The 57671-nt window shown below is 67.5% G+C and carries 47 protein-coding genes, 1 pseudogene and 1 riboswitch (1 of these 49 running past the window's edge); of the genes and pseudogenes, 19 read left to right on the forward strand and 29 right to left on the reverse strand.

Annotation, left to right across the window (positions count from 1 at the left end):
• Positions 1-183: 183 nt before the first annotated feature.
• The gene (locus tag ABE473_RS13550) at positions 184-402 is read right to left on the reverse strand and encodes a glutaredoxin family protein (RefSeq protein ID WP_346489863.1); all 219 of its coding nucleotides are present in this window, start codon (positions 400-402) and stop codon (positions 184-186) included.
• A 97-nt stretch (positions 403-499) separates the two neighbouring features.
• On the opposite strand from ABE473_RS13550, the gene ABE473_RS13555 reads away from it, so the two are divergent.
• Together ABE473_RS13555 and ABE473_RS13560 are read left to right on the forward strand one after the other, a co-directional pair.
• Positions 500-1882, forward strand: coding sequence for an L-serine ammonia-lyase (locus tag ABE473_RS13555; protein ID WP_123730460.1), 1383 nt, complete (start codon positions 500-502; stop codon positions 1880-1882).
• A gap of 114 nt (positions 1883-1996) precedes the next feature.
• The gene (locus ABE473_RS13560) at positions 1997-2998 is read left to right on the forward strand and encodes an alpha/beta hydrolase (RefSeq protein ID WP_346489826.1); all 1002 of its coding nucleotides are present in this window, start codon (positions 1997-1999) and stop codon (positions 2996-2998) included.
• A 115-nt stretch (positions 2999-3113) separates the two neighbouring features.
• Here the strand turns inward: ABE473_RS13560 and ABE473_RS13565 are convergent, their stop codons facing one another.
• Genes ABE473_RS13565 through ABE473_RS13575 form a run of 3 tightly spaced genes read right to left on the reverse strand, consistent with a single transcriptional unit; the run spans position 3114 to position 6450 of the window.
• Complete coding sequence (locus tag ABE473_RS13565; RefSeq protein WP_346489827.1) at positions 3114-4181, reverse strand: homoserine dehydrogenase; 1068 nt, start codon at positions 4179-4181, stop codon at positions 3114-3116.
• Positions 4178-5422 (reverse strand): O-succinylhomoserine (thiol)-lyase, encoded by a 1245-nt coding sequence (locus ABE473_RS13570; RefSeq protein WP_346489828.1) that lies wholly within the window; start codon positions 5420-5422, stop codon positions 4178-4180. Before ABE473_RS13570 ends, ABE473_RS13565 begins: the two co-directional genes overlap by 4 nt.
• The gene (locus tag ABE473_RS13575) at positions 5419-6450 is read right to left on the reverse strand and encodes a homoserine O-succinyltransferase (RefSeq protein WP_346489829.1); all 1032 of its coding nucleotides are present in this window, start codon (positions 6448-6450) and stop codon (positions 5419-5421) included. The genes ABE473_RS13570 and ABE473_RS13575 overlap by 4 nt, the downstream gene beginning before the upstream one ends.
• A 77-nt stretch (positions 6451-6527) precedes the next feature.
• A riboswitch (SAM riboswitch) is annotated at positions 6528-6648 on the reverse strand.
• Positions 6649-6765: 117 nt separating this feature from the next.
• Here ABE473_RS13575 and ABE473_RS13580 point away from each other — a divergent pair.
• The 4 genes from ABE473_RS13580 (at position 6766) to ABE473_RS13595 (ending at position 12554) form a co-directional block, all read left to right on the forward strand.
• Positions 6766-7668 (forward strand): peptidoglycan DD-metalloendopeptidase family protein, encoded by a 903-nt coding sequence (locus ABE473_RS13580; protein ID WP_346489830.1) that lies wholly within the window; start codon positions 6766-6768, stop codon positions 7666-7668.
• Between the two features lie 75 nt (positions 7669-7743).
• A complete protein-coding gene (locus ABE473_RS13585) occupies positions 7744-9348 on the forward strand; it encodes a peptide chain release factor 3 (RefSeq protein WP_346489831.1) in 1605 nt (534 codons plus the stop codon).
• Between the two features lie 99 nt (positions 9349-9447).
• A complete protein-coding gene (locus ABE473_RS13590) occupies positions 9448-10089 on the forward strand; it encodes a hemolysin III family protein (protein WP_346489864.1) in 642 nt (213 codons plus the stop codon).
• A 482-nt stretch (positions 10090-10571) separates the two neighbouring features.
• Complete coding sequence (locus ABE473_RS13595; protein ID WP_346489832.1) at positions 10572-12554, forward strand: AsmA family protein; 1983 nt, start codon at positions 10572-10574, stop codon at positions 12552-12554.
• A gap of 63 nt (positions 12555-12617) precedes the next feature.
• Here the strand turns inward: ABE473_RS13595 and ABE473_RS13600 are convergent, their stop codons facing one another.
• The 3 genes from ABE473_RS13600 to mtgA are packed head-to-tail and all read right to left on the reverse strand — an operon-like array spanning position 12618 to position 14817.
• Positions 12618-13049: a CBS domain-containing protein gene (locus tag ABE473_RS13600; RefSeq protein WP_346489833.1), complete on the reverse strand. Its 432-nt coding sequence runs from the start codon at positions 13047-13049 to the stop codon at positions 12618-12620.
• Positions 13009-14028, reverse strand: a complete 1020-nt coding sequence (locus ABE473_RS13605) for a glycosyltransferase family 2 protein (protein ID WP_346489834.1) — start codon at positions 14026-14028, stop codon at positions 13009-13011. Before ABE473_RS13605 ends, ABE473_RS13600 begins: the two co-directional genes overlap by 41 nt.
• 39 nt (positions 14029-14067) lie before the next feature.
• Positions 14068-14817, reverse strand: a complete 750-nt coding sequence (gene mtgA, locus ABE473_RS13610; RefSeq protein ID WP_346489835.1) for a monofunctional biosynthetic peptidoglycan transglycosylase — start codon at positions 14815-14817, stop codon at positions 14068-14070.
• 79 nt (positions 14818-14896) lie between these two features.
• Between mtgA and ABE473_RS13615 the strand changes: the two genes are divergently transcribed.
• The 3 genes from ABE473_RS13615 (at position 14897) to ABE473_RS13625 (ending at position 20118) form a co-directional block, all read left to right on the forward strand.
• Complete coding sequence (locus ABE473_RS13615) at positions 14897-15793, forward strand: Hsp33 family molecular chaperone HslO (protein WP_346489836.1); 897 nt, start codon at positions 14897-14899, stop codon at positions 15791-15793.
• Between the two features lie 152 nt (positions 15794-15945).
• Entirely contained in the window at positions 15946-16770 is an 825-nt protein-coding gene (locus tag ABE473_RS13620; protein WP_346489865.1) for a hypothetical protein, read from the forward strand.
• A 516-nt stretch (positions 16771-17286) separates the two neighbouring features.
• Positions 17287-20118: a TonB-dependent receptor gene (locus ABE473_RS13625; protein WP_346489837.1), complete on the forward strand. Its 2832-nt coding sequence runs from the start codon at positions 17287-17289 to the stop codon at positions 20116-20118.
• 129 nt (positions 20119-20247) lie between these two features.
• On the opposite strand, the gene ABE473_RS13630 is transcribed toward ABE473_RS13625, so the two are convergent.
• Positions 20248-20850, reverse strand: coding sequence for a TetR/AcrR family transcriptional regulator (locus tag ABE473_RS13630; protein WP_019185113.1), 603 nt, complete (start codon positions 20848-20850; stop codon positions 20248-20250).
• 139 nt (positions 20851-20989) lie between these two features.
• Between ABE473_RS13630 and ABE473_RS13635 the strand changes: the two genes are divergently transcribed.
• From ABE473_RS13635 to ABE473_RS13645, 3 genes are all read left to right on the forward strand, one after another.
• A complete protein-coding gene (locus ABE473_RS13635) occupies positions 20990-21910 on the forward strand; it encodes an alpha/beta hydrolase (protein WP_346489838.1) in 921 nt (306 codons plus the stop codon).
• Positions 21907-24384: an acyl-CoA dehydrogenase gene (locus ABE473_RS13640; RefSeq protein ID WP_346489839.1), complete on the forward strand. Its 2478-nt coding sequence runs from the start codon at positions 21907-21909 to the stop codon at positions 24382-24384. The genes ABE473_RS13635 and ABE473_RS13640 overlap by 4 nt, the downstream gene beginning before the upstream one ends.
• Positions 24385-24454: 70 nt before the next feature.
• Positions 24455-24925, forward strand: a complete 471-nt coding sequence (locus tag ABE473_RS13645; protein ID WP_346489840.1) for a hotdog fold domain-containing protein — start codon at positions 24455-24457, stop codon at positions 24923-24925.
• A 43-nt stretch (positions 24926-24968) separates the two neighbouring features.
• On the opposite strand, the gene ABE473_RS13650 is transcribed toward ABE473_RS13645, so the two are convergent.
• Both ABE473_RS13650 and ABE473_RS13655 read right to left on the reverse strand, forming a co-directional pair.
• Positions 24969-25325 (reverse strand): DUF1304 domain-containing protein, encoded by a 357-nt coding sequence (locus ABE473_RS13650; protein WP_176990606.1) that lies wholly within the window; start codon positions 25323-25325, stop codon positions 24969-24971.
• A gap of 31 nt (positions 25326-25356) precedes the next feature.
• Positions 25357-26694: an MFS transporter gene (locus tag ABE473_RS13655; RefSeq protein WP_346489841.1), complete on the reverse strand. Its 1338-nt coding sequence runs from the start codon at positions 26692-26694 to the stop codon at positions 25357-25359.
• A 200-nt stretch (positions 26695-26894) separates the two neighbouring features.
• Between ABE473_RS13655 and ABE473_RS13660 the strand changes: the two genes are divergently transcribed.
• From ABE473_RS13660 to ABE473_RS13670, 3 genes and pseudogenes are all read left to right on the forward strand, one after another.
• Positions 26895-28484, forward strand: coding sequence for a choline dehydrogenase (locus ABE473_RS13660; protein ID WP_346489842.1), 1590 nt, complete (start codon positions 26895-26897; stop codon positions 28482-28484).
• Between the two features lie 222 nt (positions 28485-28706).
• Positions 28707-30044, forward strand: a complete 1338-nt coding sequence (locus ABE473_RS13665) for a serine hydrolase domain-containing protein (RefSeq protein WP_346489843.1) — start codon at positions 28707-28709, stop codon at positions 30042-30044.
• A gap of 190 nt (positions 30045-30234) precedes the next feature.
• Positions 30235-30774: pseudogene (locus ABE473_RS13670) on the forward strand (hypothetical protein); the annotation flags it as partial.
• A 926-nt stretch (positions 30775-31700) separates the two neighbouring features.
• Here the strand turns inward: ABE473_RS13670 and gcvH are convergent.
• From gcvH to nudE, 8 genes are all read right to left on the reverse strand, one after another.
• Positions 31701-32096: a glycine cleavage system protein GcvH gene (gcvH, locus tag ABE473_RS13675; RefSeq protein WP_346489844.1), complete on the reverse strand. Its 396-nt coding sequence runs from the start codon at positions 32094-32096 to the stop codon at positions 31701-31703.
• Positions 32097-32194: 98 nt separating this feature from the next.
• Positions 32195-33307 carry a glycine cleavage system aminomethyltransferase GcvT gene (gene gcvT / locus ABE473_RS13680; RefSeq protein ID WP_176990612.1) on the reverse strand — a complete coding sequence of 371 codons (1113 nt, stop codon included), beginning with the start codon at positions 33305-33307 and terminating at the stop codon, positions 32195-32197.
• 85 nt (positions 33308-33392) lie between these two features.
• Positions 33393-33824 (reverse strand): NfeD family protein, encoded by a 432-nt coding sequence (locus ABE473_RS13685; protein WP_346489845.1) that lies wholly within the window; start codon positions 33822-33824, stop codon positions 33393-33395.
• A gap of 1 nt (position 33825) precedes the next feature.
• The gene (locus tag ABE473_RS13690; protein WP_046272684.1) at positions 33826-34788 is read right to left on the reverse strand and encodes an SPFH domain-containing protein; all 963 of its coding nucleotides are present in this window, start codon (positions 34786-34788) and stop codon (positions 33826-33828) included.
• Between the two features lie 96 nt (positions 34789-34884).
• Positions 34885-35208: a YnfA family protein gene (locus ABE473_RS13695; RefSeq protein WP_346489846.1), complete on the reverse strand. Its 324-nt coding sequence runs from the start codon at positions 35206-35208 to the stop codon at positions 34885-34887.
• Positions 35205-36017, reverse strand: a complete 813-nt coding sequence (mazG, locus tag ABE473_RS13700) for a nucleoside triphosphate pyrophosphohydrolase (RefSeq protein WP_346489847.1) — start codon at positions 36015-36017, stop codon at positions 35205-35207. The genes ABE473_RS13695 and mazG overlap by 4 nt, the downstream gene beginning before the upstream one ends.
• 16 nt (positions 36018-36033) lie before the next feature.
• On the reverse strand, positions 36034-36837 hold the full coding sequence (gene cysQ, locus ABE473_RS13705) for a 3'(2'),5'-bisphosphate nucleotidase CysQ (protein ID WP_319209884.1): 804 nt from the start codon (positions 36835-36837) through the stop codon (positions 36034-36036).
• A complete protein-coding gene (nudE, locus tag ABE473_RS13710) occupies positions 36834-37382 on the reverse strand; it encodes an ADP compounds hydrolase NudE (RefSeq protein WP_121039027.1) in 549 nt (182 codons plus the stop codon). The genes cysQ and nudE overlap by 4 nt, the downstream gene beginning before the upstream one ends.
• 50 nt (positions 37383-37432) lie before the next feature.
• Here nudE and bioA point away from each other — a divergent pair, with 50 nt between their 5' ends.
• Together bioA and ABE473_RS13720 are read left to right on the forward strand one after the other, a co-directional pair.
• Positions 37433-38824, forward strand: coding sequence for an adenosylmethionine--8-amino-7-oxononanoate transaminase (bioA, locus tag ABE473_RS13715; protein ID WP_346489848.1), 1392 nt, complete (start codon positions 37433-37435; stop codon positions 38822-38824).
• A complete protein-coding gene (locus ABE473_RS13720; protein WP_346489849.1) occupies positions 38815-39549 on the forward strand; it encodes a 16S rRNA (uracil(1498)-N(3))-methyltransferase in 735 nt (244 codons plus the stop codon). The genes bioA and ABE473_RS13720 overlap by 10 nt, the downstream gene beginning before the upstream one ends.
• A 69-nt stretch (positions 39550-39618) precedes the next feature.
• Here ABE473_RS13720 and ABE473_RS13725 read toward each other — a convergent pair whose 3' ends face one another.
• From ABE473_RS13725 to pilG, 7 genes are all read right to left on the reverse strand, one after another.
• On the reverse strand, positions 39619-40092 hold the full coding sequence (locus tag ABE473_RS13725; RefSeq protein ID WP_176990619.1) for a chemotaxis protein CheW: 474 nt from the start codon (positions 40090-40092) through the stop codon (positions 39619-39621).
• Positions 40093-40121: 29 nt separating this feature from the next.
• On the reverse strand, positions 40122-41462 hold the full coding sequence (locus ABE473_RS13730) for a chemotaxis protein CheB (RefSeq protein ID WP_346489850.1): 1341 nt from the start codon (positions 41460-41462) through the stop codon (positions 40122-40124).
• A complete protein-coding gene (locus ABE473_RS13735; protein WP_346489851.1) occupies positions 41428-48069 on the reverse strand; it encodes an Hpt domain-containing protein in 6642 nt (2213 codons plus the stop codon). The genes ABE473_RS13730 and ABE473_RS13735 overlap by 35 nt, the downstream gene beginning before the upstream one ends.
• A 94-nt stretch (positions 48070-48163) precedes the next feature.
• Positions 48164-50200, reverse strand: coding sequence for a methyl-accepting chemotaxis protein (locus tag ABE473_RS13740; protein ID WP_346489852.1), 2037 nt, complete (start codon positions 50198-50200; stop codon positions 48164-48166).
• 43 nt (positions 50201-50243) lie between these two features.
• Positions 50244-50774, reverse strand: coding sequence for a chemotaxis protein CheW (locus ABE473_RS13745; RefSeq protein WP_088432919.1), 531 nt, complete (start codon positions 50772-50774; stop codon positions 50244-50246).
• On the reverse strand, positions 50774-51136 hold the full coding sequence (locus tag ABE473_RS13750) for a response regulator (RefSeq protein ID WP_123730426.1): 363 nt from the start codon (positions 51134-51136) through the stop codon (positions 50774-50776). The genes ABE473_RS13745 and ABE473_RS13750 overlap by 1 nt, the downstream gene beginning before the upstream one ends.
• Before the next feature lie 18 nt (positions 51137-51154).
• Positions 51155-51556, reverse strand: a complete 402-nt coding sequence (pilG, locus tag ABE473_RS13755; RefSeq protein ID WP_121039045.1) for a twitching motility response regulator PilG — start codon at positions 51554-51556, stop codon at positions 51155-51157.
• Positions 51557-51802: 246 nt separating this feature from the next.
• On the opposite strand from pilG, the gene gshB reads away from it, so the two are divergent.
• Both gshB and ABE473_RS13765 read left to right on the forward strand, forming a co-directional pair.
• Positions 51803-52753, forward strand: coding sequence for a glutathione synthase (gene gshB, locus ABE473_RS13760; RefSeq protein WP_346489853.1), 951 nt, complete (start codon positions 51803-51805; stop codon positions 52751-52753).
• A complete protein-coding gene (locus ABE473_RS13765) occupies positions 52750-53637 on the forward strand; it encodes an energy transducer TonB (RefSeq protein ID WP_346489854.1) in 888 nt (295 codons plus the stop codon). Before gshB ends, ABE473_RS13765 begins: the two co-directional genes overlap by 4 nt.
• A 63-nt stretch (positions 53638-53700) precedes the next feature.
• Here ABE473_RS13765 and tsaB read toward each other — a convergent pair whose 3' ends face one another.
• The 4 genes in view from tsaB to mrcB are tightly spaced (at most 41 nt apart) and all read right to left on the reverse strand, a layout consistent with a single transcriptional unit that may run on beyond the window.
• Positions 53701-54411 carry a tRNA (adenosine(37)-N6)-threonylcarbamoyltransferase complex dimerization subunit type 1 TsaB gene (gene tsaB / locus ABE473_RS13770; protein WP_346489855.1) on the reverse strand — a complete coding sequence of 237 codons (711 nt, stop codon included), beginning with the start codon at positions 54409-54411 and terminating at the stop codon, positions 53701-53703.
• A 5-nt stretch (positions 54412-54416) separates the two neighbouring features.
• Complete coding sequence (locus ABE473_RS13775; protein ID WP_346489856.1) at positions 54417-56474, reverse strand: ATP-dependent DNA helicase; 2058 nt, start codon at positions 56472-56474, stop codon at positions 54417-54419.
• Positions 56475-56515: 41 nt separating this feature from the next.
• Positions 56516-57043: a hypothetical protein gene (locus tag ABE473_RS13780; protein ID WP_176988448.1), complete on the reverse strand. Its 528-nt coding sequence runs from the start codon at positions 57041-57043 to the stop codon at positions 56516-56518.
• 15 nt (positions 57044-57058) lie between these two features.
• On the reverse strand, positions 57059-57671 hold the final stretch of the coding sequence (gene mrcB / locus ABE473_RS13785) for a penicillin-binding protein 1B (protein ID WP_346489857.1). The gene runs 1829 nt beyond the window's last position; 613 of the gene's 2442 nt are visible here — the last part of the coding sequence; its start codon lies beyond the right edge, outside the window; its stop codon occupies positions 57059-57061.

The raw sequence follows: 57671 nt of genomic DNA on the forward strand, positions 1-57671 counted from the left end.
GCCGGCTCCTCGCGCGGTGATCGACTCCGGGGAGCCGGCCAGCGGCCGGCACTACCGCATCAGGCAGCGCGAGCCGCATCCGGCACCGCCGAGCCGCATCAGGCACCGCGAGCCGCATCAGGCACCGCCGAGCGGCATCGGGCACCGACGAGCGAGGTCAGGCGCCCGTTGGCACACCCGGTGTCAGCCGATCCAGGCCCGCAATCCCGCCACATCGAACGGCCACTCCAGCTCCCGCCCCTGCGCATCGCGCAACACCGGCACCCGCAGCCCGTAGCGGGCCTCCAGCGTGGCATCGTCATCAATGAACACACTGTCCAGATCGGCCACCCGGGCCTGGGCCAGTACCGCCAGGGCCTGGTCGCACAAGTGGCAGTCATCACGCTGGTACAAGGTAAACACCGGCCCACCCGCCTTGGGAAATGTTGCGCCGCAGCCAGAGCCGGCGGCACGAAGCGCATAGAATAGCGCTCCATCCGATACCCGCAGTTTGGCAATCATGGCTGTCAGCACGTTCGACGTTTTCAAGATCGGCATTGGCCCGAGTTCTTCGCACACCGTGGGACCGATGAAGGCTGCCGAACGTTTCGTGCACCGCTGGCTGCTCGATCCGGGCCACCTGCAGGACGTGGTGCGCATCCGCGCGGATGTCTACGGCTCGCTGGCGCTGACCGGCCGCGGCCATGGCACCGACAAGGCCGTGCTGCTCGGGCTGGAAGGCCAGCGCCCGAACCTGATCGACCCCGACATCATCCCGGAGACCCTCGAGCGCATCCGCAGCAGCAAGCGCATCCGCCTGATGGGGCAGCACGAGATCGCCTTTGATGAGAAGCGCGACCTGGGCCTGAACAAGCGCCAGAAGCTGCCGTACCACACCAACGGCATGCGCTTCACCGCCTATGGCGCCGATGAGCAGGTGATCGCCACGCGCGATTACTACTCCGTCGGCGGCGGCTTCGTGGTCAACCAGGACGATGCGGCCGATGACCGCATCGTGCCCGATGAAACCCCGCTGCCCTACCCCTTCAAGAGCGGCGACGAACTGCTCGCGCAGACCGCGCGCAGCGGGCTGAGCATCGCCCAGATGATGTTCGAGAACGAGAAGTGCTGGCGCACCGAAGACGAGATCCGCGACAGCCTGCGCGAAATCTGGAGCGCCATGCAGGCCTGCGTGGAGCGCGGCATCCGCCAGGAGGGCACCCTGCCCGGCGGCCTGCATGTCTCGCGCCGCGCACCGGCGTTGTACCGCGAACTGTCCTCCAAGCCGGAAGCGGCGATGCGCGATCCGTTGACCACGCTGGACTGGGTCAACCTGTACGCGCTGGCGGTGAACGAAGAAAACGCCGCCGGCGGCCGCGTGGTCACCGCGCCGACCAACGGCGCAGCCGGCGTACTGCCGGCGGTGCTGCACTATTTCGATCGCTTCTGCCCTGGCGCCAACGAACAGCGCGTGTTCGATTTCCTGCTGACCTCGGCGGCGATCGGCATTCTGTACAAGGAAAACGCCTCGATCTCCGGTGCCGAAGTCGGCTGCCAGGGCGAAGTGGGCGTGGCCTGCTCGATGGCGGCCGGCGGCTTGGTCGCCGCACTGGGCGGCAATCCGAGCCAGATCGAGAACGCCGCCGAGATCGGCATGGAACACAACCTCGGCCTGACCTGCGACCCGATCGGTGGCCTGGTCCAGATCCCCTGCATCGAGCGCAATGCGATGGGCGCGGTCAAGGCGATCAACGCCTCGCGCATGGCGATGCGCGGCGATGGCAAGCACAAGGTGTCGCTGGACAAGGTCATCAAGACCATGCGCGACACCGGCCGCGACATGCAGGACAAGTACAAGGAAACCAGCCGCGGCGGGCTGGCGGTCAACGTCATCGAGTGCTGATCGAGCGCCCCGGACGGTAGGGCCGACCTCGGGTCGGCCGCTGTCGTTCGCATCATCGGCCCGTCTGCACGGCCGCTCCGGTACAGTCAGGACTCCCCTGTTCCGGAGACTGCCATGCGCATCCTGGCCGCCGCCCTGCTCGCCTGCCTGCCGCTGACCACCCTCGCCGCCGAGACCTACGGCCCGCGGCTGGAAGGCTTCGATTACCCGTACCCGGTCAAGATCTTCCGCTTCGAGTCACAGCGCCAGCCGCTGGAGATGGCCTACATCGACGTTCCTGCCAGTGGCAAAGGCTTCGCCGGTACGGTCGTGCTGCTGCATGGCAAGAACTTCTGCGCGGCCACCTGGAAGGACACCATCGCGGCACTGAGCGCGGCCAGCTACCGGGTGATCGCGCCGGACCAGGTCGGCTTCTGCAAATCGAGCAAGCCCGAGCGCTACCAGTACTCGTTCGGCCAGCTGGCGGCCAATACCGAAGCACTGCTGGAGCATCTGGGCTATGGCGAGGGCAAGCTGCACATCGTCGGCCATTCAATGGGCGGCATGTTGGCGGCACGCTTCGCGTTGATGTATCCCCAGCGATTGCTCAGCCTGTCGCTGGTCAACCCGATCGGCCTGGAAGACTGGAAGGCCAAGGGCGTGCCGTGGCGCAGCATCGATGCCTGGTATGCGGGCGAGCTGAAGACCAGCTTCGACAGCATCAAAAAGTACCAGCTGGAGGTGTACTACAACGGCCAGTGGAAGCCCGAGTACGACCAGTGGGTGCGCATGCAGTCGCGCATGTACGACGGTCCCGGCAGACAGGCGGTGGCGTGGAGCCAGGCGCTGACCTCGGACATGGTGTTCAACCAGCCGGTCGTTTATGAGTTGCCGACGCTGACCGTGCCGACCACGTTGTTCATCGGCCAGACCGACCGCACCGCGATAGGCCGTGATCTGGCGCCGCCGGCGCTGAAAGCGACGCTGGGCAATTACCCGGCGCTGGGCAAGGCGGCCGCCGCGGCGATTCCGGGCGCCACCCTGGTGACCTTCGAAGACCTCGGCCACTCGCCGCAGGTGCAGGATCCGGCACGGTTCAATGCGGCATTGCTGAAGGCGCTCTCACAACGCGACTGAGCCGACACCCCGGTAGTGCCACGCCCGGCGTGGCAGCGGCCGTCCTCAGCGTTCTCCGCCGACGCAGCCAGCCCACCCTGGCGCTACCGTGTGCCTGGGTGGGATCGCGTGGCAATCAGCGCCGCACGATCGCCAGCACATCGTCCAGCAGCGCGGCGGCGGTGACCTCCGCCCCGGCGCCCGGCCCCTGGATCAGCAGCGGCTGGGCGTGATACCGGTCGCTGTGGATCGCCACCCGGTTGTCGGTCTGCGCGCCGCCGGCCAGCGGATGGTCTCGCGGCAGTACACGCAGCCCGACGGAGGCCCCGTCGTGATCGAAACCACCGACGAAACGTAGACACCCTGCTTGTTCCTGCGCCTGCTGCCAGTAAGCCTGCAGCGGTGCGTCCAGCAGCGAAAGCCGGCCCAGCGCATCCGCCGGTGACAGCGTGGCGAGCGCCTCCGGTACCAGCGAGGCGACCTGTACCTGCTCGGCGCGCAGCGCGATGCCGCTGGCCCGCGCCAGGATCAGCAGTTTGCGACGCACGTCCTCGCCGGAGAGATCCACGCGCGGATCCGGCTCGGTGTAGCCGGCCTCGGCGGCCTCGCGCACCCACGCCGAAAACGGGCGCTGGCCATCGAAGTGATGGAACAACCAGGCCAGCGAACCGGACAGTACGCCCTCCACGCGATGGATGCGGTCGCCACCGGCGACCAGCGCGCGCAGGCTGCTCAGCAGCGGCAGGCCTGCACCCACCGTTGCACTGTCGCCGTAATGCGCAGCACCCTGCTGTCCGCTGTCGGCGATGGCTTGGGCACGGGCCAGCTGCGCGCCCTGGCCGAGCTTGTTGGCGGTCACCACGTGCACGCCACGCGCCAGCCACTGTTCATGCCAGTTGGCGACCTCGTCACTGGCCGTCGCATCGACCACCACATCGCCGCGCTGCAGGCCTTCGGCTTCCGCCCAGGGCTGCAGCGCCACCGCGCCGCGCGCCACCAGGTTGGCCTGTGCAAGCTCGTGCGCGGGGGTCTGTTCGCAGGCCCGCGCCGTACGCGAATTGGCCAGCCACGAGAACGACGGCAGGGTGATGCCGCGGTCCTGCAGCGAGGCATAGCGCTGGACGAAGGCGGTGCCGACCGTCCCGGTGCCGAGCAGCGCCAGCTTTCGATGGGCGGCCAATGGCAGGGTGAGGACCGCGCTCATGCATCCACCTGTTTGCGCCGCTGCACGTCACGATGCTGATCGATCACCACCTGCGCGCGCTCCAGCCCGCCCTGCAGATCGGCCACCAGATCTTCCGGCGACTCGATGCCGACCGAGAGGCGCAGCAGCCCTTCGCTGATCCCGGCATGCGCGCGCGCTTCCGGGGTCATCGCAGCGTGGGTCATGGTCGCCGGATGCGCGACCAGGCTCTCGACGCCGCCCAGCGACTCGGCCAGGGTGAAGCAGCGCAGGCCATCCACGAAAGCGCGCACCGCCGCATGCGGATCATCGCCCGGGCACGAGGCCAGTTCGAACGAGAGCATCGCGCCGAAACCGCTCTGCTGGCGGGCCGCGATGGCATGGCCGGGATGATCGGCCAGGCCGGGGTAGTACACGCTGGCGACCGCATCGCTGGCGGCCAGCAGCTCGACCACGGCCGCCGTGTTTTCCTGGTGCGCACGCAGGCGCGCACCGAGCGTACGCAGACCGCGCAACGTCAGGAACGCATCGAACGGCGAACCGGTCAGGCCGAGCGCGTTGGCCCACCACACCAGCTGTTCGTGCACGGCCGGATCGCGCGCGATCACCGCCCCGCCGACCACATCGCTGTGACCGTTGATGTACTTGGTGGTGGAGTGCAGCACCAGATCGGCTCCGAAGCTGATCGGCTGCTGCAGCGCCGGCGACAGGAACGTGTTGTCGACCACCACTTTGGCCCCGGCCTTGTGCGCGGCATCGATGACGAAGCGCAGGTCGGTGATGCGCAGCAGCGGGTTGGACGGGGTTTCGATCAGCACCAGGGTCGGCGACTGCGCCAGCGCGTCGGCCAGCGAACGCGGATCGGTCAGGTCGGCGGTGATCAGGCCGAAGTGGCCCTTCTTCGCCAGCGCGTTGAACAGCCGCCAGCTGCCGCCGTATGCATCGTGCGGCACCACCAGCGTATCGCCGGGCTGCAGCAGTGCATTGAGCACCAGGTTGATCGCGCCCATGCCGGTCGAGGTGATCACCCCGCCCGCGCCGCCTTCGAGTTCGGCCAGCGCTTCACCGAGCAGGTCCCGGGTCGGGTTGCCGCTGCGCGTGTAGTCGTACTGGCGCTTGTTGCCGAAGCCATCGAAGCTGAAGTTCGAGGACAGCACGATCGGCGGGGTCACCGCGCCGTGGGCGGTGTCACGGTCGATGCCGGCACGCACGGCGGCGGTGACGCGGCTACAGGACGGCTCGGTACCAGCGGAACGGCTCATGCGGTTTCTCCGGGGGATCGAAAAGCGGTGGCGAGGATCGCGTCGATGCGATCGGTTTCTTTCAGGAAGGCGTCGTGGCCGTACGGCGAGCGCAGCACGCGCAGGCTGCCGCGCGGGCCCAGCCCCTCGACCAGGCCGACGCAGTCGGCCAGCGGCACCAGGCGATCGCCTTCCACGGCGACCACGACGGTCGGCACCAGGATGGCGGCCGGGTCGATGCGATGCAGGTCGATCGATTCGGACAGGCGCAGGTAGGCATCGACCGGGGTACGGGCGACGTACTGCGCACCGGCGGCATCCAGATAATCTTCAGCGGCGACGCGCACGCGGCCATTGACCACTTCCGGCGCGGCGTCGAAGCGCTCGCCGAACTCTTCCGGCGTGCGGTAGCTGAGCATGGCGAACTGGCGCGCCAGCGACAGCCCGTGGCTCTCGGCGCACTGAAGCTGGCCAAGCGCGACCGCACGGCGCTGCAGCGCACGCCAGGCCGCGGCATACGGATGCGGACGATGCGCGCCGCTCACCGCGATCAGCTTCTGCAGGCGCTGGCGGTGACGGATCGCGAACTGCTGGCCGACCAGCGCGCCGTAGGAGTAGCCGACGAAGCACTGCAGGCGCGCGATGCCTAGATGATCCAGCAGCAGGGCCAGCGCATCGGCCTGGTCGGCGGTATCGATCGGCAGGTCGAGCGCACCATCGGCACCGATGAAATCGAACGCCAGGATGCGCAGCGAGGCCGGATCCAGCGCGCTGCCCGCGGCGACCAGGCCCTCGGCCCAGCCCTTTTCGGGGAATTCGGCATTGGCCGCCACATGGCGATGCGCGGAGATGCCGCCGGCCAGCACCACCACCGGCGCCTCGGCGCGACCGACGCATTCGTAGCGCAGGCGCACCGGCCGCGGCCCGCCATGACGCATCGACAGCACCGCCGCGATATCGCCGCGCACGGCGTTCAGCCCGGCGTCGACGGGGACGCTGAGCGGTGCGAAAGAGTCGGTGGCGACAGGGGCGGCGGTGGCGAAGCTCATGGCGGTATCCAAAGTAGGAGTCGGCCATCGAGCTTTCGCGGAGCTCGCGTTCGAAGCGCACGCACGGTGCACGGTTCGAACCATCTTTCGGAAGACACCAACGGTCTCCGCAGGATTTGGCACCTACGCAGGTCGCTTTCGCGTCTGCGGGCTGCCCCGGCTTCAAAGGGCCTGTCCCTCTGCCGGTCTCGATGGTGGAGCCACGATGCCAGTGCTTCCGGGCCATGTCAATCCCTTCATCGGCATGAAGCGATATATATTCCAGATGATCATCAGTCACGCATACTCGGGGCACCTCCCCAATCGGCCAGAGCCTTGCGCTGCCTACGTCTGCCCACCCTGATCCTCGTCCTGGCCCCGGTGCTGAACGCCGGCGCCGTGCCGGCCAGTGACTGGCGCAACGGCTGGCGGATCGACCGCCCGGCGACCGCCAGCCCTGCCCGCCCCGCCCCGGTGGCGGCAGGGCCCGGCCTCGCCGTGCTGACCCTGGAAGGTACCGGCGAGCGCTGGCAGGCGCGGGTCGACAACCGCCTGGCCGGTCCGGTCCAGGTCTCGGTGCGGCCTGCCGCAAGCACCCCGGCGATGCCGGGTCTGCCCCTGCAGACAGTGATCGCCGGCGCGGCCAGCGTGGTGGTCACCCGCCTGCAGCCCCCCGCCGGTGCGACCGCGATCCGGCTGGACATGACCGCCGTCCCGGGCGATCCGGCGGCGCGCCCACGCGATGTGGCCTATCTGCTCCCCTTCGATGCCGCCCGCATCCAGGTCAGCCAGGCGCCGCAAGGGCAGTACAGCCACACCGATCCGGAGAACCGCGACGCCATCGACTTCGCGCTGCCCGAAGGCAGCCCCGTGCTCGCGGCGCGGGCCGGCACCGTCATGCAGGTCCAGGCCGGGTATCAGGGCAATGGACAGGACCGCGACCACGATCTGGGCCGGGCCAACCTGGTGCGGGTGCTGCATGAGGACGGCAGCATGGCCGTGTACGCCCATCTGCAGCACAACGGCGTGCTGGTGCGCCCGGGCGAGCAGGTCCAGGCGGGGCAACGCATCGGGCTGTCGGGCAATACCGGCTACAGCGCGGCCCCGCATCTGCACTTCGCGGTCCAGGTCAATGCGGGCATGCGACTGCGCTCGATCCCGGCCCGCATCGTCAGCCCGCAGGGCGAGCTGCGCTTCGCCCGGACCACGGACGAGGCCGGCGCATCCGCCCTGCCCTGACCCCGGCCATGCCCGCCCCCGCTATACTGAGCGGCTTATCTCCATGAAAAGCGCCCCGGGCGGGCGCGTCACGCCATGTCCGAAGTCGCTACCGAAGCTGCGCGCCGCCGCACCTTCGCCATCATTTCCCATCCTGACGCCGGCAAGACCACGCTGACCGAAAAGCTGCTGCTGTTCGGCGGTGCGATCCAGATGGCCGGTTCGGTCAAGGGTCGCAAGGCCGCGCGCCATGCCACCTCCGACTGGATGGCGCTGGAAAAGGAACGCGGGATCTCGGTCACCTCCTCGGTGATGCAGTTCCCGTACGAAGGCAAGATCGTCAACCTGCTCGACACCCCCGGCCACGCCGACTTCGGCGAGGACACCTACCGCGTGCTCACCGCAGTGGACTCGGCGCTGATGGTGATCGACGTGGCCAAGGGCGTGGAAGAGCGCACCATCAAGCTGATGGAAGTGTGCCGCCTGCGCGACACCCCGATCATGACCTTCATCAACAAGCTCGATCGCGAGGGCAAGGAGCCCATCGACCTGCTGGATGAAGTGGAAAGCGTGCTCGGCATCCAGTGCGCGCCCGTCACCTGGCCGATCGGCATGGGCCAGCGCCTGAAGGGCGTGGTGCATCTGATCAGCGGTGAGGTGCACCTGTACGAGCAGGGCCGCAACTTCACCCGCCAGGATTCGACCATCTTCCCGTCGATCGATTCGCCGGGGTTGGCCGAGAAGATCGGCGAGCGCATGCTGGCCGATCTGCGTGACGAGCTGGAGCTGGTGCAGGGCGCCAGCCATCCGTTCGACGTGGAGGCCTACCTGGCCGGCAAGCAGACCCCGGTGTTCTTCGGCTCGGGCGTGAACAACTTCGGCGTGCAGCCGCTGCTGGACTTCTTCGTCGAGCATGCGCCGTCGCCGCAGCCGCGCGCGACCACCGGCCGCGTCATCGCGCCGCAGGAAAACAAGCTGACCGGCTTCGTGTTCAAGATCCAGGCGAACATGGACCCGCAGCACCGCGACCGCGTGGCGTTCATGCGGGTGTGTTCGGGCCATTTCGTGGCCGGCATGAAGACCTTCCATGTGCGCACCGGCAAGGAAATGAAGCTGGCCAATGCGCTGACCTTCATGGCCAGCGATCGCGAGATCGCCGCCGAAGCGTGGCCGGGCGATGTGATCGGCATCCACAACCACGGCACGATCTCCATCGGTGACACCTTCACCGAGGGCGAAGCCGTCAGCTTCACCGGCATCCCGAACTTCGCGCCGGAACTGTTCCGCCGCGCACGCCTGCGCGATCCGCTCAAGCTCAAGCAGCTGCAGAAGGGCCTGGCACAGCTGTCCGAAGAAGGCGCGACGCAGTTCTTCCGCCCGTTGATGAGCAACGACCTGATCCTGGGCGCCGTGGGTGTGCTGCAGTTCGACGTGGCCGCCTACCGCCTGAAGGACGAGTACGGCGTGGAAGCGACCTTCGAGCCGGTCAGCGTGACCACGGCACGCTGGGTGACCTGCAGCAACGAGAAGAAGCTGGAGGAGTTCCGCGAGAAGAACGCGGGCAACCTCAGCATCGATGCCGCCGGCCAGCTGGTGTACCTGGCACCGACGCGGGTCAATCTGCAGCTGGCGCAGGAACGCGCGCCGGACGTGCGCTTCGCGGCCACGCGCGAAGCCGCGCACAGCGTGTCGGTCAGCTGATCCTTCGCCGATCTGTCGGCTGAACGGCCGCGCGTGCATGCGCGGCCCATCTTGGCGATGATAGGGGGGAGCGGGCTCCCCCTCCCCGCACATCCGATCATCGCCATGACCTCTGTCGTTTCCGTTCGAGAAGAAATCGCCAGCGCCTTGACCCACGGGCTTGGCGCCGTCGCTGCCCTGGCTGGCAGCGCTGTGTTGATCACGTTGGCCGCCATCTATGGCGACGGCTGGCAGTTGGCCAGCGCGATCGTTTTCGGGGTGGCGCTGCTGCTGTTGTATACCGCCTCGACGCTCTATCACGCGATCCAGCATCCGGTCGCGAAGGGCCGGCTGAAGGTGTTCGATCACTGTGCGATCTATCTGTTGATCGCCGGTACGTATACGCCGTTCACGCTGATCGGGCTGCGCGGGGGGCCGTGGGGCTGGGGGATGTTCACGGCGATCTGGGCGCTGGCGTTGTTCGGGGTGGTGTTCAAGTTGTTCTATACGGGCCGTTTCAAGCTGTTGTCGACGATCATCTATATCGCGATGGGCTGGATGGTGATGGTGGCGATCAAGCCGATGTGGCATTCGCTGGACGGGTGGACGCTGGGCTGGCTGTTGGCCGGCGGGGTGTTCTATACGTTGGGGACGGTGTTTTATCACCGGGAGTCGGTGCCGTATTCGCATGCGATCTGGCATCTGTTCGTGATCGGCGGGAGTGTGTGCCACTTCGTTGCGGTGACTGCGCAGATTCTTTGAGTGCTGTTTTCTTGCCGGTAAGGCAGCGGCGACGGCAACGGCAGCGGCAGCAACAGCAGCAGCAAGAGCGGCTCGGGCTTCAGGGATGCGCCAGGCTGGGTCGGCACGGGTGGGTTGGCGGGACACGCCGTGAATCCCGCTCCGCGGCCCGGCCCAGCCGCTGGCGGCTGGGCGTTCAGTCGCATGCGAGGCAGTGCCTCGCAAGCAATGCGCCTTCACCCCTGGAGACTCATGTCGCGCCATCCATGGCGCTCATGGTCCCGCCAACCCACCCGCACCGCCCCGCTCACGGTTGGCGGGTGGCCTGGGAAGATCAAGATCTTTGGCTGGATCGGGTGCCGAGTCTGGCCGCGTATGGGGACCGCGCAGCACCTCCCGAAGGCGTCGACGCAGGCGACGCCGATGGTCGATACGCTCCACCCTGACACTACGCTTACCAATGCTTCGCGTTGTCTGCACGATGCAAGGACAACCATGGGGATGTGAATACTGTCCCGTCCCCTGCTCCGTCCGATGCTCCTTCCCGTTCCCGCTGGCGCTGGCGTCGTCCCGGCAAGCGGGGGCAGCGGTGGTTGGCCATTCTGGTGTTCCTGTTTGCGGCGTTGTTGATCCTGATCGCGCTGTGGGATTGGAATTGGTTCAAGGGGCCGGTGGAGCGCGCGGTGCAGGCCAAGACCGGGCGTGAGTTCCATATCGCCGGGGATCTGGATGTGGATCTCGGTCGGGTCACGACGGTGCGCGGTGATGGGCTGACGTTTGCCAATGCGACGTGGGCCAAGCAGCCGCAGATGGCGACGGCGGATCGGGCGGAGATCGATCTGCGGGTGTGGCCGCTGCTGCGCGGGCAGGTGCGGATTCCGGAAATCCGGCTGACGCGGCCGGACCTGCTGCTGGAGACGGCGCCGGACAAGAATCAGCCGGGCAACTGGGATTTCCTGGGGCCAAGTGATGGCGATCCGCCGGTACTGCAGCGGTTGCTGATCGAGGATGGCCGCCTGCAGTTCCAGGATGCGGCAGGCAGGACGGATGTGCTGGTCTCGCTCAACAGTGGCAAGCCGCGCGATCGTGAGAGTGGTCCGCCGCTGTTCGTCAAGGGCAAAGGGCGCTGGCAGGGCAATGCGTTCTCGCTGGATGGCAATACCGAGTCACCGCTGGAGCTGACCAATACCGGGCATCCGTTCCGCATCCATCTGGATGGGCGCGCCGGGAATACGCATGCGATCGCGAGCGGCACGCTGACCAATCCGTTCCAGCTGCGGGTGTTCGATCTGGAGCTGATGCTCAGCGGCCAGGACATGGAGGATCTGTTCCCGCTGATCGGGATCGCGATTCCGTCGACGCCGCCGTACCGGCTGAAGGGGCGGTTGAAACGCGACAACGCGATCTGGCGCTACGAGAATTTCACCGGCACGGCCGGCGACAGCGATCTGGGCGGTACCGCGCAGATCGACGTGAGCGGCGAACGGCCGTTCCTGAAGGCGGATCTGGTGTCCAAGCGGTTGGACTTCGACGATCTGGCCGGCTTCATCGGCGCGCCACCGAAGACCGGCGCCGGGGAATCGGCCAATGCCGAACAGAAGGCGAAGGCCGCCGCGCTGGCCGCGCGTGCCAAGGTGCTGCCGGATACGCCGTACAACCTGTCCAAGCTGCGCGCGATGGATGCCGATGTGCGCTGGAAGGCGCAGCGGATCAATTCGCCGACGCTGCCGCTGGATGACATGGATGCCCACCTCAAGCTCGACGATGGCCTGCTGCGCCTGGAACCGCTGAACTTCGGCGTCGCCGGTGGGGACATCCGCAGCACGATCCGGATGGATGCGCGCAAACAGGCGATCTCCACGCAGCTGCAGGCGACCATCCGCAAGGTGCAGCTGGGCAAGCTGTTCCCGGATGCGAAGCTGGCCGAGCAGGCATCGGGCGGCATCAGTGGGGATGTCAAATTGACGGGCCAGGGCAACTCGATCGCCGCGATGCTGGGCAGTTCCGATGGCACGGTGGCGGTCGGTATCGGCCGCGGGCACGTCGGCAATCTGATCATGGAACTGGCCGGCCTGGATGTCGCCGAATCGGTGAAGTTCCTGTTTACCGGCGACAAGCAGATCCCGCTGCGCTGCGCGTGGGGCGACTTCGGCGTGGACAACGGGGTGATGCAATCGCGGTCGCTCGCCTTCGATACCACCGACACCCTGATCCTCGGCCAGGGCACGGTGGATCTGAAACAGGAACAGCTGGACCTGCTGCTGCGCCCGCGCCCGAAGGACATGAGCATCCTGGCACTGCGCTCGCCGCTGCGCATCGGCGGCACCTTCAAGGATCCTTCGTTCCGCCCGGACTTCAAGGCCTTGGGCATCCGCGGGGCGATCGCCCTGGCGCTGGGCAGCATCGCGCCGCCCGCGGCGCTGCTGGCCACGATCGAAACCGGCCCGGGTGAGGACAGCAACTGCGGCGGTCGCTACGCCAAGTAAGCGCGTGGACGCGCGGGCAGGTACCGACGCAGAGTCGGCCTGCCCTGCCGCACGGATGCCTGCTCAGCCAGCGACGATGTACTGCTGCAGCTGATCCAGTTTCTGCGCCTGTTCGTCGATCACCGACTTGACCAGATCGCCGATCGAGATCACGCCGAGCACGCCCGTGGTGTCGACTACCGGCAGGTGGCGGATACGGTAATCGGTGACCAGTTGCAGGCAGTGTTCGACCTGCTCGCCAGGGGCGACGGTCACTACCTTGGGCGTCATGATCTCGCGCACTTCGGTTGTCCGCGAGGAGCGCTCGTGCAGCACGATCTTCCGCGCGTAATCGCGCTCGGAAAGGATGCCGACCAGCTGCCGGCCCTCCATCACCAGCACCGCGCCGATGCCTTTTTCGGCCATCAGCCGGATCGCGTCGATCACCGCCGATGTCGGGGCGACGGCGAATACCTCAGGGGACTTGCCTTCCAACAGCTGTCGTACCGTGGTCATCTCGCAGCTCTCCACCGATGGGATGCACGGCCGAGTCTGCCACGAACGGTGGTTGCCAGGTGTCAATCAGGTACAGCGGGCGCTGCTTGGATTCCTCATACAGCCGACCCAGGTATTCGCCGATCAGGCCCAGCGCGATCAGCTGGATGCCGCCCAGGAACAGGATCACCGCCATCATCGTCGGCCAGCCGGCGACGCGGTCGCCGTACAGGGCCGCCTTCAACACGACCACCAGCGCGAAGAGGAACGCGAACGTCGCTGCCGCCAGGCCCAGGTAGGTGGTCACGCGCAGCGGCGCGGTCGAGAATCCGGTGATGCCTTCCAGCGCGAAGTTCCACAACCGCCAGAAACCAAACTTGCTCTCGCCGACCAGCCGCGCATGGCGATGGTAGGGCAAGGCCTTGCGGCGGAAGCCAACCCAGCCGAACAGTCCTTTCATGAACCGGTGACGCTCACGCAGCTGGCCCAGCGCCTGCAGCGCGCGCGGCGAGAGCAGCCGGAAATCGCCGGTATCGGCCGGGATCGGGGTCTTGGACAGGCGCCCGATCACCCGGTAGAAGGCCTTGGCCGTCGACCGCTTGAGCCAGCTTTCGCCATCGCGCACCAGGCGCGTGCCATACACGTTGTCGTAGCCCTGCTGCCACAACGCGACGAATTCGGGAATCAGCTCGGGCGGATCCTGGCCGTCGGCATCGAGGATCATCACCGCGCCCCCGTCGACCAGATCCAGCCCGGCGGTGAGCGCGGCCTCCTTGCCGAAGTTGCGCGACAGCCGCAGAACGCCGACGCAGGCATCGGTCTCGGCCAGGCCCTGCATCACCGCCCAGGTGGTATCGGTGCTGCCGTCATCCACATACAGCACGCGGCCGTCGATGCCCTCCAGCCCATCGAGCACCGCGCGCAGCCGCGGGTGCAGCATCGGCAGGGCCAGTGCTTCGTTGTGGGCGGCGACGACGACGGTCAGGCGAGGGCTGTTCATGCCGCGATTGTAGCGTCAGGCAATCACGTACATGAATGCTCAGTCCCGGTCGAGATAGGCATCCCCGCCCAGCTGCCGCGCCTGCCGCTGGATCCATGCCGCGCGGCGCTGCACGTACGGCCCCGGCTTGGCCGCGCTGTAACGCCGGGGCGATGGCAGCACCGCCGCCAGCCGCGCGCTTTCAGCCGGGCTCAACCGGGACGCGTCCTTGTTCCAGTACTGCCGCGACGCGGCCTGCGCGCCATAGATGCCATCGCCGAACTCGGCGATGTTGGCGTACATCTCCAGGATGCGGGACTTGGGCCACAGCGCTTCGATCAACACCGTGTACCAGACCTCCAGTCCCTTGCGGACCCAGCTGCGGCCCTGCCACAGGAACAGGTTCTTGGCGACCTGCTGGCTGATCGTGCTGGCGCCGCGCAGGCGACCGCCGCGCGCATTGTGGTCGCGCGCCTTCTCGATCGCCTGCAGGTCGAAGCCGTTGTGTTCCGGGAAGCGCTGGTCCTCGGCGGCCACCAGCGAAATGGGCAGGCTCGGCGCCATCTGCTCCAGGTCGCGCCACTGGTAGTGCAGGCGGTAGCTCCAGTCGCTCTGCCCCAGCGCCTCGCCGTAGCGCCACAGCATCACGCTGGAGACGGGCGGATCGATGACGCGCAGGGCCAGTACCTGCAGCACGCTGAACCCCACGAACAGGACCGGCAGCCACAGCAGGCGCTTCCAGTGCCAGCGGCGTGGACGTGATGGTTCCAGGTCCGGTTCGACCTTGAGGTTGCTGCGCTCTGCCCCCATTACTGGTGCATCCTTTACTTGCACGGTGGTCGGCGCATTATCCGGCAACCGGCACTCCTTTCGCGCAGCCACCGAACCGATGACCGCCCAATCCGACTCCCTTGTCCGTTTCCTGCTTCCCGATGCCGGCGTCCGCGGCGTGCACGTGCACCTCGATGACACCTGGCGGGAAATCCTCTCCCATGCGGTCTATCCGCCGGGCGCCGCTGAACTGCTCGGTGAGGCGAGCGTCGCCTCTGCGCTGTTCACCGGGCATACCAAGGTCGATGGCCGCCTGTCGATCCAGCTGCGCAGCAACACCGCCATGCGCACCCTGTTCGCCGAGTGCACCGCGGCCGGCACCCTGCGCGGCATCGTGCAGCTGGCCGACGGCGGCGGCGACGCGCCGCGCGACCTCACCGCCCTGGGCGAGGATGCGCTGCTGGCGATCACCATCGAGAATCCCGGCCTGGATCCGCGCGAACCGCAGCGTTACCAGAGCCTGGTCGGCCTGACCGCGGCCGGCCTGGACGAAGCCTTCGAGGATTATTTCCGCCAGTCCGAACAGCTGCCGACCCGCTTGCTGCTGGCCGCCGACGGCACCCGCGCCGCGGGCCTGCTGCTGCAGAAGCTGCCCGGCGATGAAGGCGACCAGGATGGCTGGTCGCGGGCCAGCGCCCTGTTCGAGACCCTGGGCAAGCAGGAATTGCTGGAGGTGCCGGGCCACGATCTGCTGCACCGCCTGTTCCATGAAGAGACGCCGGAACTGCTGGGCGACAAGGCCCTGCGCTTTGCCTGCTCGTGCTCGCGCGAGCGGGTGGAAGGCATGCTGCAGTCCATCGGCGAGGAAGAGGCCCGTGCCGCCGCCGAGCCCAGCGGCGCGGTCGAGGTGCGCTGCGAATTCTGCGGGCAGGAGTATCACTTTCCGTTGACGGAATTCGACATACTGTTCCGCGGAATGGATGCTTCCTCGCCGGCACCTGAACGGCTTCAGTAATCTCGGCGCGAGTTTTGTTCTGGGGAGAACGAAGACTTGTTAAGAAATCATAAACGCCCTAGGATCAATGTCCCGCTTCGGCGGGAACTTGTGTTCACTGCGCTTGTCTGAGAGTTCCCATGCATTCCCTTCTGCGTCTACCGCTGGCCCTGATGATCGCCCTAGGCGCGATCCCGGGCGCGCATGCGCAGGCCAAGGGCAAGCAGGACGGCACTGTGTTGCCGATCTGGAACAAGGGCAGCGGCAAGGTCGAGGCCCTGCTGTACCTGGAACCGACCGGCGAGCAGGCGGTCGGGGCCCGCTGGCATTTCGGGCGCAGCTCGCTGGATGCGGCCTTCGGGCTGTCGTCGGGTGACTCGCTGGGCCTGCTCTGCAACAGCAGCCGCGGCACCAGCATCAGCGGATTGGCCAGCCATTGCATGCTGGCCACGCTCGGCGATGAAGACGACAACACGCTCAGCCGCCGGGTCAGCGGCACTGCCGCGTTCAACCGCCCCGGCGGTCGCGTCGGCCTCACCGCCGGCAGTGGCCGTGACACCCTGCCGGCCTGGCTGGCGGGTCCGAACAAATCGCCGTCGCTGCGCGCCGAACAGAACGATCTGACCGTGTTCGGGCAGAAGAACATCGGTCGCGAGGGCTTCGTGTCGATCGGCGGCACCTATGCGAGGGCGCGTCTGGTCCCGATCGCGGACGCCTCCCCGGCGATCGTCGACCGCTGGGACAGCAAGAGCCTCACCATCGGTGCCGGCTATGGCAACTTCAGCGGCAACATCATCGGCCGCGTGGTGGATGTCCCCGGCCAGCCCGGCAGGTGGGAAGGCCTGGGCGTCGGCCTGACCTGGCGCACGCCCTGGAGCGGCCAGCTCACTGTCGGCGCCGAGAACGTGGTCACCCGTGGCAAGAATCCGTTCGCCCCGCGCAACGAGAGCACCGACGAAGGCACCGTGCCCTACGTCCGCTACGAGCAGGACCTGTAAGCCAGGCGTCCCTGCGCCGCTCCGCGATGCCCGACCGCGCAGAAGGCGGGCCCGTTTCCCTGATCCACGCCGCTCGCCGTAGCGGCGTTTCTGTGTGCGCCCCTCGCCACCGATTGCATGCACCGGCGTACGGGTGCCTAGCATAAGGCGCGCCCGAACACTCACTGGTAGGACAATCGCAACAGGTCTAAGGCCGCCGCTGCCGCGCAGTGGGTGCGAACCCTGACCCGCATTCAGGTAAAAAAGATACAAATCGACATAAAAAATGTGCCAAAAGTCATCGCCTCTTAGCCTTGGCCAATGGCCCCCCGCAGCAGGTAACGCCCTGAAAGCCTTACCGCACAGGGACTTTGCCGAATTTCACCTGAATCACATGAAGTATTAACCGGTCTTTAATTTCTCCGAATACGTGGTTACTATCGAGTCAGCTTCGCGACTTGGAAACGCCTTTCGTTTCCGCGCTGAAGCCCATCCCAGAACCCGTAGCACCCAAGTCCATTTGGAGAGAGAGAGCCAATGAATTGCAGGACAAACAAGCTGCGCGACGCCATTGCGTTTGCGCTGGTGGTGACCGCTGGTAGCACCGGTGCAGCCTATGCACAGGAAACCCAGACCCTCGACAAGATCGAAGTCACCGGTTCGCGCATCAAGCGCGCCGACGTGGAGACCTCGCAGCCGGTCTTCACCATGAGCCGCGAGCAGATCCAGGCCCAGGGCCAGACCTCGATCGGCGACATCATCCAGAACATCAGCACCAGCGGTTCAAGCCTCAACAGCACCTACAACAACGGTGGTAACGGCGAAACCCGCGTGAACCTGCGCAACCTGGGTTCCAGCCGTACCCTGGTGCTGGTCAACGGTCGTCGTTGGGTCGGTGGTACTGGCCTGGGCGGTGCGGTTGACCTCAACACCATCCCGACCGCCGCTGTAGAGCGCATTGAAGTCCTGAAGGACGGCGCCTCGACCATCTACGGTTCGGACGCCATCGCCGGCGTGGTCAACATCATCCTTCGCCAGAACTTCGACGGTGCGGAAGCCAACGCCTACTACGGTCAGTACGACAAGGGCGACGGTTCGCGCGAATCCTACGATTTCACCATCGGTTCCGCTGGTGAGCGCTGGCACGCCACCCTGGGCGTCGGCTACGTGAAGGAAGAGGCTGTCTGGGCGGGCGATCGTGCGATCTCCGCGGTTCCGGCTTTCGGCTCTGCGCCCTTCACCGGCAACAGCAGCACCACCCCGGACGGACGCTTCGCCTTCACCGGCCCGACCGGCCAGTTCGATGATGACGGCAACCCGATCCTCGGGCCCACGCGCGTCAACGGCAGCAATGGCTACTTCGTCACCAACAACGGTGGCACCACCACGCGCAACTACACCACGGCGGACAGCTTCAACCACGCGCCGGGCAACCTGCTGATCACCCCGCAGGAACGCACCTCCGTGTTCGCCGACGCCGGCCTGAGCATCACCGACAACGTCCGCTTCAAGACCACGGTGACCTACAACGAGCGTGAGTCCGAGCAGATCCTGGCGGCCATGCCGATCGTGCTGGGTGCCGCATCTCCGGGCACCAATGGCGGCAACATCGTCATCGACGCCGACAACTTCTACAACAACACCGGCCGCGACATCAATTACATCCAGTACCGTGCAAACGAGACTGGCGGCCGCATTTACAAGCAGAACGTCAAGACCTACGGTTTCAACGGCGCGTTCGAAGGCGACTTCGAAGTGAACAGCCGCTTCTGGAACTGGGAAGCCGGCATGTTCTACGGCAAGAACGACCAGAGCGACGTCACCACCGGGTTCTTCAACATCTCCGCGCTGCGTAACGCCTTGGGCCCGTCGGTCGTTGTTGATGGCGTTGCACGCTGCGGTACTGCAGGCAACGTGATCGACGGCTGCGTGCCGATGAACATGCTGAGCGGCGCCGGCTCGCTGACCCAGGACATGATCGACTATGCCGGTTTCACCGCGCATGACGTCTACGGTTACGAGCAGAAGACCTACTACGGCAGCATCGGCGGTGAACTGTTCGACCTGCCGGGCGGCGCGTTCGCCTTCTCGCTGGGTGCCGAACACCGTGAAGAATCCGGCTTTGACGGCCCGGACGCACTGATCAACTCCGGCGACACCACCGGCAACGCCCGTACGGCGACCGCAGGTGGCTACAAGCTGGACGAAGCGTACCTGGAACTGGCGATTCCGCTGCTGTCCGGCGTCACCGGCGCGCAGCTGCTGGACTTCAGCGTGGCAACCCGCTTCTCCGACTACAGCAACTTCGGCAACACCACGAACAGCAAGTTCGGTTTCCGCTGGAAGCCGATCAATGACCTGATGATTCGTGGTAACTGGTCGCAGGGCTTCCGTGCACCGTCGATCAGTGAACTGTTCTCGGGCGTGAGCGACACCTTCGAAGACGTGGCCGATCCGTGCGCCGGCTTCATCGGTGATGATCCCAACACCCCGCCCGCCAGCTGCGCCGGCGTGCCGGGCTACACCCAGTCCAACTCGCAGATCCGCACCACGGTTGGCGGCAACCCGGACCTCGGCCCGGAAACCTCGACCTCCAAGACCCTGGGCTTCGTCTACAGCCCGAGCTTCGCGACGGGCCTGGACATCTCGGTTGATTGGTGGAACATCAAGATCGAAGACGCCATCTACGCCCAGACCGCCCAGCAGACGCTGGATGCCTGCTACCTGAAGGGCGTGTCGTCGATGTGCGACGTCATCACCCGCGACGGCACCGGCCAGATCTCCGGCCTGCTGGCAGTCCCGTACAACGTGGGCACGATGGAAGTGGAAGGCTGGGACGTGACCCTGGGCTATCGCCTGCCGGACACCGCTTTCGGTAGCTTCTCCTTCATCCTGGACAGCACCTACACCTCGAGCTACACCATCGAGGATGCGGTGACCGAAGGTTACAACCGCGTCGGCAACTACCTGGACCGCGACAACTATTGGCGTGTGCGTTCCAACCTGCTGATCAACTGGCAGCTGGGTGACTTCGGTGCAAATGCTTCGGCCCGTTACTACTCGAGCCAGAACGAAGACTGCACCGGCGCGACGTTCGCCAATCCGGCCAACGTTGCAGCACTCTGCTCGGATGCCGATCATATCGGCCGCGGCGGTGAACCCGATCCGCAGCGCAAGATCGCCAGCGTCACCTACACCGACCTGAGCGCCTACTGGCAGTCGCCGTGGAACGCCCGTATCACCGTCGGTGTCAACAACGCCTTCGACCGCGATCCGCCGCTGGCGTACACCACCTTCGCCAACTCGTTCGACCCGCAGTACGAAATCCCGGGCCGCTTCTTCTACATGCGCTACAACCAGAAGTTCTGATCGTAGCCACGTAGCAGCCTGAGACAGAACCACGGCCCTTCGGGGCCGTGGTTTTTTATTGCCTGCCGTTCCGGCGCGCACAAAAAAGGCCGCGTCTCCGCGGCCTTCTGCATATGCACGACGAACCGATCAACCGAGCGGAATCAGCGTCTCGATCACATGCTCCACGTAGGCTTCGAAATCCTCGCGCGCCTGCTTGGGCTGCTGCAGCTGCAGCGACAACTGCAGGAAACCCACATAGGCCGCGTAGGCCAATCGTGCACGGTGCTGCGCATCGGTGCGGCTCAGGCCGGCCTGCCGGAACGAGGCGACCAGATACTCCAGGCGCCGGTGCGAAACACGGTCGATGACCGGGCGCACCATCGGGTGATCGAGCGCCTTGAGCAGCTCGCTGTAGATGATGTGCGGCTGCACTTCATGCGCGACCACCTGGAACAGCTGGCGCAGGCGCACGCGCGGATCGGTGACATCGGCCAGGCTGCCGAAGACCTGCTCCTGCTCGAACAGTTCCCAACGCTCCAGCGCGGCCTGCAGCAATGCGTCGCGCGAGGGGAAGTGCCAGTAGAAGCTGCCCTTGGTGACACCAAGACGTCGCGCCAGCGGCTCCACCGCGACCGCGCCCACGCCTTGTTCGGCAATCAGATCCAGTGCGGCCTGGGCCCAGTCTTCGGCACTGAGGCGGCTGTTGCGGCCGGCACGTGGCTCGCCGGCGGAAGCTTCGGGTTCATTCATAGGTGGATTTAACCATACGCCGGGGTTGGTTGCAGTATGTGAATCGGTGAAAGTCCGCTTCACGCCTGCTGGCACAAGGGATGAGACCACCATACTCCGAAGTATTGACATCGCACAGGGCAGGTCCATACTAGCGAGTATGGTCACTCCTTCTTCTACCCTGCCCCGCTTTGACGATGAGCGACTGACCGGCGCGCATGACGCCGTGCTCGCCGCCACCCGTTCGGGCCCGGGGCGCCGCGGCACCGTCCTGTTCGCCCACGGCTTCGGCCAGACCCGGCATGCCTGGAACGCCACCGCGAACGCGCTGGTCGAGGCCGGCTACCAGACCCTGGCCTACGACGCGCGCGGCCACGGCGATTCCGACTGGAACCCGGCCGACCTTGCCTACCACGGCGAACAGTTCGCCGATGACCTGATCGTGCTGGCGGGCGAACAGGCGCAGCCGCCGATCCTGATCGCCGCGTCGATGGGCGGCCTGTTCGGCCTGCTCGCCGAGTCGCGCTGGCCGGGCCTGTTCTCGGCGATGGTGCTGGTGGACATCACCCCACGCTGGGATACCGCCGGTGTCGAAAAGATCCTGATGTTCATGACCGCGCACCCGGAGGGTTTCGCGTCGCTGTCGCAGGCCGCCGACGTGATCTCTTCCTACATGCCGCACCGCCCGCGCAAGTCCGACGACGCCCTGCGTGCCCTGCTGCGCGAGGACGGTCACGGCCGCTGGCGCTGGCATTGGGACCCGCGCCTGGTCGCCGAGCTGGCGCGTGACAGCGAACAGCACCAGGACGCGCTTGCCGAGGCGGCGCGCCAGGTGAAATGCCCCCTGCTGCTGGTCAGCGGTGGTCGCAGCACCCTGGTCACCCCGCAGACGGTGGCCGAGTTCCTCGCGTTGGTGCCACATGCACGCCACGTGCAGCTGCCGGAGGCCACCCACATGGTCGCCGGTGACGACAACAACGCCTTTACCGCTACTGTGTTGGACTATCTGGACGTGTTGCCCTCGGCCTCCGCCGTCGCATCGTCCGTCACTACCGAGCACGTCACCGGAGCACGCTCATGAGCATTGTCGTTCCCTTCCTCGCGATCCTGCTGGCAGGCGCGTTCGTCGCCTACCACCGGATGCGCCTGATCACCTGGACGATCATCAGCCTGGTGCTGCTGGCCGCCTGCTGGTTCATTCCCTACGTCAACCAGACCGCCACGATCGTGGCCGCGGCCATCGTCGCCGTCATCGCCGTGCCGCTGCTGCTGCCCTTCATCCGCAAGCCGCTGCTGACCGCGCCGATGATGAAGGTGTTCCGCAAGGTGCTGCCGCCGCTGTCGCAGACCGAACGCATCGCGCTGGAAACCGGCTCGGTCGGTTTCGAAGGCGAGCTGTTCACCGGTGATCCGGACTGGAACATCCTGCTCAACTATCCCAAGCCGCAGCTCACCGCCGAGGAACAGGCCTTCCTGGATGGCCCGGTCGAAGAGCTGTGCAGGATGGTCAACGACTGGGAAATCACCCACGTCTACGCCGACCTGCCGCCGGAACTGTGGAGCTTCATCAAGAAGAACAAGTTCTTCGGCATGATCATTCCGAAGGAATACGGCGGCCTGGGCTTCAGCGCGCTGGCCCACCACAAGGTGATCCAGAAGCTGGCTTCGGTGTCGAGCGTGGTCAGCTCCACCGTCGGCGTGCCGAACTCGCTGGGCCCGGGTGAACTGCTCAATCATTACGGCACCCAGGAACAGAAGGACCAGTACCTGCCGCGCCTGGCCGATGGCCGTGAAGTGCCCTGCTTCGGCCTGACCGGTCCGTTCGCCGGCTCGGATGCGACCTCGATTCCCGATTACGGCATCGTCTGCAAGGGCGAGTGGAACGGCGAGCAGGTGCTCGGCGTCAAGCTCACCTTCGACAAGCGCTACATCACCCTGGCCCCGGTGGCCACGCTGATCGGCCTGGCCTTCCGCATGTACGACCCGGATGGCCTGATCGGCAGCACCCGCGACATCGGCATCACCCTGGCGCTGCTGCCGCGTGATACCGCCGGCGTGGAAATCGGCCGTCGCCACTTCCCGCTCAACTCGACCTTCCAGAACGGCCCGATCCGCGGCAAGGATGTCTTCATCCCGCTGACCCAGCTGATCGGCGGCGCCGAGAAGGCCGGCAAGGGCTGGAACATGCTCAACGAGTGCCTGGCCGTCGGCCGCTCGATTACCCTGCCCTCCACCGCCAGTGGCGGTGCCAAGGCCGGTGCCGTGGTGACCGGTGCCTATGCGCGCATCCGCAAGCAGTTCGGCCTGTCGGTCGGCCGCTTTGAGGGCGTGGAAGAAGCGCTGGCCCGCATCGGTGGCAAGGCCTACGCGATCAGCGCGCTGTGCCAGGCCACGGCCGCTGCGGTGGACCGCGGCGACGTGCCGTCGGTGCCGTCGGCGATCGCCAAGTACCACTGCACCACCATGAGCCGTGAAGTGATCTCGGACGTGATGGATGTGATCGGCGGCAAGGGCATCATCCTGGGGCCGCGCAACTTCGCCGGCCGCAGCTGGCAGGCCGCGCCGATCGCGATCACGGTCGAAGGCGCCAACATCATGACCCGCAGCCTGCTGATCTTCGGCCAGGGTGCGATCCTCTGCCACCCGTGGGTGCTGAAGGAAATGAAGGCCGCGCAGGACCCGGACACCCGTGCCGCCCTGCAGGAATTCGACCACAGCCTGTTCGGGCATATCCGCTACGGCATTTCCAACGCCGTGCGTTCGTTCTGGTTCGGCCTGACCGGCGCGCGTTTCGGTGCCGCCCCGGGCGATGCCTACACCCGCCGCTACTTCCGCAAGCTGGACCGCTACTCGGCCAACCTGGCACTGATGGCCGACATCTCGATGATGACGCTGGGCGGCAAGCTGAAGTTCAAGGAATCGCTGTCCGGCCGCCTGGGCGATGTGCTGAGCCACATCTACATGACCAGCGCGATGCTCAAGCGTTACCACGACGAAGGCGCACCGACCGCCGACCAGCCGCTGCTGGCCTGGGCCTTCCATGAAAGCGTGCACAAGATCGAAGAGTCGCTGTCGGCCGCGCTGCGCAACTTCCCGGTGCGTCCGATCGGCTGGCTGATGTGGGCGCTGATCTTCCCGTTCGGCCGCCGTGCCGAAGCCCCGGGTGACCGCCTGGGCCACCGCGTCGCCGCGCTGCTGATGGCGCCCAACGAAGCCCGTGACCGTCTGGCCAGTGGCGTGTTCCTGACCCCGTGCGAGAACAACCCGGGCGGCCGCATCAACAGCTACCTGTCCAAGGCGATCATGGCCGAGCCGGTGGAGCGCAAGTTCATCAAGGCGCTCAAGACCAAGGGCATCGAGGCCCTGGACTTCGTCACCCAGCTGGACGAGGCCGTGGCCGAAGGCGTGATCACCCAGGACGAGCGCACCCTGCTCGAAGAGCTGCGTACGCTGACCCTGGAAACGATCACCGTGGACGACTTCGATCCGGAAGAGCTGCGCTCGGCGGGCTACTACAAGCGCGCCCAGCAGGACGCGCAGTCCGAAGCCGCCTGATCCCGATCCCGGCAATCATGTGAACGAAAACGGCGGACTTCGGTCCGCCGTTTTTACAGGGAGATCCTGCATGTCCGCTCCACTGTTGAATCTCTACCGGCGCATGCAGCGCTGGCCCGCCGGCCCCTGGCTGTTCTCGCGCGCGGTGTGTTTCAAGGCACCCTACTTCGCCAGCATCGCCCCGCGCATCACCGTGCTTGAACCGGGCCGTTGCGAAGGGCGGATCGCGCACCGGCGCAGGGTCACCAACCACATCGGCACCGTGCACGCGATCGCGCTGTGCAACCTGGCCGAACTCACTGCCGGGCTGATGGTGGATGCGTCATTGCCCAAGGGCATGCGCTGGATCCCGAAGGGGATGGAGGTGCAGTACCTGGCCAAGGCGACCGGTACCCAGCATGCCGTGGCGACACCGGAGCAGCCGATCGTGGCGGCCGAGGCCGGTTACGCGCTGCCGGTGAAGGTGCAGGTCCGCGATGACGCCGGCACGGCGGTGTTCGAGGCGCGGATCGCGATGTGGGTGTCGCCGGTCAAACGCTGAGTGTTGGCGCGCAGCCACCCATGGGGTGGCTCTACATCGCAGATCAGGCCGGCACCATCCACCACGCCGCCACGGCCAGGATCGCCGGCACCGCCTGGATGAAGAAGATCCGCTTGTTGACGCTGTACGCGCCATAGCAGCCGGCCACGATCACGCAGCCGAGCATGAAGTTGACCAGCATTGGCAGGTGATCGAACAGGCCCCAGAACAGGCCGGCGGCGAGGAAGCCGTTGTACAGGCCCTGGTTGGCCGCCAGCACCCGCGTCGTCTCCGCCTTCTCCGGCGTATTGCGGAAGGTCTTCAGGCCCAGCGGCTTGGTCCACAGGAACATTTCCAGGACCAGGAAGTACACGTGCAGCAGGGCGACCAGCAGGGTCAACGACAGCGCGATCCAATACATGGGCAGGCTTCCAGAACGTAATGCAGAGAGCTTACTCCGGGCGCTCGCCCGGCAGTTTCTTTTCTTCGCGCAGCACGCCGAGGGCGGCAATGGTCATGGCGCCGGCCACGACCAGGCCACCGAGGAACACGATATGCGAGCCGAACAGGGACAGCCCCTTGTGCACCCAGGCGAACGTCAGGTCGCCGCCACGGTAGACCACGGTGTCGATGGCCGCGCCGGCCTTGTAGCGCCACTGGCGGTCCACACGGGTATAGATCGTCTCGCGCGCCGGCTTGGCCAGTGAGAATTCGCTGGCGCGGGTCATCACCTGCACCATCGCCACCATCAGCGGCAACGGCGAGGCAGCCAGGATCGAGAACCCGATGATGATGGCGGCGCCTGGAATCAGCAGCGCCGGGGCGATGCCGAACCGCGACAGCAACCAGCGCGTGAAGCCGAGCTGGATGATCAGGGTCAGCGTGTTCACCGCCAGGTCCACGCGTGAGAAGAACGCCGTGCTTGCTGCGGCATCGGGATACAGGCGGCGCACGATCGAGGCCTGCTCGTTGTAGAGCATGGTGCCCACGCCCACGCCGAACAGCACCATCAGCGCCAGCCACCGCAGCATCGGCTCGCGCACGATCAACTTCAGGCCATCGAACACGCTGCCGCCCATCGGCGTTTCGCCCGACACCAGCTGCCGCTCCTGTTCGCGTGCCACCGCCCACAGCCGCAGCCGCCAGATGCAGCCCAGGCAGATCAGCAGGAAGCCGGCCGAGACCAGCATCAGGTTGGCGATGCCGACCGTCTGCACCAGCGCCGAGGTGATGATCGGGCCAAGGAAGGCCCCGATCGTCCCGGCAGCACCGAGATACCCGTAGTACGCCCGCGCCTCCACGTTGGAGAACACGTCGGCCATGAAGCTCCAGAACACCGCCACCGCGAACAGGTTGAAGACCGTGATCCAGAAGAAGAACGCCATGCCGCGCCCGGGCGTGCCGGTCTCGAACATCACGTAGAACCCGAGCAGGGTGACGATGAAGAACCCGTACACCACCGGCAGGAACACCCGGCGCGGATAGCGGCTCACCAGCGCGCCGTACAGCGGCTGCAGCACCAGCATGATGAAGAACACGCAGGTGAACAGGAACTGCAGCACGAAGTCCTTCAGGGCGATCCCATGGCCGGAGAACCACGCGATCAGGGGCAGCGGGAACACCGTCTGCAGATCGGAGGAGGCCGCCATCGCTTCGCGTACCGGGCGCAGCACGTAGTAGCCGCTGAGCAGGCAGAAGAAGTAGATCGAGGCCCAGATCAGCGGGGGCGATCGGCGCCAGGCACCCAGCATGCCACTGGCCGCCGCGCCGGTTCCGGCCGCCGCGGTCATTGCCCGCTCTCCGCAGACAAGGGGCGTTGCAACGGCAGCATGTGGGGAACTCCGGGCGTCGAAGCGCGCAAGGTAAACGATGCACCGCAACATCGCCAGCGTCCGGCGCGGCCATCGGCGCAACGCTGCGTGGCCCACGGCGCAGCCCCGGCCTGCCCCAACCTGTCTTATGCTCGCAGGGCACCCCGGCAAGGAGCGGCATGTACGACTACATCGTGATTGGGGCCGGCTCGGCCGGCTGCGTGCTGGCCAACCGGCTCAGCGAAGACCCGGCCTGCCGGGTACTGCTGCTGGAGGCCGGCCCGCGCGATGCCAACCCCTTCATCCACATGCCGGCCGGGCTGGCGCGGCTGGTCAACAACCGCCGCATCAACTGGAACCTGGAGACCGAGCCGGAGCCCGCGCTCGGCGGCCGTCGCCTGTGGTGGCCACGCGGCAAGGTGTTGGGGGGATCGAGTTCGATCAACGCGATGTGTTACGTGCGCGGCGTGCCTGACGACTACGACGGCTGGGCAGCCGGCGGCGCCACCGGCTGGGGCTGGGAGCAGGTGCTGCCATGGTTCCTGCACAGCGAGCGCAACAGTCGTGGCGCCAGCACGTTGCACGGCGATGCCGGCCCGCTGTCGGTCTCCGACCTGCGCCACCACAATCCCCTCTCGGCCGCCTTCATCGCCGCCGCACAGGAAGCCGGCCACGCGCACAATCCCGACTTCAACGGCGAACAGCAGCTCGGCGTGGGGCTGTACCAGGTCACTCAGCGCGACGGTGCACGGTGTTCGAGCGCCGATGCCTATCTGCGCCCCGCGCGCCAGCGGCGCAACCTGACCGTGCTCACCGGCGCGCAGGCGACCGCGCTGAGCTTCGAGGGCACGACGGCGACCGGTGTGCACTATCGACGCGGGGCTCGCCACCTGCATGCGCGCGCGGCAGCGGAGGTGATCCTCAGCGCCGGCGCCATCCACTCTCCGCACCTGCTGATGCTGTCCGGCATCGGCGCAGCAGACGCGCTCCGCTGCCACGGCATCACCCCGCGCGTGGACCTGCCCGGGGTTGGCCGCAACCTGCAGGACCACCTCGACATCTGCACCGTCGTGCATACCGGGCCGGGGGTCAGCTACGACCGCAGCAGCGAGCTGCGCATCGCCGTCGATTACTTCCTGCGCGGCCACCGTGGCGCCGGCACCAGCAACCTGGCCGAGGCCGGCGGCTTCGCCCGCTCGTCGCTGGCCACCGATGCGCGCGCCGACGTGCAGTTCCATTTCGTCCCGGCGATGCTCGACAACCACGGGCGCCATCGGCTGCCCGGCGATGGCTACACCCTGCATGCCTGTCCCCTGCACCCGCGCAGCCGTGGCCAGCTGCGCCTGCGCGATGCCGACGCACGCTCGCCGCCGCGCATCCAGGCCAACTACCTGGGCGATGCCGACGGCCATGACCTGAAGATGATGCGCGAATGCGCGCGCCTGTCCGCGGAGATCCTGCGCCAACCCGCCTTCGATCGCTGGCGCGGCGCGCCGGTGTTTCCCTCCGGCACCGATCTGGACGACGCCGCACTGGACGCCTTCATCCGGGCCAAGGCCGAGACCATCTACCACCCGGTGGGCACCTGCGCGATGGGCCGGCACCCCGAGGCCGTGGTCGACCCAACCCTGCGCGTGCACGGCACCGAGCGGCTGCGGGTGGTGGATGCCTCGGTGATGCCGCGCCTGGTCAGTGGCAATACCAACGCGCCGACCCTGATGATCGCCGAACGCGCCGCCCACTGGATCCGGGCGGCCGCGGCTGGCTGAACAGGGGTGCGCTGAGCCCCGTCCGACCTGCGCGACCGCAGCCTGTCGGGATCGACAAAACCCGCACGTTTTCAATGTGATACGCATTCATCTTCGATTCGTTTGTGCAATGGCGAAAAGCGGCGCTAGAATCGGTCCCAGCAGTCGCGCACGGGCACCCACACGATGAACCAGAACAACAGGCGCCGACCGATCCGTTCGGCGGCCACCGGGTTGTTGGGCATGTTGATGCCCATCGCCATGTCTTCCACCGCGCAGACGCCCGCCACGGCGCCCGCCGCGTTCCCGGTCAACATCGAGGAGTCGGCGCCCAGCGCCGCCCCGCACACCCAGCCTGCCGCATACCGCACCACGGCCGCCGGTCTGAAGGTGCAGCCGCCTGCGCAGGGCTTCAACGTCGCCGCGATCGAATCGATGGCGCAGCAGCTTACCTATGGCGAACGCGTGCCCGGCATGGCCGTGGCGATCGTCCAGGGCGGACGCGTGCTCAGCGCGCGCGGTTACGGCGTCACCGACGTCAACAACCCGCAGCAGGTCGACGCCCACACCGTGTTCCGCCTGGCCTCGCTGTCCAAGGCCTTCGCCGGCACCATGGCCGGCCTGCTGGTCAACGACGGCACGCTGCGCTGGGACAGCAAGGTCACCGACTACGTGCCCGGCTTCCAGCTGAGCACGCCCGAAGCGACCGAGCGCCTGACCGTGGCCGACCTGCTCAGCCATCGCGTCGGCCTGCCCTACAACGCCTACGACCGCGACGTCGAAGCCAACGCCGAGTACTACACGCTCACCCACAAGCTGGCAGCCACCTCGCTCAAGTGCCTGCCCGGCGACTGCTATGCGTACCAGAACGTGGCCTTCAGCCTGATCGGCGACGTGGTCTATGCCGCTTCGGGCAGCTTCTACGAGCAATCCGTCGAGCGCCGCCTGTTCAAGCCGCTGGGCATGGACGACGCCAGCCTCGGCCTGGCCGGCATCCAGGCCAGCTCGCGCTGGGCACGCCCGCACGTGCGCAGCCGCAACGGCTGGGTCGCACTGACACCCAAGCCGACCTACTATCGCCTCGCCCCGGCCGCCGGCGTCAACGCCAGCGCCAGCGACATGGCGCAGTGGCTGCTGGCCCACACCGGTCACCGCCCCGACGTGCTGCCCGCCCCGCTGCTGGCCACGCTGCACGCCAGCCTGATCAGCACCCCGGGCGAAATGCGCTCGGGCTGGCGCCGCGAACGCCTCAACTCGGCCGGCTATGCCCTCGGCTGGCGCACCTTCGATTACGCCGGCCATGAAGTGATCTTCCACGCCGGTGCCGTCCAGGGCTATCGCGGCCTGGTCGCGCTGATCCCCGAGCGCGACCTCGGCATCGCGATCATGTGGAACGGCGAAAGCAGCCTGCCCAGCGGCCTGCTGCCGACCGTGCTCGACCAGGCGATGGGCCTGCCCACCCAGCGTTGGCTGGACGTGGACACCGACTTCGGCAGCGACAACCTGATGGCCGAAGACGCCGCCCCGCAGGGCAAGCGCAAGGGCGTTTCGTCGAACCGTGCGGTCGCCTCGCCGCACTGATCCCGCCCGCGAGCTGCATTGAAAAAGGCGGCCTGACGGCCGCCTTTTTTGTGCGTTCTTCTGGCGTCGCCCATAAAAAAACTCCTTCCCCGCTGGGCTGCCAGGGAAGGAGTCTCAGGTACGGCTATCGGGAAAAACTTAGATCAGCGGTGCCGGGGTTGCCGGCAGAGCGACCGGAGCGGCCTTCTTCTTGCGAACGGCCGGCTTGCGCTTTGCGACCTTCTTCACTGCCTTCTTGGCCGACGCCTTCTTGGCCGGAGCCTTGCGGGCGGTCGCCTTCTTGGTCGCCTTCTTGGCGGTGGCCTTCTTGGCTACCTTGCGGGTGGCCTTCTTGGCGGTCTTCTTGGCAGCCTTCTTCGGAGCGGCTTTCTTGGCTACCTTGCGGGTCGCCTTCTTGGCCGTCTTCTTTACCGCCTTTTTCGCGGTCTTCTTGGCGGCTGCCTTCTTCGCAGTCTTCTTGACGGCCTTCTTCGCCGTCTTCTTCACTGCCTTCTTCGCGGTCTTCTTGGTCGCGGCCTTCTTTGCCGTCTTCTTCACGGCCTTCTTCGCCGTCTTCTTCACGGCTGCCTTGCGGGCGGTCGCCTTCTTGGCCGCCTTCTTCACCGTCTTCTTGGCAGCCGCCTTCTTGGCTACCTTCTTCACGGTCTTCTTGGCAGTCGCCTTCTTAGCGACCTTCTTGGCTGCCTTTTTGGCGGCCGGCTTTTTCTTCGCAGCTTTCTTGGTTGCCATGGGATGGCTCCTCGTCAGTGATCTATGGAGTGGAAACGCCCAGGTAAAGCAAACCCGCCGTTGCTGCGTCGCGGGGACCGCCGTCGCGTCATGCGCGTCGTGACGGATACGGAGACACCTGCCATGTGCGGCCAGGCAGATATCGGATCAGGAAGGGTCTTGCGGTTCGCTGAAGGAAGCGAAGCCATCTCCACCGTCATCGGACGCGAGGTGGATGTCCAGGTTGTGCTTCGCGACTTGATGTCGATTCTGCTCACTCTGTTCGCAGGCAAGGTCTGCTGAGGCGAAACCTAATCACGCTTTTTTTCACTGTCAACAACCCCGGCGAAAAATTTTCACACCGGCGCCTTGCCGCGACGCCCTCGCCGCTCCCTGTGATCACCCCGCAGACGCGCCACGGCATCGCCCGCGCGGGCACCGCATGCAAGCAGGCGCTGACACCGTCGAAAAGAAAAACACTTAAAAGAAGCACTTTCGTGTCGCGACATCGCAACATCCCCGTGTACTGCGACATCGCCGTGGACGCGCACCGGGTTGGACCGCACCCGCCGCGGGACTGCCCGTGCGGACCTTAAACGGACCGAAAAACTTTTCACATCGGCCCGCGCTTTTTTCGACCCGATTCGCGTAACTGCGCAAACTTTTGACCGTCCGGCACCGACGCGTTCGTGCCTGCCATCGGCACTCGAACGTCGCCGACGCGTCCACATCGATCCCGCGTCGGCATGCCGTCGGTCGTCGACGCGGGTCAGATCACCGGCGCGCATCGACACCAGACCGATCGTCATGAGGCGGTCGGTTCGCGCGCAATGCAGGTCCGCAACACGCACGACCCTCACGCACTACTAACGGCATCGACACGCACCCGGCGCGCGGGCAAAAAAAAACGGCCGCACCAGGCGGCCGTTCTTCTCACCGGAAACGCGATCAGTGATCTTCGTTTTCCAGCAGCTCGGCGTAGTCGTCCGGACCCAGCAGTTCGTTGACTTCGTCCAGGCCGGCCACTTCGACGACATAGATCCAGCCGTCGCCGTAGGCGTCTTCGTTGATGGTTTCCGGCTTGTCGCTCAGGGCCGCATTGACCTCGACGACCGTGCCGGTGATCGGGCTGTACACGTCCGAAGCCGCCTTGACCGACTCGACCACCGCCGCCTGTTCGCCGGCCTTGACCTCCTGGCCAACCTCCGGCGGTTCAACGTAGACCAGGTCGCCAAGCAGGCCCTGGGCGTGGTCGGAAATACCGACGGTGACGCGGCCGTTGCCTTCAACGCGTGCCCACTCGTGGGACTTGAGGAATTTGAGGTCGCCGGGGATCTCGCTCATGGGACTGCTCCGAGGAATATCAGGGGGGGTCAAGAAACGGGGGTAGTGTAACCAACCGGCGCGGATGCGCATGCGTCCGCACCGGGTACATCACGGCATCAGCCGTCGATCAACACGCCGGGCTGGGCCTGGCCTTCGCGCACGAACGGGAACTTCACCACGCGCACCGGGACCTGCTTGCCGCGGATGTCGACGCGGACGTCGCCCAGGTCGCCGCCCGGCACGCGCGCGAACGCGATGCCCTTGCCCAGCGTCGGCGAGAAGGTGCCGGACAGGATCTCGCCTTCGCCGCTGGCGGTCAGCACGACCTGGCCGTGGCGCAGCACGCCCTTTTCGTCCATCACCAGGCCGATCAGCTGACGGGCGTTGCCGGCCGCCTTCTGCGCCTCGAGCACGTCGCGCCCGATGAAGTCACGGCCTTCGTCCAGTGCCACGGTCCAGGCCAGGCCGGCTTCGTACGGGGTGATCTCTTCGTCCATGTCCTGGCCATAGAGATTCATGCCCGCTTCCAGGCGCAGCGTATCGCGCGCGCCCAGGCCGGCCGGGCGCACGCCGGCGGCGGTCAGCGCCGTCCAGAACGCGACCACGGCGGTCTGCGGCAGCAGGATTTCGAAACCGTCCTCACCGGTGTAGCCGGTACGCGCCAGGAACAGCGGGGTGCCGTCGGCGGCGGTGGTTTCCAGCGCGGCAAACCGGCCGAGCTTTTCCAGCGCGGCGCGATCGCTCTCGCCCAGCAGGCCGATCACCCGCTCGCGTGCCGTCGGGCCCTGCACCGCGATGATGGCCAGGTCTTCGCGCTCGATGACCTCCACGTTGAAGGCGGCCGCCTGCTCACGGATCCAGGCCAGGTCCTTTTCGCGGGTCGAGGCGTTGACCACCATGCGGAAGAAATCGTCGGCCATGTAATAGACGATCAGGTCGTCGATCACGCCGCCGCGGGCATTGAGCATGCACGAGTACAGCGCCTTGCCGGTCGCCTTCAGCTTGTCCACCGAGTTGGCCAGCAGGGTGCGCAGGAACGGCTTGACCTGATCACCGCGCAGGTCCACCACGGTCATGTGGCTGACGTCGAACATGCCGGCATCGCTGCGCACCAGGTGGTGCTCGTCCAGCTGCGAACCGTAATGAATCGGCATGTCCCAGCCACCGAAATCGACCATCTTGGCGCCGAGTGCGCGGTGGGTATCGTTGAGAAGCGTCTTCTGGGTCATGACCGGTTCCGGGGGAATGAAGGCAAGAAAGCATTATCCCAGAACCGCCTTCACAACGCCTGCGGCGGTGCGGGAAAACCGCGGATCAGGCCTGCTGCACCTTCAGCGTCATGCCCTCCACCGCCACGACCCGCACCGGGCTGCCGGCCGGCAGATCCGGCCCGGACACCACCCAGAACGCATCGTCGATCTTGGCCCGGCCCTTGCCGGCCACGATGCCCTGCTCGAGCACGACCACCCGTCCGATCAGCTGCTCGGCGCGCCGGTTCAACAGTGGCTGGTCGCTCTGGCGATCATGCGATCGCCCCCAGCGCCGGTAGCACTGGATCGAGACCACGCTGAGCACCACGAAGGCGACCACCTGCCACAGCAGCGGGATGTCGGCGAACACCGCGACCAGCACGAACACCGCCGCCGCGCCGATCCCGATCCACAACATGAAGGCGCCGGGCGCGAGCGCCTCGGCGGCGAACAGCACCAGTGCCAGCGCGCCCCAGGCCACGACTTCCCAGCGCATGTCAGCCTCCGATCCGCGGCGGGACGCCGCGCGTGGCTTTCTTTTCTTCCTGCTTGGCGAACGCCTCGCGTGCCAGTTCGGCAACACCGGCGATCGAGCCGATCACGCCGCTGGCCTCCATCGGCATCAGCACCAGCTTCTGGTTCGGCGAGGTCGCCAGTTCCTTGAATGCTTCCACATACTTCTGCGCGATGAAGTAATTGATCGCCTGCACGTCGCCCTGGGCGATCGCCTCGGAGACCATCGTGGTCGCCTTGGCTTCCGCCTCGGCCAGGCGCTCGCGCGCTTCGGCATCGCGGAAGGCGGCTTCCTTGCGGCCCTCGGCCTCCAGCACGGTGGCCTGCTTTTCGCCCTCGGCGCGCAGGATCTCGGACTGGCGCGAGCCTTCGGCTTCCAGGATCTGCGCGCGCTTCTCGCGCTCGGCCTTCATCTGCCGCGCCATCGCGTCGAGCAGGTCGCGCGGCGGCTGGATGTCGCGGATCTCGATGCGGTTGACCTTCACGCCCCACGGGTTGGTGGCATGGTCGACGACGCTCAGCAGCTGGGCGTTGATCACCTCGCGCTGGCTGAGCGATTCATCCAGGTCCATCGAGCCGATCACGGTGCGGATGTTGGTCTGCACCAGGGCGATCATCGCCACTTCCAGGTTGGCGACCTCGTAGGCGGCCTTGGCGGCATCGAGCACCTGGAAGAACACCACGCCGTCCACGCGCACCGCAGCGTTGTCCTTGGTGATCACTTCCTGGCTGGGCACGTCCAGCACCTGCTCCATCATGTTCACCTTGCGGCCCACCCCGTACACGATCGGGATCAGAAAATGCAGGCCGGGCGACATGGTGTGGGTGTAGCGGCCGAAGCGCTCCACGGTCCATTCGTAGCCCTGCGGCACCATGCGCACGGCCTTGAACAGGATGACGACAGCCACGAAGGCCAGTACCAGCGAGAACAGCATGGTCGGAAACATCAGGTCACTCCCTTTCCCCGGAATCGTAGGTCCGAGTATAGCCACGCCGTCTTCACGCGGCCGTAGGGGCTTTCTGCGGACCGGTGTCGATCCGGATCAGGCGGTGCGCGGGGCGAACATGATGACCAGCATGCCGGCCAGGCACAGGCCGACGCCGAGCAGGTCCCACCGGCTGGGGCGGATGCCGTCGACCAGCCACAGCCACAGCAGCGCGGTGCCGATGTAGACCCCGCCATATGCGGCATACACCCGCCCGCTGGCGGTCGGGTGCAGGGTCAGCAGCCAGGCGAACACCGCCAGGCTGGCGGCGGCCGGCAGCAGCAGCCACGCGCTGCCGTCCCTGCGCAGCCACAGCCACGGCAGGTAGCAGCCGACGATCTCGGCCACTGCGGTCAGGACGAACAGCAGCAGCGTCTTCACGGCTTGAGCTCGTCCGCCTTGGCCTGCTGCCAGAGCGCTTCCTGCGCGTCCAGGTCGAGCGCGGCCATCGACCGCCCCGCGGCCTCGGCCTGCGCTTCCATCGCCCGGAAGCGGCGTTCGAACTTGTGGTTGGCCAGGCGCAGGGCGGCGCCCACGTCCACCTTGGCGTGACGGGCCAGATTGGCGCAGACGAACAGCAGGTCTCCGAGCTCTTCCTGCAGGCGCGCGTGATTCTCCTCGACCGGGCCGCGCGCGAATTCCGCGGCAACCTCGTCCAGCTCCTCGCGCACCTTGTCCATCACCGGCGCCGGGCCCGGCCAGTCGAAACCGACCCGTGCCGCGCGCGCCTGCAGCTTCACCGCCCGCTGCCATTCCGGCAGGCCGCGCGAGATGCCGGCCAGCGCGGAGGTGTCGGTGTGGCCCTTGGCGGCACGCTCGGCGCGCTTGATCGCCTCCCAGTTGCTGTTGACGTCCTCGGCGCCCTCGACCTGGACCTGGGCGAACACGTGCGGATGTCGGCGCTCCATCTTGTCGCTGATCGCGCGGGCGACGTCGGCGAACGCGAAGGCACCCTGCTCCTGCGCCATCTGCGCATGGAAGACCACCTGCAGCAGCAGGTCGCCGAGTTCGTCCTTGAGATCGTCCAGGTCGCCGCGGTCGATCGCATCGGCGACCTCGTAGGCTTCCTCGATCGTGTAGGGCGCGATGCTGGCGAAGTCCTGCTGCAGGTCCCAGGGGCAGCCCTGCAACGGATCGCGCAGGCGCGCCATGATGCCCAGCAGGCGGTCCAGTTCAGGGGTGGCAGGCATCGTTGCTCCAGTCAGGTCAGGCGGGCAGCCACGCGCGCCACGGCAGGCGGGTATCGCCCAGCGCGATGAAATCGCCGTTCAACAGGGTTTCGCGGCGGTTGTAGCGGAACGGCTTGCCGGTCTCGGCCGAGAGCACCGCGCCACCGGCCGCGTGCAGCACGCATTGACCGGCGGCGGTGTCCCATTCGGAGGTCGGGCCCAGCCGCGGGTAGACGTCCAGCGTGCCTTCGGCCAAGCGGCAGAACTTCAGCGAGGAGCCCTGGGCGAGCACCTCGATATCGCCCATGCGGTCCAGCAGGGCCTGCGTCTGCGCGCTGCGATGCGAGCGGCTGGCCGCCACCCGCAGCGGTGCCGAAGCCGGCGTGCGGGTGCGCAGCACCGAATCGCGCATGCCATCGCGGCGGTAGGCGAGCTCGCCGCGCATGGCGTGCCAGACCTGGCCGGTGGCCGGGGCCAGCACCACGCCGAACGCGGGCGCGCCCTGGTAGATCAGCGCGATGTTGACGCTGAACTCGTCATTGCGTTTGACGAACTCACGGGTGCCATCCAGCGGATCGACCAGCCAGTAGGCGCCCCAGTGCTGGCGGATCTCCCATGGCACCTGCGCCGATTCCTCGGAGAGGATCGGCAGCTCCGGGGTCAGCTGCGCCAGCCCGCGCTCGATCACCTGGTTGGCGCCAAGGTCGGCGGCGGTGACCGGGCTGTGGTCGGATTTGATCTCCACATCGAACGGCGTGGCGTACACCGCCATGATGGCGGCCGCTGCGTCCTGGGCGATGGCGATGACGGTTTCGCGCAGATCCGTCGTGAGTTTGATCATTCCTTCCGTCCCAGCCACTCGCGGGCGATGAACAGCGCCGCCAGTGATCGGCCTTCGGAGAAATCCTCGCGCAGCATCAGCTGGTCCAGATCGGCCAGCTTCCACGGCACGACCTCCAACTCCTCCGGCTCGTCGCCGACCAGGCGCTCGGGGTACAGATCGCGCGCCACCACCAGCCACGACTGGTGACTCATGTAGGTCGGGGCCAGGGTCATCGCGCGCAGCACGTCGACCCGCCGGGCACCGTAACCGGCCTCTTCCTTCAATTCGCGGTCGGCGGCCTGTTCGGGCGTTTCGCCGGCGTCGATGCGGCCTTTCACCAGGCCCAGCTCGTAACGGTGCATGCCGGCGGCGTATTCACGCACCAGCAGCACGGTCTCGTCATCGAGCATCGGCACCACCACCACGGCGCCGTGGCCGCGGGTCACCAGCCGCTCGAAGCGGCGGCGTTCGCCATTGGAAAACTCCAGATCCAGATGCTGGCGCTGGAACGGCCCGCTTTCCTCGTCCGTGATCTGGTGGATGATGGGCAGGCGACGGCTCATGCGAGCATCTCTAGAATGGGTACTGGTGAAAACGTGTTCATGAGCCCGAAATGCTAGCAGACCCAGCCCCCCTCACGCTGGCCGATCAGTGGCGGCAACGCGATCTGGCCGTGCTGTGGCACCCGTGCACGCAGATGCGCGAGCACCCCGACACCCTGCCCCTGCTGCCGATCGCCCGCGGCGAAGGCCCGTGGCTGATCGACCACGATGGCCATCGCTATCTGGATGCAGTGAGCAGTTGGTGGACCAATCTGTTCGGCCATGCGCAACCGCGCATCGGTGCGGCCATCGCCGAGCAGGCCACCCGGCTGGAACAGGTGATGCTGGCCGGCTTCAGCCACGAGCCGGCGGTACGGCTGGCCGAGCGCCTGCTGGCCATTGCCCCGCGCCAGGCCGGGCGCGATCCGCTGGCCAAGGTCTTCTATGCCGACAACGGCTCGGCCGGGGTCGAGGTGGCGCTGAAGATGGCGTTCCACTACTTCCGCAACCGCGGCGAGAACCACCGCACCCGCTTCGTCGCGCTGGAGAACGGCTACCACGGCGAAACCCTGGGCGCGCTGTCGGTCGGTGACATCCCGCTGTACCGACGCGTGTATGCGCCGTTGCTGACCGAGGCGCTGTTCGCCCCCACGCCCGATGCCTACCTGGCCGAGCCGGGCCAGAGCGCCGCGCAGCGCGCGCACCAGGCCGCCGATGCGCTGGCCACGCTGTTCGACCAGCACCCGGGCGAGATCTGCGCGGTGATCCTGGAGCCGCGCCTGCAGTGCGCCGGTGGCATGCGCATGTACGACCCGGTCTATCTGCAGCGTGCGCGCGCGCTGTGCGATGCCAACGGTGCGTTCCTGATCGCCGATGAGATCGCCACCGGTTTCGGCCGCACCGGCACGATGTTCGCCTGTGAGCAGGCCGGGGTGATGCCGGACCTGCTGTGCCTGTCCAAGGGCCTGACCGGCGGGTTCCTGCCGCTGTCGGCGGTGCTGGCCACGCAGGCCCTGTATGACGCCTTCCTCGATGATTCGCGCGAGCGCGCTTTCCTGCATTCGCACAGCTACACCGGCAATCCCCTGGCCTGTGCCGCCGCGCTGGCGACCCTGGACATCTTCGCCGGGGAGGACGTGATCGCGCGCAATCGCAGCACCGCCGAGGTGATGCGTACCTTGGCCGCACCGTTCGCCGACCACGCGCACGTCGCCGATGTGCGCCAGGCCGGGATGGTGGTGGCCTTCGAACTGACCCGCAATGGCGACAAGCGCACGCCGTTCCCGGCCGAGGCCCGGGTCGGGCTGCACGCCTACAAGGCCGCGCTCAAGCGCGGCGTGGTGCTGCGCCCACTGGGCAATGTGCTGTATTGGATGCCGCCGTACTGCGTCGAGGATGAACACTTGGATCTGCTTGCCCTGACCACCCTGGCCGCCATCGACGAGGCCGTCGCATGCGCGTGACCCGCAGCCATATCGATCATCCGCTGGCGGTCGGCCAGACCCTGGCGCTGCCCGAGGACGCCGCCAACCATCTGGTCCGCGTGATGCGCCTGCGCGAAGGCGACGGCTGCGTGCTGTTCAACGGCGATGGGCAGGACTACAGCGCCACCCTGGTCACCGTGGGCAAGCGCGATGCGCAGGTGCGGATCGAGAGCGCCACCGCGCTGGACAACGAATCGCCGCTGCACATCACCCTGCTGCAGGGCATCGCCCGCGGCGAGAAGATGGACCTGATCCTGCAGAAGGCCACGGAGCTGGGCGTGCAGGCCTTCGTGCCGGTCAATGCCGAGCGCACCGAAGTGAAGCTGGATGCGGCCCGCGCCGAGAAGCGCCTGGCGCACTGGCACAGCGTGGTGGTCTCGGCCTGCGGTCAGTCCGGCCGCGCCCGCGTGCCCAGCGTGGCCGCGCCCCAATCGCTCCAGGACGCCGCCAATGGGGTCGCGGCCGAGGCATTGAAGTTGACCCTGGACCCGCAGGGCGAGCACCGCTTGTCCGCCCTGTCAGCGGCACCGGGCGGCGTGGTGATCGCGATCGGCCCGGAAGGCGGCTGGTCGCCGCGTGACCGCCAGGCGCTGGCCGCAGCGGGCTTCCAGGGCCTGCAGCTGGGCCCGCGCGTGCTGCGCACCGAGACCGCGGGTCTGGCCGCCATCGCCGCCGTGCAGGCGCGATTGGGCGATCTGGGCTGAAGCAGAAACAGCAGAAACGGGGACGGAGGTAGTTAATCGTGCCGATTAACTACCTCCGTCCCTGTTTTTTCACCCCGCGACGGGGAAGGCTTCGTCGAGCGCCGCTTCCAGCGCATCCAGATCGGGCAGCAGCGCGCTCTGCTCACCCAGCAGCACGCGCATGTGCACGCCCTGCGGCAGGGTGTCCTCGGAGGCGTCGGCCAGCAGGCCGTCGCGCGGAACCGCGATCAGCTGCGGGAAGGTCTGGGTCAGCAGGGCGAAGTACGGCCGGCGGGGATTGCCCCCCAGCGCCTTGAGCACCACCACCTTGTTGTTGGCCACCACCGGCTCGTCGCCCTGCCCGGACAACCGGGCAAACGACAGCAGCGGGACGTCCCAGCCGTGCCAGGCGATCTGCCCGACCAGCCAGGCCGGTGCATCGGGGACGGTTTCGACCGGCACCTTGGACATCATTTCGGCGACGGTGGCGTTGGGCAGCAGCACGCGTTCGTGCCCGGCCTGGATCAGGACACCGCGGATTTCGTCGTTGCTGGCGTAACTCATGGAGATTCCTTCAAGGGTCCGCGGCGCGCTTACGCGTCCACGCCCCAGCGTTCGGCGATGGTGGCCGCGAGCTGCGGCGGTTCACCGGCATCCTGCCCGGCGACCACCACCGCACTGGCGGCGGTCGGGTCGTAGCAGCCTTCACCCACCTGGCCGGCGACCCACGCACCGGCCGCCGCCAGCGCAAGGACCGCATCGACCTGGGCGGCGTCCGCACCACTGAGCAGGACCACGCCACTGTGCAGGGCCGGCAATGCCGCGATCTGGATGCCGGCCGGGTCAGCGATGAAGTGCAGACTGCCCTGGCGCACGGCGATGCCGATGTCGTCGGGCAGGATATAGGCCTGCCCCGCCGCCACGGCCTGGGCATCCTCGGCCAGCAGTACCGGCAACGCGGAAACGCGTGCCATCTGCTTGACCAGATTGCCGTAACGGCCACCGTCCAGGCGCATATGCACCAGGACCGCGGTCGTCAGCGTCGCGGGCAGCGCGGCCAGGAGGCGGCGCAGCGCATCCGGCCCACCGATACCGGCCAACACCAGCACCGCGCCGGGACAGCCACCGTCGGGACCGGCCTCGGGTTCAAGCTCGACAAGTGACAGACGCTCGGTGTCGAAACGCTCCGGCTCCAGCGCCGGCCCGCTGGCCGACGATGCGGTGGCGACGACGGCATCCTCCTCGACCAGCGACCAGCGGCTGTGATCGCCGATCGACACGGCAGCCGCAGCCGGCGGCGCCGAGGCAGGGATCGGTGGAATCGGTGCGGCGACCGGATCGGCGTCCACGGGCTGCAGCGCGGCCAATGCCTCTTCCAGCGAGACCGGCTCGCTCAGCTCCGCCGGCACCTGGTACAGGCCATCGGCGGGCACGTCGGACGCCGCATCTTCCGCTTCGCGCAGGTGGAACTCCAGCGGCGCGTCGGCGTGCAGCTGCGCCGGAGTGACCGGCAGGCCCGGTTCGGGCTGCAGTTGCTGATCCTGTTCCGAGCCCGGCGGCAGCACGTCCTGGTGACCGTGCAGCTTGGCCACCAGATGCCGCGCCCAGCGCTGCGCTTCCCAGCCGTCGCGGCGGGCGGCCAGCTCGGCTTCGTCGAAGATCAGGGTCAGCGAAGGCGAGCCCAGGACCGGATCCAGCCGTTCCAGTGCGTCTTCGATCGCCGGTTCCAGGGCGATCAGTACCGCGCCCGGATCGGCATCGCGCAGGGACTGCAGGTCGAGCGTGTTGGGATCGTCCTCCAGCACTACGCGCGCGCCGGCATGGGCGAGCGCCTCGCGCAGGCGGTCGCGCGCCGGCCCGGGGCGGGCCAGCAGGGCCACCGACAACAACGTAGGAGCGTCACTCGCGTGCACGGGCGATCCCCAGCAGGTCATACACGTTACGCATCAGATCCAGTTCCTGGTAAGGCTTGCCCAGGTAGCGCTGGACACCGAGTTCGAAGGCCCGTTGACGGTGCTTGTCACCGCTGCGCGAGGTGATCATCACGATCGGCACGCCCTGGTAGCGCGGATCGGCGCGCATGACGCTGGCCAACTCGTAGCCGTCCATGCGCGGCATTTCGATATCCAGCAGCATCAGGTCCGGCACGCGCTCCTCCAGCCGCTCCAGCGCTTCGATGCCGTCGCGGGCGACCGTCACCTCGAAGTTGTGGCGCTCCAGGATGCGGCCGGTGACCTTGCGCATGGTCAGCGAATCGTCGACCACCATCACCAGCGGTACATCGCGATCGCTGACCTTGGCGGCGGCGGTGATCGGCTTGTGCGGGTTGGCCAGGTAACGGCGCACCAGCGGGGCGACGTCCAGGATCACCACCACGCGGCCATCGCCGGTGATGGTCGCGCCGTAGATGCCGGGCACCGAGGCGATCTGCAGGCCGACCGGTTTGACCACGATTTCGCGGTTGCCCAGCACCTGGTCGATCGCCACGGCCACGCGCAGGTCGCCGGCGCGGACCAGCAGCAACGGCACCTGGGCCTGGCCTTCGGCGCGGGCCTGGGCCTGGCCGATCAGCGTGCCCAGATCGTGCAGCGCGAATTCCTCGCCACCGTAGTGGTAGCCGCCGTTGGCAGTTTCGAAGCGCTCGCGCGAGATCCGGCCGATACCACTGACCGAGGCGACCGGCACCGCGAAGGTGGTTTCGCCGATCTGCACGAACACGGCCTGGGTGACTGCCAGCGTCTGCGGCAGGCGCAGGGTGAAGGTGACGCCCTGGCCGCTGACCGAGTGGATGTCCACCGAGCCGCCCAGCTGGCGCACTTCGTTGTGCACCACGTCCATGCCCACGCCGCGGCCAGCCAGCTGGCTGACCTGGTCGGCGGTGCTGAAGCCGGGCGAGAAGATCATCGCATCCAGCTCGGCATCGCCCAGCACGGCATCGGCGGCGATCAGGCCACGCTGTTCGGCGCGGCGACGGATCGCCGCGCGATCCAGCCCGGCGCCATCGTCGGCCACTTCCAGCACGATTTCCGAGCCTTCGCGGCGCAGGCGGATGGCGATTTCGCCCTCTTCCGGCTTGCCGGCGGCACGACGCTGTTCCGGGGTTTCCAGACCGTGCGCCACCGAGTTGCGCAGCATGTGTTCCAGCGGCGCGACCATGCGGTCGAGCACGTTGCGGTCCAGTTCGCCGTGGGTACCTTCGAGGATGACGTGGACCTGCTTGCCGGTGTCCTGGCCGGCCTGGCGCACGACCCGGCGCAGGCGCGGCACGAGGCCATCGAACGGCACCATGCGCGCGCGCATCAGGCCGTCCTGCAGTTCCGAACTGACGCGCGACTGCTGTTGCAGGAGCACGTCGTACTGGCGCGACAGATCGTCCAGCACGCCCTGCAGGCCGCCCAAGTCAGCCGCGGACTCGTTCAGCGCGCGGCTGAGCTGCTGCAGCGTGGAGAAGCGGTCCAGTTCCAGCGGATCGAACTTGTGGTCGACCTGTTCCTGCTCGCGCTGGTAACGGGCCACGATCTGCGCTTCGGTTTCCAGGTCCAGTCGGCGCAGCTGATCGCGCAGACGGGCATTGGTGCGGTCCAGTTCGCCCATGGCGCCGCGGAAGGCACCGAGCTGCTGTTCCAGGCGCGAGCGGTAGATCGCCACTTCACCGGCGTGATTGACCAGGCGGTCGAGCAGATCGGCGCGCACGCGCACCTGTTCCTGCTGCGGCCGCGGCAGACCATCGTCTTCGCTGACGGTTTCCAGTGGCACCGGCGCCGACAGCGGCGCCGCCACCAGCGCGGCAATCGCCGCTTCGACCTGGGCATCACCGGACGGCAGCGCGGTGCCCACGGTCTCCTCCGGCTCGGGCACGGCCCGACCCTGGGTGCGCTGCTCGAACGCCGCGATCAGGTCGTCCGGCATCGCCACGGTGCGGTGCTGGCCGGTACGGGTCAGCAGCTGGTGCAGGCGATCGAAGCCGCGTTCCAGCAGGTGCACGTCGCTGCGGTCGATATCGGTCCGGTTGGCCGCAACGGCCTCCAGCAGCGACTCGATGCCGTGGCCCAGGTCGCCGATCGGGTTGATCCCGGCCATGCGCGCACCGCCCTTGAGGGTGTGCAGATCCCGCTGCAGGCCGGCGATCACGTCGCGGTCCTGCGGCGCGGCGCGCAGCTCGCTGATCAGGCCATCGCAGTGGTCGAGCAGGTCCTTGCCCTCCTCCACGAAGATATCGACCAGTTCCTGGTCCAGCTGGGTGAAATCGAGCGCGTCGCCTGGCACTGCGTCGTCGTTGTCGTTGTCGTTGTCGATGACATCGCCGGCGGGGGCGTCGTCGTGCGCGCACGCCTGGGTGAGAGACGCGGCAGGCGCGTCTTCCAGCTCGAAGAAGCGGGACGGGGCGGCGTCAGCGGTCGACGCGTCGGGCGCGTCGGATGCGGTGGCCTCGATCGCCTCGGCGAACGCATCGGCTTCGCCGGTGTTGTCGTCGGTGGCGTCCAGACCCAGCACGCCGTTATCGGAGGCATCCGGCGCATCGACGACGGTCAGACCATCGTCCACGGCCTGCTGCGCGTCCACCACCTCGCCAAACGCCGGTGGCGGCGGCAGGACCTCGTCCAGTGCCTGTGCGTCCTCGTCGTCGTCCTGCCCGGTGTCGCTCCAGCTGTCGTTGGCGGCGTCGTTCACGGAGACCGCGTAGGCGCTGTCCGGTTCACGGACAGTATCGGTGTCGGTGTCGGTGCTGGTGTTGGTGTCAGTCCCGAACTCGGCCTCGCGCGTTGCTTCAGCTTCAGCTTCAGCTTCGGCTTCGGCTTGGACTTCGACTTCGACTTCGACTTCGACTTCAGCTTCGGCTTCGGCTTCGGCTTCGGTATAGGACACGACCGGTGCAGCCGGTTCTGCGAGATGATCGAAGTAGCGCGAGAGATCCTCGGCGGAGGTCAGCTCGACCGACTCCAGACCCGCATGGACCGACGCCAGATCGGCGTCTTCGGCCTCGTCAGTCACCGCATCCAGCGTCTGCGGCGCGTCGCCCGCACGCACTGCGTCGGGCAGTTCGGCGTCGAAATAGGCTGACAGGTCATCGGTGCCGGTCAGCTCCATGGCGACCAGGGCATCCTCGTCGTCAGCCTGCGTCGCCGAATGATCCGGCGCGATCACGCTCAGGCCGTCGGCCTCGAGTTCGGCCTGCTGCACATCGGTCCCGGCGGCATCGTCCGCGGTGGCCAGGACGGGCGCAGCATCGTCCGTTGCGATGGCTGCGTCCGCTGCGTCCGCTTCGACTGCTTCGACCGCTTCGTCGGTTTCGACAGCCTGTTCGGCCTGCTCGGCTTCGTCAGCCCGTTCGGCCCGCTCGGCTTCGTCAGCCTGTTCGGCATCCGCCCCTTCGGCGTACAGCGCGTCGTCGAGCAGGTCCAGATCGTCCTCGACCAAGGCCGGCCAGCGCGCTTCAGGCAGGGTATCCGCCAGGGCGACCAGGCGGGCAGCCAGGGCGTTCTGCACGGGCACGCGCGGTGCCTCGTCCTGCAGCGCCGCCATCGTGGTGGTGATCGCGGCACAGGTGTCGGCCAGCGCAGCCATCCCGGCCGCACCCGGCAGCGCATCGGCGGCCAGCGAGCGCTTGATGTAGCTTTCCGCGGCGCCGGTGACAGCCGTGATCTCGGGCACGTCGGTCATCGCGAACGCGCCATTCATCGTGTGCACGGCGCGCAGCAGGCCATCGGTAACCGGCTGCGGGCCATCGGCGGCTGCATCCAGCCACGCCTGCAGCGTCGCCTGGTGCACCTCGACCTCGGCTTCCAGGATCTCGCGCAGGACGCTGTCGATATTGGCGGGGGTGCCCTCGTCCGGCGTCGACACCGCGACCGCGGCAGCGCGCGGCAACGGCACATGGAAGGTTTCTTCGCCCGCGGACACGCGATCGGCGATGCCCTGCATGGCCTGCAGATCGGCGGTGACACGGCTGCCATCGCGCAGCGCGGCATTGAGCTGCGGCAGCACGTCATAGGCCTGGCCGACCAGCGCGACCACGGCCGGCGAGGCCGGGCGGCTGCCGTCGAGCACGCGGTTGAGCATGCCCTCGATCTTCCAGCTGAACTCACCCAGCGTGCGCGCACCGACCAGACGACCACTGCCCTTCAGGGTGTGGAACACGCGGCGGATCGGGCGCAGGCGGTCCAGGTTGTCCGGCGCGATGCGCCAGGCCGGGAGCAGATTGCCCAGGTTCACCAGTTCTTCGTCGAACTCTTCGATGAAGACCTCGCGGATGTCCTGGTCGATGTTCTCGCCATCGTCTTCGAAACCGGCCTCGATGCTGGTGTCTCCGGCAAGCGTGGCAACCGGCGGGGCGACCGCCGCAGCTGCGTTCACTGGGCCATCGATCGGCGCACCTTCCGGGCGGAACTGCGCGGCCGCCGCATCCAGTTCGGCCAGGAAACGGGTGGAGGCGTCGTCCAGTTCGATACGGCGGATCACCGCGTCCTGCACGGCAGGCGTCGGCAACGTCGTCTCGACGGCGTCGGGGGCAGCGTCGAGATCCGTGGCAGACGTGCTGCGCGGTGCATCGGCGCTGTCTTCCGCCGCGGCGACCGGAATCTCCTGCAGGAAAGTCGGCAGTGCTTCGACATCCACCTCGCCCTGCGCGAAGGCAGCGGAATATCCGCCATCGGCAGGGGCCGCATCGGTGTCGTCGATCTGCAGCGACAGCACATCGTCGGCGTTGTGCAGATCCTCATCGAAGGTGAATTCGATCGGCTCGTCGCTCAGCGCCAGGATGTCGTGCTCGGCGGCGACCGGATCGAATCCGTCGCCCGTCGCCACGAAGGCCGGCAGCGCCTCGGACGCGCGTGCGTCGTCGACGTCGGCACGTTCCGGTGGCGTCACGGCGGCATCATCCCGCGCAGCGTCTTCCCCTGCGCTATCGTCCTGCGGGGCGGACACCAGCGGCGACACGTCCCAGCTGGCACCAGCCGGTGCCTCGGCAATGACCGGATCGAAATGGGCAAAGGTCGGCAGCGTCTCCACGTCGTCGCCGCCCGCCAGGGTCCACTGCGGTGCATCGGCGGCGACGGGGGCGGTGGAGGCATCGAACACCAGCGCCACCGGCGGCGGCGTCACCGGCGCGGCGACCGTCGGCGGCGGATCGAAGGTGAAGTCCGGCAGCGGCGGCGGCAGGTTGGCCGGGCGCGGAACTTCGGCCGTCACGCCAAGCGCGATCGGCTCGGGCGCAGGTGCGTCCCACGGCGTCAGCTCGATGGGTTCCGGCGCGACCGGCAGCGATTCCGGACCGGTCTCGGCACTCGGCTGGCTCGCGTCCGGCAGCGGCCAGTAACGCAGGGTTTCCAGGCTGCTGCGGGTGATGTCGAGAATCTCCTCGCGCCCCGGCCGGCGCTCGCGCAGCGCCTCGAGGTAGTACTCCAGGCTGGCCATGGCATCGGCCAGCGTGTCCAGCTGGCGACCGCTCGGCACGCGCTGCTTGTCCAGCAGTTCCACCGCGATGTACTGGCGCACGCCCTGCAGGTAATCGGCCGGCTCCGACAGATTGAGCATGCGCAGCGCACCGGCAACCTCGCCGAGCAGGCGCGGGACTTCCTGCAGTTCCTGGTGGTTCCAGTTGGTTTCGATGAAGGCGACGAAATGCTCGCGCGCGGCGGCGAAGTTGGCGATGGCTTCATGCGCCAGCACCTCCACCGTGCGCCGGTTTTCCACCGCGCTGGGATCGTCTTCGCCACTGCCGCCGGCGCCCAGGTGGGCGACCTGGTCGTCCAGCGAGGCATCCACGTAGAGCAGTGCACCGGCGATGTCCAGCAGCAGGCTCTCGTCGATCTGCTGCTGCCCGTCCACCACCTCGCGCAGTGCGTCGCGCTGCTGCACGACCACGCCGCGGGCCACGCCCAGGCCCATCATGCCCAGGGTATCGGCGACCGCGCCCAGCTCGTTGACCTGGGTCTGCAGCTGCACCGGCTCGCCACCGGTACGCAGGTGCAGGTCCAGCGCGTCCTTGATCCGCAGCAGCTCTTCCTTGACCGCGTTGCCCACGGTATCCAGCAGTTCGCGGTTGCGTCCGCTCAGGCTGCCGCGCGCATGGTCCAGCTCGGCTTCGGTGGCGCTGGCGCTGTCCGGGGCGAAGGCGAACAGCACGCTTTCATTGATGCCCGGCAGGGCGCGCGCCGAACGGATGTCATTCAGCAGCGGCAGCAGCACGATCGGAATGTCCCGATGGCCGTTCTGCAGGCGCTCCAGGTAGTCGGGCAGCAGCACGCTGCCGCGCATCAGCGTGGCGCAGGCTTCGTCACGGTCCGGCACTTCGCCGGCACCGATCGCGTTGGCCAGCTGCTCCAGCTCCTCGGCCACCATCGCCGGGGCGTACAGCTCGACCATGCGCAGGGTCCCCTGCACCTGGTGCAGGTAGCCGGCGCAGAAGCGCATGCGGCTGCCATCGGCAGGGTCTTCCACGTAGTACTCGACCTCGTTGCGCACCTGGCGCAGGGTCTCGTCCAGCTCCGGCTTGACCCAGCCCAGCGCAGCGTGGCTCATGGCATCGCGCAGCGTGCTCATGCCAGGTCTCCCGGCAGCTCGGCGCACATGGCGTGCGGTGATTTCTCGCGATGCATCATCTGCTTGTTCCTTCCCTCTCCGCCCTGCCCGCGGCTCACGCCGGCAGCTTGAAGTCGGCAACCGAGCGGCGCAGGTCGGCCGCCAGCTGTGCCAGGTGGCCGATCGACTCGGCGGTCTGTCCCGCGCCCTGCGAGGTCTGGCCGGTAATCTGACGGATTACGCCCATGGTGCGGGTGATGTCCGATGCCGCGGCCGACTGCTGCTGGGCAGCGATCGAGATGTTCTTGATGAGGTTGTTCAGTGCGTTGGAGACGCGCTCGATTTCGGTCAGGGCGGTACCGGCGTCTTCGGCCAGGCGCGCACCGGAGACCACTTCGGCGGTGGTCTGCTCCATCGAGCTGACCGCTTCATTGGTATCGGCCTGGATGGCCTGCACCAGGTTCTCGATCCGTCGGGTCGCACCGGACGTGCGTTCTGCCAGGCGCTGCACTTCGTCGGCCACCACGGCGAAACCGCGGCCGGCCTCACCGGCCGATGCCGCCTGCACCGCGGCGTTCAACGCCAGGATGTTGGTCTGCTCGGAAATGTCGTTGATCAGTTCCACGATCGAGCCGATTTCCTGCGAGGACTCGCCCAGCCGCTTGATGCGCTTGGAGGTTTCCTGGATCTGGTCGCGGATCTGGTCCATGCCCTGGATCGTCTCGCGGACCACGCCGGCGCCTTCGGCGGCGATGATCACCGAGCGCTGCGCCACCTCGGCCGACTCGGCCGAGTTGCGCGACACCTGCTCGATGCTCGAGGCGATTTCGCCGATCCGGTCCGACGCGGAGGTGATCTGGTTGGCCTGGTGGCCGGCCGCTTCGGCCAGCTGCATGGCGGTGGCCTGGGTTTCCTGGGTCGACACGGCGACCTTGGCCGAGGTGTCGTTGATCGTGGTCACCAGGTGGCGCAGTTCGTCCACGGCGTAGTTGATGGCGTCGGCGATGGCGCCGGTCATGTCCTCGGTCACCGAGGCCTTCACCGTCAGGTCGCCCTCACCCAGCGAGCTGATTTCATCCAGCAGCCGCATGATGGCCTGCTGGTTGCGGCTGTTGAACTCGACCTGGGTCTGGTAACGCAGCTCCTGCTCGCGCGAGCGGCTGCGCACGGTGCTGCCGACGAAGCCGACGATGGCGATCAGCGAGAACGCGCCGGACACCACGCCCAGCCAGAAATTCGGGAACAGGCGGGTGTCGCGCAGCGAGCCGAACGAGGAAAACGCCTCGAAGAGCTTCTTGCTGTCGCGGAGCATGTCCGCCGAGCCACCGGTCAGGGCCGCGGCCGAGGACTGCGCCGAGAACAGCTGGCGGGAGCTGGCCAGGATCGCATCGGCGTCCTGCTTCATCGTGTCCCACTGCTTCTGCGACTGTTCCAGCGCGGCCAGCGCCGGGCCGTTGCGGACCGCGGCGATGCCCAGTTCCTCGTTGCCGTTGCGCAGCGCGTCGAGCACCTGCGTGAACACCACCGAGTCGCGTGCCAGCGCATCACCCGCGGCCGCGGCATTGGCGCCACCGGCGCGCATTTCGGTCACGCGGCGGGCCATCGAGCCGACCACCACGACCTGCTGCAGGGCGTTGTAGAGCTGCGAAGACGGCGCGCCACTGGCCGACATCGCCCGGACCACTTCGTTCAGCTGTGCCTGCAGTGCGGGCACGCCGTTGACGAAGTTGTTGGCATTGCCGGCGAGCGCCAGCACCGCCGGTTCGCTGGCAACCAGCTGGCCGGCGCTCTTGCCGAGCGGCTCCCAGGTCTTGATCAGCGCATTGAGCGGGCCGGACACGTTCGTCTCGGCGCCGTAGCGGCCCTGCAGGGCGCTGACGGTGCTTTCGATGTCGCTCTTGGTCAGCTTGAACGCGGTGAAGGCCTGGGCATTACCCGAGACCGCCTCACGGCCCTGGTTGGCCAGCTGCTGCGAGAGCACCTGCAGGTTCGCGGCATCGGTGCTGGCACTGGCCAGGCGACTGCCCTGCCAGGTCGCCACGCCGGTGTTCACGCCGAACACGATCATCGACACGGCCAGCAGGCCGAGCCAGAAATTGGTGCCCACCGAACCGAACTTGCCGGCCTTGGCGGATTCCGAAGCAGTACTCATCGTTCAACCTCGATCTTCAATACGGAGAGACAGGCGCCTGCGGTCAGGCCGCGGCCTGCCTGAATTCGGGGGTACGCGACAGCAGCGACAGCGAGAACACGCCCCAGTCATGGCCATCGCCGTGGAAGGCGCGGTCGATGAAATGCGCATAGCGGCCGGTGGCCAGATCGCCTGCGACGATGTCCTGGTCCAGCTCGAAGCTGCGCTGGCCGAACAGTTCATCGATGGTCAGCGCCACGTCACCGCCGGCCTGGCGCATGATCAGCACGCGCTGGCCCTCCTGCTGCACGGTGCGCTCGCCTTCCAGGAAGAACTTCAGGTCCACCACCGGGAACAGGTTGCCGCGCAGGTTGCCGACGCCCAGCAGCCACGGCTGTGCGCCGGGCACCGGGGTGATCGGCGGCATCGGCACGATTTCCACCACCTCGCGGAAGTCCGAGACCAGCCGGCGCTTGCCCACCCGGTAGCCGACGCCACGCCAGAGGTCCTGCGAGAACTGCCGCTCGGGCAGCTGCACGGCATGGGCCAGGCTGCGTCGTTCGTAAGCCTGGAGGATGTCGAAAGGAGAGCGCATCAGACCACCAACTGGTTGATCCGCGCGATCAGTTCCTCCTCGCGCGGCGGCTTGACGATGTAGTCGGCCGCCCCCTGGCGCAGCCCCCACGCCTTGTCGGTTTCCATCGCCTTGGTGCTGACGATGACCACCGGGATGTGCTTGATGGCCGCGTCGCGCGCCATCGCGCGGGTGGCCTGGAAGCCACTCATGCCCGGCAGGACGACGTCCATCAGCACCAGCTGCGGCGACTGCTCGCGCACGAGCTTGAGCCCGTCCTCGGCGTTGTCCGCTTCCAGGACTTCATGACCGGCCTTGGTCAACCACTGCGTGAACACCGCACGGTCGGTCGGTGAATCCTCGATCAGTACGATTCGAGCCATTGTGCCTTTCCCCCCTGGTCAGGCGTTGACGTATGTGCGGATGGCACCCAGCAGTTCTTCACGCGTGAATGGCTTGGTCAGGTACTGCTCCGAGCCGACGATGCGGCCGCGCGCCTTGTCGAACAGGCCGTCCTTGGACGACAGCATGATCACCGGCGTCGACTTGAACAGCTGGTTGCCCTTGATCAGCGCACAGGTCTGATACCCGTCCAGCCGCGGCATCATGATGTCCACGAAGATGATCTGCGGCTGTTGGTCGGCGATCTTGGCCAAGGCCTCGAAACCATCGGTCGCAGTCACCACCTCGCAGCCTTCCCGCTTCAGCAGGGTTTCCGCAGTCCTGCGGATGGTCTTCGAATCATCGATGACCATCACGCGCAGCCCTGCGAGTTCCCCACCCGCAGCCATGTATTCAGTCATTACCTTTCCCCAAGCGCGCGACGCTTGCCAGATCCCCGGCGTCGCTGCGAAAGCGTATCTATATCCCAATACCGGCGCGCGCTTCAAGCAGACCCACCGCGGCCCCGCCGCCAGCGGCCCGGGCGGCGCCCGCCCCGCGCCGTTTGCGCAAACCCGGGCCGGCCGGACACTGCGTTCCGGCCCCCGGGGCGGGCATTGCCGGGCCTTTGTCGCTACCATCATCGGCCTGCCCGCCAGGTTGCGACCATGCCGTTGAATGTCATCGTGGTGATGGACCCCATCGCCCATATCAAGATTGCCAAGGACACCACCTTCGCGATGCTGCTGGAAGCCCAGCGCCGCGGCCATGCCCTGCACTACGTCAGCCCCGGCGGGCTGGCCCTGCGCGACGGCCAGGCCATCGCCCGCACCGCCCCGCTGCAGGTGCGCGAGGACAAGAACGACTGGTTCACCCTGGGCGAGTTCAGCCAGACGGTCTTCGGCCCCGGCCAGGTCGTGCTGATGCGCAAGGATCCGCCGGTCGATGCCGAATTCATCTACGACACCCACGTACTCAGCGTCGCCCAGCAGGCCGGTGCGATGGTGGTCAACGACCCGCAGGGCCTGCGCGACTACAACGAGAAGCTGGCTGCCCTGCTGTTCCCGCAGTGCTGCCCGCCGACCCTGGTCAGCCGCCGCAACGCCGACCTGAAGGCCTTCGTGCTCGAACACGGCCAGGCCGTGCTCAAGCCGCTGGACGGCATGGGCGGGCGCTCGATCTTCCGCAGCGGCACCGGCGACCCGAACCTCAACGTGATCGTGGAAACCCTGACCAACGGCGAGCGCACGCTGGCCCTGGCGCAGAAGTTCATCCCGGACATCACCGCCGGCGACAAGCGCATCCTGCTGGTCGATGGCGAGCCGGTCGACTACTGCCTGGCACGGATTCCGCAGGGCGATGAGTTCCGCGGCAACCTGGCCGCCGGTGGCCGCGGCGAAGGCCGCCCGCTGAGCGAGCGCGACCGCTGGATCGCCGCCCAGGTCGGGCCGGAAATGAAGCGCCGCGGCATGCGCTTCGTCGGCCTGGACGTGATCGGTGACTACCTGACCGAAGTCAACGTCACCAGCCCCACCTGCGTGCGCGAACTCGATGCCCAGTTCGGGTTGAACATCGCCGGCACCCTGTTCGACGCGATCGAGGCCGGCCTGCCGCGATGAGCGCCAGCGTCGTCCCGGTGCCGACGTGGCAGGCGCGCGAATCCCAGCGGCTGGGCGCGACCCTGACGCTGTCGGTGCTCGTGCATGCGCTGCTGATCCTCGGCGTCGGTTTCGCGGTCAGCGACAGCGCGCCGCTGGTGCCGACCCTGGATGTGATCTTCAGCCAGACCCAGACCCCGCTGACGCCCAAGCAGGCCGATTTCCTGGCCCAGGCCAACCAGCAGGGCGGTGGCGACCACGACAAGGCGCAGCGCCCGCGCGACAACCAGGCCGGGATCGTGCCGCAGGCGCAGGCCGGGCTGTCGCCGGTGCCGCAGCAGCGGCAGGAGGCCGCCAGCGTGCCGCCGCCGCAGACCCGCGTGGTCAACAGCCGCAACGGCACCGACACCATCGCCGAGGCGCAGCCACAGCCGCTGCCGGAGCAGCCCCGCCCGGACGCACCGATGACCGCGCGCGAGCAGCGCGACGTGGAGATGGCGCGGCTGGCGGCCGAAGTACATCTGCGTTCGGCGCAGTACGCCAAGCGCCCGAACCGCAAGTTCGTCTCGGCCAGCACCCGCGAATATGCCTACGCCAATTATCTGCGGGCGTGGGTCGACCGCGCCGAGCGGGTCGGCAATCTGAATTACCCCGATGAAGCCCGCGCCCGCCGGCTCGGCGGTCAGGTCGTGATCTCGGTCGGGGTGCGCCGCGATGGCACGGTGGAGAGCGCGCGCATCCTGCAGTCCAGCGGCACGCCGTTGCTGGATGAAACCGCGCTGCGGGTGATCACCCTGGCCCAGCCGTTCCCGCCGCTGCCCAGGACCGAGGATGCGATCGACATCCTGCAGGTGACCCGCACCTGGGTGTTCCTGCCGGGTGGTGAGCTGCGCGACGACCGCTGATCGGGCGGAGGGCGCAGGTAGAGTCACGCCATGCGTGGCTGGAGCGTTACCCGCTGACCTGTATCACGAGGCGGCCAGCTTTGCAGCCCGCGCGGCCTGCTGTTCCACCAGGGTCAGCGCCACGTTGTCGCGCAGATAGGCCGGCTCCACCCGCTCCGGCGCCATGCCCTCGCCGCGCCGGAACGCCGGTACCGCCAGCGCCAGCACATCGGAGGCTCGCGGCAGTGCCAGCGCATCCACGCCGGTCAGCTGATCGGCCAGCCGCGTGGCCAGTACGCCCTCGGCCGCGCCGAAGCCGGTGCCGACGCCGAACCAGCGCGTGCCATCGGGCAGCGCCACGGCATCCGGCGCACAGACGATTTCCTCGCCCTGCAGCTGCCACTGCCCGTCCACCCGGATGTGGCGCGCCGCGTACACCTCGCCCATCCGCGCATCGATGCTGGCCAACACGTGATCGGCCTCGGCCGGTGCGCGCAGTGCCAGCGCCTGCAGCGTGGAGACCGGGATCAACGGGCGATCCAGCGCGAGCGCGATGCCCTGCGCGATCGCGATCGCCAGCCGCACGCCGGTGAACGCGCCCGGGCCACGCCCCAGCGCGATCGCGTCCAGCTGCGAACGCGCCACGCCCGCCTCGGCCAGCAGCGCCTCGGCCCAGGGCAGACTCAGTTCGGCGTGGCGACGCGGAGCGATCTCGAAGCGCTCACTGACCTGCCCATCCACATACAGGGCAACGGAGCAGGCTTCGGTGGCGGTTTCAAAGGCGAGCAGTTTCATGGCGGTCAGAACAGGGAAGTGGGAAAGTCATCGGTGGCCTGCACGGCCTGCACCGGCTGCGCAGAAGCAGCCGCAGCTGCGGGCGTGGGTCCAGCGACGGGCCATTGTGGCGCAAAGAAGGCCTGCACATCGCCCAGCGAGCGGGTGCGGCGGAAGGGGGGCAGCGAATCCAGGAAGATCCGCCCGTAGCCACGGCTGAGCAGGCGCGGGTCGCACAGCACCAGCACGCCGCGATCGGTCTCGCTGCGGATCAGGCGGCCCACGCCCTGCTTGAGCGCGATCACCGCCTGCGGCAGCTGCTCGTCGCGGAACGGATTCCCGCCGTCACGACGGATCGCATCCAGCCGCGCTTCGAACACCGGATCGTCCGGCGCGGCGAACGGCAATTTGTCGATCACCACCACGCTCAGCGCATCACCGACCACGTCCACGCCTTCGCGGAAACTGGCCGAGCCCAGCAGCACCCCATTGCCGGACTCGCGGAAGCGCTGCAGCAGGGTCGCGCGCGGGGCCTCGCCCTGCACGAACAGCGGCCACGGGGCATCGCGCAGCGCCTCGGCCGCTTCGCGCAGCGCGCGATGCGAAGCGAACAGCAGGAACGCCCGGCCGTGCGAGGCCTCCAGCACCGGCGTCAGCGCGCGGATCAACGCGGTGCCGAAGCCGCGTGCGGCCGGGTCGGGCAGGTCGGTGGGCAGATAGCACAGCGCCTGCCGGGCCCAGTCGAACGGGCTGGGCTGCAGCAGGCTGACCGGATCATCCAGGCCCAGCCGCTGGGAAATGTGCTCGAACCCACCGTCCACGGTCAGCGTGGCCGAGGTGAACACCCAGGCCGCCATCGAGCGCTGCCGGTGCTCGCGCAGCGGGCCGGAGACATCCATCGGCGTGCGCTGGCAGCGGAAGCCACGCGGGGTCAGTTCATACCAGAGTACCTCGGCCGGCGCCGGCGCCTCGTCCGGATCGGTGTCGAAGTCGAGCATCGGTGCGTCGTCGCCGAGCCAGCGCGACAAGCGCGACACCGCTTCCATCGCGCGCGCATGGCAGGCATCCAGGCCGGGCGATGCGTCACGCACGCCCGCCAGCGCATCGCGCAGCTGCACCAGCGTGCTCATCGCCGCGTCGAAGCCATCGCGCACCTGCGGCACGGTCAGCGCACGCCATTGCGTGCCGCGCGGTGGCAGGCCATCCATCGCCACGCGCAGGTCGCGCAGGGTCTGTTCGAGTGCGGCAGCCGGCTCCTGCAACGCGGCCTGTGCACCGGCCACGCTGCGGCTCTCGGCCAGGCAGTCGCGTGCCAGCTCCTGCCACGGGCGCATGCCGAAGCCTTCGCCGAAGAAGTTCGCGGCCAGCTCCGGCAGCTGGTGCGCCTCGTCGATCACGAACGCCTGGGCGCCGGGCAGGATTTCGCCGAAGCCTTCCTGTTTGAGCGCCAGGTCGGCCAGCAGCAGATGATGGTTGACCACCACCACGTCGGCGGCCTGCGCCCGCTGCCGGGCCTGCACGACAAAGCAGTCGTCCCAGAACGGGCACTCGGTGCCGAGGCAGTTGTCGACCGTGGAGGTGACCATCGGATACAGCGGCGAGTCCTCCGGCAGGGCCTCCAGCTCGGCCATGTCGCCGAACTTCGTGCGCCCGGACCAGGCGAGGATGCGCTGGAACTGCGCGACCTGCTCCGGCGAACTGAAGCGCGGTTCGCCGCGCGCCTGCTGCAGCCGATAGCGGCACAGGTAGTTGGCGCGCCCCTTCAACAGGGCGCTGCTGTGTCCTACGCCGAGCGCGGCACGCACGCGCGGCAGATCGCGGTGATACAGCTGGTCCTGCAGCGCGCGGGTACCGGTGGAGATGATGGTCTTGAGCCCGGACAGCAGTGCGGGCACCAGATAGGCATAGGTCTTGCCGGTGCCCGTGCCGGCTTCGGCCAGCAGGACGTCGCGCTGGTCGAACGCTTCGGCGATCGCCGCGGTCAGGCGCAGCTGGGCCGGGCGCGGAACGAAGGCATCGAGCTGGCTGGCGAGCGCCCCGCCCTCACTGAGGGCATCGCGGCTGGCGTGGGCAAGTTGGGACATGACGACAGTGTAGTGCCGGCCGTTGGTCGGCCGGCGCTACATCAATACCGCATGATCCCCGGCACCGTGCAGCCTTCCAGCTGGGCATGCGCCGACGCCGCGTTTTCCTTTTCACCACGGGCCAGACGCGACTGCTCGATGGTCGCCCAATGGCGACGGCACAGCGGGCCGGTCTTCGAGCCCAGTTCGATGGACTTGCGCGCGAATGTCTCCGCTGCCGCCCAGTCGCCCTGCAGCAGCGCGATCTCGGCGCGATCCTGCAGCACCGACGGATCCGAGGCCATGATCGCCAGCGCCTGATCCAGCGCGACCGCGGCGCCGGCCAGATCATTGGCCTGGCGGCGGGCGTGCGCGGCCTGGCGCAGGTCCTCCACTTCGCTGTCGCGCAGCGGCTGCACGGCCAGTTCCTTGTCGTCATTGCCGGCGGCGGCATCCACGGCGGCCAGGCGCTGGGCCGGCGTGGTGGTGTCGACCGGGGCTTTCACGACCGGTGGCGGCGTGACGCAGGCCGCCAGCGCCAGGCACAGCGTGGCAAGCGAAGCGGAACGGATCAGGAATCGGGTGGTCATGCAGGCAGGCCTCGATCAGGGTTGACGCGCGGGGGTGGCGGCCGGTGCATTCTGCGCCGGTTCGGGGGCGGGCTCGGGCTTTTTCTCCAGGCCGAACCAGCTGCGCCAGCCACCGCCTTCACTCTGTTCGCCGCCCTCGCCTTCCGGCAACGCGCTCGGCGCGGTACACGGCACGTAGGCCGGGGTGTAGCCGACCACGAACGGGAAGCGACGCGCGCCCGGGCAGCTTTCATCGGTGGTGGCCGTGCCGCTGGCTTCCACGTACTGCCAGTCCAGGCCCTTGTTGCTCACCTTCAGCGGCGCGCTCGGCAGGCGCTGGAAGATGCCCGACCAGACCCGCATCGAGCCGGTGGCGCCATACAGCCCCGCCTGTTCGTTCTGGTCGTTGCCCATCCAGATCACTGCCAGATGGTCACCGGTGTAGCCGGCGTACCAGCTGTCGCGGCCGTCGTTGGTGGTGCCGGTCTTGCCGGCCGGTTGCAGGCGGCCCAGGCCGTCGGCATTGAGGCGCTGTGCGGTACCACTGGCCACGACCTGCTGCAGGCCGATGCTGATCAGGTTGGCGGCGATCGAGTCGCCTTCCTGCGCCGGCGCCGGCGTCTTGTCATAGCGCTTCATCAGCTTGCCC

The organism is Stenotrophomonas sp. TWI700, assembly GCF_039673645.1.
Taxonomy (GTDB): domain Bacteria; phylum Pseudomonadota; class Gammaproteobacteria; order Xanthomonadales; family Xanthomonadaceae; genus Stenotrophomonas; species Stenotrophomonas maltophilia_AA.

Coding starts and splice junctions, on each gene's coding strand:
- ABE473_RS13690 (WP_046272684.1), bottom strand. CDS start 34,788: ATGTTTCCGACCATGCTGTTCTCGCTGGTACTGGCCTTCGTGGCTGTC.
- ABE473_RS13570 (WP_346489828.1), bottom strand. CDS start 5,422: ATGAGCCGTTCCGCTGGTACCGAGCCGTCCTGTAGCCGCGTCACCGCC.
- ABE473_RS13750 (WP_123730426.1), bottom strand. CDS start 51,136: ATGGCTCGAATCGTACTGATCGAGGATTCACCGACCGACCGTGCGGTG.
- ABE473_RS13660 (WP_346489842.1), top strand. CDS start 26,895: ATGTACGACTACATCGTGATTGGGGCCGGCTCGGCCGGCTGCGTGCTG.
- ABE473_RS13585 (WP_346489831.1), top strand. CDS start 7,744: ATGTCCGAAGTCGCTACCGAAGCTGCGCGCCGCCGCACCTTCGCCATC.
- gshB (WP_346489853.1), top strand. CDS start 51,803: ATGCCGTTGAATGTCATCGTGGTGATGGACCCCATCGCCCATATCAAG.
- ABE473_RS13775 (WP_346489856.1), bottom strand. CDS start 56,474: ATGTCCCAACTTGCCCACGCCAGCCGCGATGCCCTCAGTGAGGGCGGG.
- gcvT (WP_176990612.1), bottom strand. CDS start 33,307: ATGACCCAGAAGACGCTTCTCAACGATACCCACCGCGCACTCGGCGCC.
- ABE473_RS13600 (WP_346489833.1), bottom strand. CDS start 13,049: ATGACCACGGTACGACAGCTGTTGGAAGGCAAGTCCCCTGAGGTATTC.
- tsaB (WP_346489855.1), bottom strand. CDS start 54,411: ATGAAACTGCTCGCCTTTGAAACCGCCACCGAAGCCTGCTCCGTTGCC.
- ABE473_RS13615 (WP_346489836.1), top strand. CDS start 14,897: ATGACCGCCCAATCCGACTCCCTTGTCCGTTTCCTGCTTCCCGATGCC.
- cysQ (WP_319209884.1), bottom strand. CDS start 36,837: ATGATCAAACTCACGACGGATCTGCGCGAAACCGTCATCGCCATCGCC.
- ABE473_RS13665 (WP_346489843.1), top strand. CDS start 28,707: ATGTTGATGCCCATCGCCATGTCTTCCACCGCGCAGACGCCCGCCACG.
- ABE473_RS13685 (WP_346489845.1), bottom strand. CDS start 33,824: ATGCGCTGGGAAGTCGTGGCCTGGGGCGCGCTGGCACTGGTGCTGTTC.
- ABE473_RS13575 (WP_346489829.1), bottom strand. CDS start 6,450: ATGAGCTTCGCCACCGCCGCCCCTGTCGCCACCGACTCTTTCGCACCG.
- ABE473_RS13720 (WP_346489849.1), top strand. CDS start 38,815: ATGCGCGTGACCCGCAGCCATATCGATCATCCGCTGGCGGTCGGCCAG.
- ABE473_RS13640 (WP_346489839.1), top strand. CDS start 21,907: ATGAGCATTGTCGTTCCCTTCCTCGCGATCCTGCTGGCAGGCGCGTTC.
- ABE473_RS13565 (WP_346489827.1), bottom strand. CDS start 4,181: ATGAGCGCGGTCCTCACCCTGCCATTGGCCGCCCATCGAAAGCTGGCG.
- bioA (WP_346489848.1), top strand. CDS start 37,433: ATGCTAGCAGACCCAGCCCCCCTCACGCTGGCCGATCAGTGGCGGCAA.
- ABE473_RS13780 (WP_176988448.1), bottom strand. CDS start 57,043: ATGACCACCCGATTCCTGATCCGTTCCGCTTCGCTTGCCACGCTGTGC.
- ABE473_RS13560 (WP_346489826.1), top strand. CDS start 1,997: ATGCGCATCCTGGCCGCCGCCCTGCTCGCCTGCCTGCCGCTGACCACC.
- nudE (WP_121039027.1), bottom strand. CDS start 37,382: ATGAGCCGTCGCCTGCCCATCATCCACCAGATCACGGACGAGGAAAGC.
- ABE473_RS13620 (WP_346489865.1), top strand. CDS start 15,946: ATGATCGCCCTAGGCGCGATCCCGGGCGCGCATGCGCAGGCCAAGGGC.
- ABE473_RS13740 (WP_346489852.1), bottom strand. CDS start 50,200: ATGAGTACTGCTTCGGAATCCGCCAAGGCCGGCAAGTTCGGTTCGGTG.
- ABE473_RS13630 (WP_019185113.1), bottom strand. CDS start 20,850: ATGAATGAACCCGAAGCTTCCGCCGGCGAGCCACGTGCCGGCCGCAAC.
- ABE473_RS13625 (WP_346489837.1), top strand. CDS start 17,287: ATGAATTGCAGGACAAACAAGCTGCGCGACGCCATTGCGTTTGCGCTG.
- gcvH (WP_346489844.1), bottom strand. CDS start 32,096: ATGAGCGAGATCCCCGGCGACCTCAAATTCCTCAAGTCCCACGAGTGG.
- ABE473_RS13635 (WP_346489838.1), top strand. CDS start 20,990: ATGGTCACTCCTTCTTCTACCCTGCCCCGCTTTGACGATGAGCGACTG.
- ABE473_RS13765 (WP_346489854.1), top strand. CDS start 52,750: ATGAGCGCCAGCGTCGTCCCGGTGCCGACGTGGCAGGCGCGCGAATCC.
- ABE473_RS13555 (WP_123730460.1), top strand. CDS start 500: ATGGCTGTCAGCACGTTCGACGTTTTCAAGATCGGCATTGGCCCGAGT.
- ABE473_RS13735 (WP_346489851.1), bottom strand. CDS start 48,069: ATGAGCACGCTGCGCGATGCCATGAGCCACGCTGCGCTGGGCTGGGTC.
- ABE473_RS13605 (WP_346489834.1), bottom strand. CDS start 14,028: ATGAACAGCCCTCGCCTGACCGTCGTCGTCGCCGCCCACAACGAAGCA.
- ABE473_RS13650 (WP_176990606.1), bottom strand. CDS start 25,325: ATGTATTGGATCGCGCTGTCGTTGACCCTGCTGGTCGCCCTGCTGCAC.
- ABE473_RS13725 (WP_176990619.1), bottom strand. CDS start 40,092: ATGAGTTACGCCAGCAACGACGAAATCCGCGGTGTCCTGATCCAGGCC.
- ABE473_RS13745 (WP_088432919.1), bottom strand. CDS start 50,774: ATGCGCTCTCCTTTCGACATCCTCCAGGCTTACGAACGACGCAGCCTG.
- ABE473_RS13655 (WP_346489841.1), bottom strand. CDS start 26,694: ATGACCGCGGCGGCCGGAACCGGCGCGGCGGCCAGTGGCATGCTGGGT.
- pilG (WP_121039045.1), bottom strand. CDS start 51,556: ATGACTGAATACATGGCTGCGGGTGGGGAACTCGCAGGGCTGCGCGTG.
- mazG (WP_346489847.1), bottom strand. CDS start 36,017: ATGCCTGCCACCCCTGAACTGGACCGCCTGCTGGGCATCATGGCGCGC.
- ABE473_RS13645 (WP_346489840.1), top strand. CDS start 24,455: ATGTCCGCTCCACTGTTGAATCTCTACCGGCGCATGCAGCGCTGGCCC.
- ABE473_RS13730 (WP_346489850.1), bottom strand. CDS start 41,462: ATGACCTGCTGGGGATCGCCCGTGCACGCGAGTGACGCTCCTACGTTG.
- mtgA (WP_346489835.1), bottom strand. CDS start 14,817: ATGGGGGCAGAGCGCAGCAACCTCAAGGTCGAACCGGACCTGGAACCA.